Origin of the sequence: Devosia sp. Leaf64, from assembly GCF_001421945.1 — a bacterium.
In the GTDB taxonomy this organism is placed as follows: domain Bacteria; phylum Pseudomonadota; class Alphaproteobacteria; order Rhizobiales; family Devosiaceae; genus Devosia.
This window is the reverse complement of sequence record NZ_LMLO01000002.1, coordinates 337,612-395,282: the sequence shown is the minus strand read 5'-3', so window position 1 is coordinate 395,282 and position 57,671 is coordinate 337,612. Positions and strand designations below refer to the sequence as shown.

Here is a 57,671-nt window from a genome sequence, read left to right as displayed (position 1 = left end):
GGCGATGAAATCGGGGGCGCGGGCAGAGAGGCGATCGGCAGCGGCAAGGAGAATCTTGCGGCGATAGGCGGGGGCGCTGCGGCTCCATTCGGGGAAGGCCGCTTTTGCCGCATCAGCGGCGCGGATGGCGTCTTCGACCGTGGCGGCGGCGGCACTGGTGACGACCTCGCCGGTCATCGGATTGCGGCGGTCAAAGCGCGCGCCATTGCTGGCATCAGCGCTCTGGTTGTCGATGAGTAGGCCGATCGCGGTCATCTTGGTCTCCCGAAGCCGAATATGGCGCCAAGAGAGAAAGCGCGAGGCGTTCGGTCAAGGGGCTTTATTGACGCTCTCTATAAAGCGGCCCTGCCTCCGGGCGGGGAGACAGGGCCGAATGTTTGCGATCAGGCCGCTTTGACGTCGACGACCTCGACGTCGAAGACGAGGTCCTGGCCGGCAAGGGGATGATTGGCGTCAACCGTGACGCTCTGCTCGTCGAGGCCAACGACGACGATGGGCAAAAGGCCACCATCGGAGGTGCGCGCCTGAAGCTGGCTACCGACCGCCAATTCCATGCCGGACGGAATCTTGCTGCGGTCGAGTTGCTGCACCGCTTCTTCACGACGCTGGCCATAGGCCTCGTCGCACCGAATAGTGACAGTGCTCTTCTCACCTACTTCCATGCCAGCGACATGGGCTTCGAGGCCCTTGATGACCTGGCCCTGCCCCAGCTTGAACTCGAGCGGCGCGCGGCCCTCGGAGGAGTCGAACGGGGTGCCGTCGGTGAGACGGCCGGAATAATTGATGGAGACGATGTCGCCGGTCTTGGCCTTGGTCATGGCTCAAACCTTTCGGGAGATTGGGGCTTTCTTGGCCCGTTTGAGTCTGCCGCACGCCTTCGCGAGAATAGCCGAAGGGCAGCTCGCGAAGCTTTGGCAGCGCGTCTTCAAGACAAAGAACGCACCGGATGCGCACGACGGCGATAGCGGGTAATGTAGGTGCCAAACCTCAGATGTAAACCGTGATCGGTCAGATAGCAGAGACTTCGATCACGTTTACCTTCGCTTGACGCTGAATCATCTATTCGCCATCAAGACGCCGCGATTACGCCTTAGGAGCCGCATGACAGAGACAATAAAGGACAGATCAATGACGGCACGCGTCTTGCCCCTGGCAGGAACGATTACGCTAGCCGTGCTTGTTTCGGCCTGCTCCATGGCCGGTATCAAGCCACTGCCTGGCAACAAATCTGCCACTGCCGCCATCGCGTCCCTGGCGCCCGCTTCGCCCGGCGATACGCCGGCTGGCTACATGCCCAAGGCTGCAGCCGTTCCGCGCGCCGCGCCGAACATGCTGCTTGGCTTTGCCGAAAGCGAGCGTGGTCCGATGGACGGCATGATCGCCCATTACGCGAGCGCCTATAAAGTGCCGGAATCCCTCGTCCGTCGTGTCATCGCCAAGGAAAGCGGTTTTAATGCCGGCGCCCGCAATGGCCCCTATTATGGCCTGATGCAGATCAGCCACGCGACGGCGCGCGGCATGGGATTTGGTGGCGAAGCTGCCGGCCTTCTCGATGCCGAGACCAATCTGCGCTTTGCAGTGCGGTATCTGGCCGGTGCCTATGTGACGGCTGGCGGCAATGAATCCCGCGCCATGCAGCTTTATGCCAGCGGCTATTACTATGACGCCAAGCGTCAGGGCCTCTTGGAAGAGGCGGGCCTGCGCTAAGGGTCTTGAAACCGTCTTGTTTAGAGTCAGATCTCGGCCCCCGTCTGGGGGCCGTTTCTTTTTGTAACTTGGCTCAGCGGGTGCTGGTGACGCCGTAGATCTTTTCGATATCGTCGAGCAGCAGATTGGCAGCAATAATGCCGCCGGCCGTATTCCAGACTGCGTCCGAAACTTCGTGCACCTTGCCGGCCTTGACGACGGCGAGGTTCTGCCAGAGCGGGTCGGCTGTCCAATCGGTCGCCTGGGTCGCGCCTTCGCCATTGCCGGTTTCATAGGTGAAGGTGATCAAGCGATCGCCTTCGAACTCGGGAATGCGCTCCTTGGTGATCTCTTCGGCAAACTCGTCCTTGTCCTGGCTTGCGGGACGCTGGAAGCCGAGTTCGGAAAGGATCAGGCCCGAAAAGCTGTCCTTGAACATGATGCGGGTCTGGCCGGACATGAAGCGGGCGATGGAAATCTTTTCGTCGAGTGACGCGCCCAGTTCATCGTGCAGCGCAGCGACCCGCGCATCGAACTTGGCAAGCGCGGCCTTGCCTTCTTCGCCCTTGCCGGCAGCGTCGGTGTAGAGCGCCATGTTGACCTTCCAATCGCCGCGGAGACGTTCGGAAATCACGGTCGGGGCAATGGCCGAGAGCTGATCGTAGATGGCCTCGTGGCGCAGCTTGGTGCCGAGGATCAGATCGGGCTCGAGCGAGACCAGCACTTCGAGATTGACGGCGGACTCTTCGCCGAGAACCACGACATCGGTCATATCAGCCGCGATGTGATCATACCACGGATCGCCGAGCCAGGATTTGACAGCGCCAACCGGCTTGATGCCGACGGCGAGCAGGGCTTCGGTGCCTTCATTGGTCAGGACCACGATACGCTGCGGATTATCCGGCACATCGGTAACGCCCATCGCGTGGGTGATTTCGCGCGCGGCGATCGGGCCACCGAAAAGAGCCACCAGGGCCAGTGGCGCGAGAATGGCGGAGAGAGACTTCATGGCTGCCCTTCTATTCTTGACATCAAGCATCAGAAATTGGATGGGTGCAAACAGTCAGAATTCAATATGACTGTCAATATCAGCATTACGAGGCAGGCTTGGCTTCCACAATGGCGCTTCCGAACAGGCGGTCCCGACTGGGGGGCTGGAAAGCGACCGTCTATGCGGGTCTGATCGGGCTTTTGGCCCTCTCCATGCTGATGAGCCTAACATTGGGCTACAAGATCTATTCGCTCGACCAGGTTTTTGGCGCGCTCTTTGCCCATGATGCGTCCGAGACCGCCGTCGTCATCGCCGGATTGCGGCTGCCGCGCGCGTTGATCGCGCCATTGACCGGGGCAGCGCTCGGCATGGCGGGGGTCATGGTGCAGACGCTGTCGCGCAATCGCATCGCGTCGCCTGATACACTTGGGTTGAACGGCGGTGCGTCGCTGGCGGTCGTCGTGGGCAGCGTCGTCTTCGGGGTGCAGTCGCTCGCTGGACTGTCGCTGGCCGCGGCGTTTGGGGCCTTTATCACCAGCATCGTCGTCTTTGGCGTCGCGGCAAGCGCGGGCGGCTTGTCGCCGCTCAAGATCGTGCTGGTGGGCGTGACCTTTGCGAGCCTTTCGCATGCGCTGGTCGAAGTGATCCTGACAAGCAATGAGGCTCAGCTCCAGCAATTGCTGTTCTGGCTTTCAGGGGCCTTTGTCGATCGGCCGATCAGTCTCTTTTATAATGGCCTGCCGGTGGTGCTGGTTGGCGCCGTTTTGGGGATTGGTCTGTCGCGGGCGCTCGATGCGCTCCAAGCGGATGACTCGACGGCCGCGGGACTGGGCGTACCGCTGGCGGCTGTGCGTGGATTAGCCTTTCTGGCCGTGGCGCTACTGACGGGTGCGGCTGTATCGATGGCTGGACCGGTGGCCTTTGTCGGCCTCGTCGTGCCGCATGCGGCGCGGCGGCTTGTGGGGCTTCGGCATATCCACCAGCTTCCCGCGGCGGCCCTGTTCGGGGCGGTCTATACGACGCTCGCCGATGTCGCAGCGCGCTTTGTGATTTTTCCAGTTGAGGCGCCGGTCGGTGCGATCACGGCGGTAGTTGGCGCTGTGGTCCTGCTCGTCCTTCTGGCGCGGAGGGCGGCATGAGCCTGGTGATGGATAGAACCAGCGCGCAACGTGGCCTCGGGATTGGCGCAATCGTGCTCATCGTTTTCGCGCTTTTCGTGCTGCTCGGCTTGGCTGGCATCGGATTTGGCTCCACCTGGATTTCGCTCGATAAAGTTGTGCATGTCATCTTCGGCGGCGGCGAAAGGTCCGAGCGGCTCGTCGTGCTGCAATTGCGCATGCCGCGCGTCATGGCGGCCGCCATTGCCGGGGCCGCGATTGCCTTTTCTGGCTATCTCCTCCAGCGCATTACCCGCAATGAATTGGCATCGCCCGGCGTCTTGGGCGTGGTCGATGGCGCAGCGCTCGGTGTCGTGCTGTTTCTGGCCCTTTATTCGAATGAATCAAACGCACTGACGGTACCTGTTGCCTGGCAGCCGCTCGCGGCGGCAATCGGCGCGCTGGCCGCAATCACGCTCGTTTTCATTCTCTCCGGACGGCAGGCGTCTTCGGCCATTCGCCTCATTCTCTTCGGCATTGCCGTTGCAGCCGTTGCAAAAGCACTGACGACGATCTTCATGCTGATCGGGCCGATCTATCAGGCGGCGCAGGCGGCGCGTTGGCTGGCAGGATCGGTCAACGCCATCGGCTGGGGCGAAATCCAAATCATGGCCTGGGCGCTGCTGCCCGTCGTTGCCATTGCCGGTCTCTTGGCGCGAGAACTGCCGCCGGCCGATCTCGACGATGTGTCTTCGCGCAGTATCGGGCTCAATCTGCCGGTCTATCGCGTGGCGGTGTTTGCGGTCGCAGCCCTGCTCACCGCGATTGCCGTCGCCTTTGTCGGCGGGGTCGGCTTTATCGGGCTGATAGCGCCGCATCTGGCGCGGTTGCTGGTCGGGCGGGCGCGCTTTGCGGGCATCGTCACGTCGATGATGCTGGGGGCGATGATGCTGGTTGGCGCCGATCTCTTGGTGCGCGTCGCCTTTGCGCCCACCGAAGTGCCGGCTGGAACCGTGACCGCCATTGTCGGCGCGCCCTATTTCCTCTTTCTTCTGATGCGCAAGGACAAGACCAATGGCTGAGCTCGCCCCAAGCCGCATCGAGGTGCGCGACCTGACCCTGATGTATGGGCACGACACCGTGCTCGACGCGCTAAGCCTACCCATTCCGGCGGGCAAGGTAACCGTTTTGGCTGGTCCGAACGGCTGCGGAAAATCGACGCTGTTGCGGGCCATTCGCCGGCTGCATCTGGGCCAACGCGGGCAAATTCTGCTCGATGGCGTCGATATCGGTTCGCTCGGGGCCAAGGATCTTGCCCGGCAAATCGGGCTTCTGGCGCAAAGCCCTTCGGCGCCGCCGGATATGAGCGTCGAAGAACTGGTGCGTCTCGGCCGCTATCCGCACCAAGCCATGTTGCAGCCCTGGAGCGAGAAAGATGGCGCTGCCGTCAATCGCGCAATGGAGGGCACGGGCGTCGACAATCTTCGGCATCGTCGGATTGGGTCGCTATCCGGTGGGCAATTGCAGCGCACCTGGATCGCCATGGTGCTTGCACAAGAAACCGACGTCATCTGCCTCGACGAGCCGGTCAACCATCTCGACATGGCCCATCAGCTCGATTGCCTCGACCTCGTCGCCAAACTCAATCGCGAAGACGGCCGGACTATCGTGCTCGTCCTCCATGATCTCAACCTTGCCGCGCGCTATGCCGACCAATTGGTGTTCGTGCATGAAGGACGGGTGCGGGCACTCGGCAAGCCGGAAGAGCTGATGATGCCGGAACTTCTGGCCGAGGTCTTCGAGGTGGACGCAGCAATCATGACCGACCCGGTGCATGGGCGGCCCATCTGCATTCCGCGCGGACGCGCCAAAGTGAAAAGCGTGCGGGAAGTCGCCTAGGCGCTAATGGCCATTGGCTCTGGCTGCGTCATGAGCTCGCGAATTTCGCACCAACGGTTCTGAAACGCGACGACGCAGCAAGGGTCGAAATGCGTGCCTGAGCAGCGGACGATTTCGGCATAGGCTTCGTCGAGGGACCAGGCCCGCTTATAGGGACGCTCGGAGCAAAGCGCGTCGAAAACGTCCGCCAAGGCAACGATGCGGGCTTCGAGCGGAATAGCTTCGCCTGCCAGCCCATCGGGATAACCGCTGCCATCCCACTTTTCATGATGGCGGAGCGCGATGAGTTCGGCAGTCTGGATCAGTTCAGAGTCGCCATTGCCCAGAATATTCGCGCCAATCGTGACGTGTTCGCGCATGCGCGCGAGTTCTTCGGGGCTCAGTTTGCCGGGCTTTGAGAGGATGGCATCGGCAATGGCGATCTTGCCGACATCGTGCAAAGGCGCCGCGAGATAGATCATCCGGCATTGGTCGGCATTGAGGCCAAGGCCCTCGCCGATGATCTGGCAGATGGTCGCAACCCGCGAGACGTGCTCACCGGTATCGCCATCGCGATATTCGATGGCGCGGGCGAGACGCCAGATGATTTCTTCCTCGCGAGCCAGGAGATGAGCCGTCGCCTTTTCGACTTCGCGCGCAAGGTGTTTTGCTTGATCGGCCAGCTCGACCTGCGCCATGCGAAGCGCAAGGAGATTGCCGACGCGGGCTTTCAACTCGGTCGCGTCAAAAGGCTTGGTCAAAAAGTCATTTGCGCCAGCGCCGATTGCTTCGATGCGAATGGCCTTATCGATATCGGAGGTGACCATGATGATGGGCACTGTGCGATACCGCGTGCAGGCGCGCAGGGCCTGGGTGAAGGCAATGCCGTCCATTTCCGGCATGATGTGATCGACGAGAACAATATCGTATTGATAGAGGTCGCACCGATCCAGCGCCTCAAGCGGATTGAGGCAGAGGTCGATATTGTCCCCTGCCACTTCCCGAACGATCGAACCCAATAAGGCAAGGCTCGATCGGCTATCGTCAACGATCAGCACGTGCACGGTAGACGCCCCCCGGCAATAACGGACCGATCCTATGAAGCTCCCCTTATTCAGAGCTTAATATTTGCGGCAGAAACCGACCGAACAGGGGCATGGTTTACTGGGACTTTCCAGCAGCAATAAATTTGTTCTCAGTTATCGAAGCCGGTTTCATCTCAATCGAGAAGCCGGGCCGCTCTGGCGGCATATACGCAGCATTCTGAATCACGCAGGGATCGAGGAAATGCTCGTGGAGGTGATCGACATATTCGATCACGCGCCCATCCTTGGTGCCGGAAACGACCAGATAGTCGATCATCGAAAGATGCTGGACATATTCGCAGAGTCCCACACCACCGGCATGGGGCCAGACGGCCTTTTTGTATTTTGCGGCCATCAGCAGAACGGAAAGAACTTCGTTGAGGCCGCCGATGCGGCAGGCATCGATCTGCACCACGTCGATGGCATCGCGGGTGATGAACTGTTTGAAGAGGATGCGGTTCTGGCACATTTCGCCGGTGGCGACTTTAACCGGGGCGATGGCCTCGCGGATTTTTCGGTGGCCTTCGATGTCGTCGGGGCTCGTCGGCTCTTCGATGAAATACGGATTAAACCGCTTGAGTTCGTTGACCCAGGTGATGGCCTGATCGACTTCCCAGACCTGGTTGGCGTCGATCATCAGATAGCGATCGGGCCCCATGATGGAGCGGACGATTTCGAGGCGCCGGATATCGTCAGCGAGATCGCGGCCGACCTTCATCTTGATATGGGTAAAGCCTTCGGCGACGGCTTCGGTCGCGAGACGCGTCAGCTTTTCGTTGGAATAGCCGAGCCAGCCGGCCGAGGTCGTGTAGCAGGCATAGCCCTCGGCGCGCAGCGTGGCGATGCGTTCGGCCTTGCCGGGCTCGGCCGCTTTGAAGATGGCGAGGGCTTCTTCGGGCGTGATGGCGTCGGTGAGGTAGCGGAAATCGATGATGGAAACGAGCTGTTCGGGGCTCATTTCGGCGACGTAGAGCCAGACAGGTTTGCCGACGCGCTTGGCGAGGAGATCCCAGACCGCGTTGACGACAGCGCCGGTCGCCAGATGCATCGCGCCCTTGTCGGGGCCGATCCAGCGCAACTGGCTGTCACCGGTCATATGGCGCCAGAAGCGGCCGGGATTTTCCTCGATCCAGTCAAGATCAAGATTGCTGACGCGATCGGTGAGCGCAGCGATAGCGGCGCAGACGACTTCATTGCCGCGGCCAATCGTGAAGGTGAGCCCATGGCCTTCGAGATCGCCATCGGTGCCGAGGACGACATAGGCGGCCGAGTAATCGGGGTCCGGGTTCATCGCGTCGGAACCGTCGAGCGAGGCCGAGGTGGGGAAGCGGAGGTCGTGGGTGGTGAGGGTGGTGATCTTCATCTGTTGCTCCGGGATACCCCTCACCCGCCCTTCGGGCACCCTCTCCACAAGGGGAGAGGGGGGCATCGTGGCTATCTAGGTCTCGGTTCTCCCTTCTCCCCTTGTGGGAGAAGGTGGCGCGCAGCGCCGGATGAGGGGTCAGGCGGTCCAGCCACCATCGATGATGTGCACTTGCCCTGTCGTATAGGTCGCGCCAGCGAGATACACCGCTAAATCCGCCACCTCTTCCGGGCGGGCGATGCGGCCGATGGGTTGGCGGGCGATGAAGGCTTTCCTGGCGCCTTCGAAATCGCCGGTCGCCGTCCAGCGCTCGTGAAGGCTCGGGGAATCCACCGTGCCGGGGCAGATGGCGTTCACGCGGATATTGCTGGTGGTGTAATCGGCCCCGATGGACTTGGTGAGGCCGACGACGGCGGCCTTGGAAATCGTATAAGCGGCGCGGTTGGGCACGCCTTTGATCGAGGAGGCGACCGTCGCCATGTTGATAATGGCGCCATCTTTCCGCTCGAGCATCTGCGGCAGGATCGCCTTGATGGTGCGGATCTGCGCCCGGACATTGAGATCAAGTGCGAAATCGAGATCGTCGTCGCTCATCTCGAGCAGCGCGCCGGAGTGGACGACGCCGGCGCAATTGAAGAGCACGTCGATATGGCCGATTTCGCTGACGGCCTTGGCGACGGCCTCAGTGGAAAGAACGTCAAGCACGCGCGTCGTGATGTTCTCGATGCTGTCGAGACTTTTCAGCTTTTCGGCATTGATATCGGTCGCGATCACCTTGGCGCCGGCCTTGGCGAAAGCGCGAGCTGAAGCTTCGCCGATGCCCTGCGCGGCGGCAGTGATGAGAACGATCTTTCCAGTGAGGTCGGCCATATTTTATTCCCGATAGAGAAGCCGGGCGGCGCAAAAGCACCGCCCGGGAAGGGAGATCAGTCGTAGAGCACGGCGGCGATTGCCGGGTCTGCCATGTTGGTCTTGTCGTACCAGTTGAAGCCCGAGTCGATGATCTTGGGCAGGGTTTCGCCCTTGAGCGCGCCGATGGCGGCCTTGACGGTTTCGTAGCCGATGCCGACCGGATTCTGGGTGATGGCGCCGGCCATCGCGCCAGATTCGATAAAGCCCTTCTGGGCAGCGCCGGAGTCGAAGCCGATGACGACGATATTGCTGTTGAGCTCGGTCTTGCCGTTGACGACACCGATCGCCGAACCTTCATTGGCACCGAAAATGCCCTTAAGGTCCGGGTTGGCGAGGAGGATCGACTTGGTGATTTCGGTCGACTGCAGCTGATCGCCACCGCCGTACTGAACCGAGACCACTTCGATCTTGGGATAGGCTTCCTTGATGCGGTTGACGAAGCCATCGACACGGTCGATGCCGGTGCGGCTCGTCTGGTCGTGAGCAACAACGGCAACCTTGCCTTCGCCGCCGATGAGTTCGGCCATCTTGTCGGCAGCAAGTGCGGCTGCGGCGACGTTGTCGGTGGTGACGGTGGTCAGCGGGATGTCGCTATCGACGCCGGAGTCGAATGCGATGACGGGAATGCCGGCATCTTTGGCCTGCTGCAGCAGCGGGCTGGCGGCCTGGCTGTCGAGCGCGGCAAAGCCAATGGCGCTGGGCTTGCGCGACAGGGCGGCTGCCAGCATGTCCATCTGACGATCGACCTGCGTTTCGGTTTCCGGACCCTCGAAGGTCACGGTGACGCCGAATTCGGCAGCGGCCTTATCGGCGCCGGCCTTCACGGCCTGCCAGAACTGGTGCTGGAAGCCCTTCGAGATCAGCGCGATATCGTAGTTCTCCTGCGCCACGGCGGGGCCGTGAGCAGCGGCTAACATGGCCAGGGCACTGAAAGCCCCCAGTAGAGTGCGGCGATTGAGCATGGTTTTCCTCCCACATGCTTTTGAAGCTTATGTCATTCCCGACGCCGTCTCAGAGAGCGCGGCGGCGGAGAATATCGGCGTAGACCGCCAGGATGATGATGGTGCCGGTGACGACCGTCTGCCATTCCTGGGGTACGGATAGGATGCGCAGGCCATTGGCCAGCACGGAGATGATGAGCGCCCCGATCAGCGTGCCGACCACGGTGCCGCGACCGCCCGAGAGCGAGGTGCCGCCGATGACGACAGCGGCAATGGCATCGAGCTCATAGCCTTGGCCGAGCGCAGGCTGCGCCGAGTTGAGGCGGCTGGCGATCAGGAGGCCAGCGACGCCGCAGATGGCGCCGGTGACGGCATAGACCGCGATCTTCCAGCGATCGATATTGACGCCTGACAGACGCACAGCCTCTTCGTTCGAACCGAGGGCAAACGTGTAGCGGCCAAGGGCGGTCTTTGAGAGCACGAAGGCAGCGACAAGGGCGACGGCAAAGAGCACCAACACGCCATTGGGCAGCGGCACGGCCGGGAAGACACTGCCAACGGCTGAACCCAGGGCGATCTGGTTAAAGCCAGGCGTGTCGTTGAAATAAATGGGTTTTGTGCCCGAAATGACAAGCGACAGTCCCTTGAGGATCAGCATCATGCCCAGCGTCGCGATGAAAGGCGGCACTTTCATCTTGGCGATGATCGTCCCGGAAACGAGGCCGCATGCTGTGCCCGCCAGGATGGCCCCGACGATGCCGACCGGAAGAGGAAATCCCCAATAGGTGAGAATGACGCCGGCAATGACGGCGCAGAAGGTCATCAGCGTGCCAACGGAAAGATCGATGCCGCCCGTGATGATGACCAGGGTTGCCGCTATGGCCAGCACGCCATTGACCGAGGTCGCCTGCAGGATGGCGAGGATATTCTGGGTCTGCATGAAATTGGGCGATGCGAGCGAAAAGGCGACGACCAGCGCGATGAGACCGGAAAAAGCCAGGAGCCGATGGAACGCACCGGAAATGCGCGGGCCGGTCTTGACGGCGGGAGCTGCGGTGTCGGTCATGCCGTCTTCCTTTGTGGTGCGCCCTCAATGACGCTGCTTTGGCGCAAGGTGGCCAGTCGCATGATTTCTTCCTGGCTCGCCCCACCCGGCAAAATGCCGGTGAGGCGGCCTTCGCACATAACGGCGATACGATGGGAGAGGCGCAGGACTTCAGGCAGCTCGGAGGAGATCACGATGATCGCCTTACCCTCGGCTGCAAGCGCGTTGAGGAGTTTGTAAATCTCGGACTTGGCGCCGACATCGATGCCGCGCGTCGGTTCGTCGAAGATCAGGATATCGCAATCGCGCAGCAGCCACTTGGCGATGACGACCTTTTGCTGGTTGCCGCCAGAGAGGAGCCGGGCTTCCTGGGTATCGCTCGGAGTCTTGATGGCGAGCTGGCGGATATAGCCCACCGCTTCCTTCTGCATGCCGGCTTCATCGAGCACGCCGGCGGGGCCGGTGAAGCGCTGGAGGCTGGCGAGCGCGATATTGTTCCGCACATCAAGCCCGGTCGCGAGGCCGAAATGCTTGCGGTCTTCCGAGAGATACCCGATGCCGGCTTCCACCGCGTCCTTGGGTGACGAGATGCCGACGCGTTTGCCATGAACCCAGATATCGCCGCTTTCGCGCCGATCGGCTCCGAAAATGGCGCGGGCGACTTCGGTGCGCCCGGCGCCCATGAGCCCGGCAAAGCCGAGTATTTCGCCCTTGCGGACGGAAAAGCTGACATCGCGGATTTCGCGGCCGCGATTGAGGTTTTTCACCTCGAGCGCGATGGGCGCATCGGCCGTGTTGGGAATGACGAGGGTGTCGCTGCTCAGCGTGCGGCCCACCATCATCGAAATGATGGTTTCGATCGGTGTATCGGCGCCGGGGACCGTGCCGACGTATTCGCCATCGCGCATGATGGTGACGCGATCGGAGATGCGTTTGATCTCGTCCATCTTGTGCGAGATGTAAACAATGCCCACACCCTCGGCCTTGAGGCGATTGATGATAGCAAAGAGTTCGGCGATCTCGGCATCGTTGAGCGCTGCGGTGGGCTCATCCATAATGAGGACGCGCGAACGATAGGACAGCGCCTTGGCAATCTCGACCATCTGCTGCTTGGCAATGGTGAGCGTTTCGACGCGCACGGTCGGCTCGAGTTTGAGGTTCATCGAGGCGAAGATGGCGGCCGCGTCACGATTGAGCTGGCGCTCGTCCAGAATGCCGAAGCGGCGCGGTTCGCGGCCGATGAAGATGTTTTGCGCCGCCGTCAGGTCGCGCATCAGCGCCAGTTCCTGATGGATGATGCCGACGCCCAGATCCTGCGCCTGGCGCGGCGACGTAATGTCGACGGGCTGGCCGTTGAGCAGCACAATGCCGGCGTCACGGGTGTAGACGCCGGACAGGATTTTCATCAGCGTCGATTTGCCAGCGCCGTTTTCTCCCATCAGGGCGTGAACTTCGCCAGGCAGCAGTTCGAAACGCGCCTTGGCCAGCGCACGGACGCCGGGAAACGACTTGTCGATGTCGGTCATTTCGACCAGCGGCACCGCAGCACCCGAAAAGGATGCCGGCGCGATTGGCGCAGCCATGTGACGTCCTCCCATTGCCTTGAGCAGTTGCGTTTCCTCCCGAACCGCCCGGCAATGGCGACAATCAAGGCGAAATTGATCAGGCTGTCAAGTGGTCAGACCAGTGGACATATGTTGGCGCCAGCGGTAATGGTTTCCGCGGATGAGCCGCGCAAAGCGGACGCCGGGGGGACTATGAAACTTCAGGCCGTTTCGAACCGGAAACTCTATATCCAGATCGCCGACCAGATCCGCGAGCAGATCCTGGCCGGCGCGGTCGATGGCGGGCAGCAATTGCCGTCGGAGCGGGATCTGGCGCTCAGCCTCGGAGTGTCGCGACCGACAGTGCGCGAGGCGCTGATCGCACTCGAGGTTGCCGGCTTTGTCGAGGTGCGGGTTGGTGTCGGCGCCTTCGTGCGCGATCAATCACGCGGCGGCGTGCCCCTCCCCGATGAAGGGCATTCGCCCATCGAGATCATGCAGGTGAGGCGGCTGCTCGAGCCGGAGGCAGCAGCCTTGGCGAGCCAGACGATTTCGCCGGAAGGCACGTTGCGTCTGGGAGAAACCATGCGCTCCATGCAGGCCGAAGCGGCCAAGGGCGGCTGGTCCTCCGAGAGCGATCGCATGCTGCACATGACGATCGCCGAGGCCTCGGGCAATTCGATGCTGCGCGAAGTGCTCGACATTTTATGGAGCTCGCGCTCCGAGGAAGTCGATACCCGCTTTCACGAACACCTCGCGGCAATGCCGGAAGTGCGTGAGCACATCATGGACGATCACGGCAAGATCGTCGGGGCGATCGTTGCAGGCAATGCGGAAGCGGCGCGGGACGCCATGGCGGCGCATCTGGATTTCGTGACGGCGGCGATGTTGAAGGCTTGGGATTGAGTTATTCGTCCTAGGCTGCCATCCAACCCGCTTGCTGTCATCCCGGCGTAGGCCGGGATCCATCTTGAGATCTCAGGATGGGCCCCGGCCTGAAGCCCGGGTGACATTCGAGCAGATGATAAGTGCAGCGTTAAAACCGTACCAAAATCTTGGTAAAATCCCCCGGCCGCTCATGCCAGGTCGCCAGCGCTTCCGGCGCTTCGGCCAATGTGGCAGTTCGCGTAACAATGAGATCCCCTGCCTCGGGCCGCTTGCGCAATTCGTCGATGACATCATCGAAATCGGACCGCAGCGCATTGCGGGAGCCGCGGATGTCGAGTTCCTTGGTGATGAAATACTTCGTGTCATAGGCGATAGGCGCCTTGGCGTAGCCGATATAGACGACGCGGCCGGCCGTCGCGACGAGATCGACGGCCTGCAGGAAGGTTGCTTCGGCGCCGACGGCTTCGACGACGACATCGGGCCCCTCCCCCGTCAGTTCCGCGACGCGGGCTTTCACGTCACCCGATGCATTGATGACTTCGTGGGCGCCAAGCTTTTTGGCGACGTCCAATTTCGCGTCGCTCAAATCGACAGCGATCACCTTCGCGCCTTGGCGCAGCGCGCCAAGGATGACGCCGAGGCCGATCATGCCGCAGCCGAGGACGACGACGGTTTCGCCCGAAGTAAGCTCGGCCCGGCGCACCGCGTGGAAGCCGACGGCGCAGGGTTCGACGAGCGCCAGATCGCGCTGGGAAATGCCGGCGACAGGAATAACCTTTTCGGCGGGGACGACGATGCGCGAGGTCATGGCGCCTTCGCGCTGCACGCCCATGGTCTGGTTGTTAGGACAAGCATTGGGTCGGCCGGAACGACAGGCCCTGCATGTGCCGCAATTGAAATAGGGGAGCACGGTTACGGGCGTGCCGATGGTCATGGCCTCGACCCCGGCGCCCAGTGCGGCAATGGTGCCGGAGATTTCGTGGCCGGGTACGCGAGGGTAGCTGACGAGCGGATTAAGTCCCCGATAGGAGGTCAGGTCCGAGCCGCAATAGCCGACAAAAGCGATGTCGATGGCGACTTCTCCCTCCCCCGGCTGCGGGTTTGGCTTGTCGGTGAGAGTGGCCTCATTGGGACGCAGGATAGTCAGCGCTTGCATCTTCCGGCCTTTCATCACCGTAACATGTTAGTGCTTATATCTGCCATACATGTCGGGTGACAATAGCGACCCGCGCGGGCTACACAGGGCACGAAGCCCGATAGTTGAGAGGACACGCGATGAAAACGCATCTGCCGACACGAGCCTTTGGCCAGACTGGAATGCAGATTACCAAACTCGGCATCGGCGCCTGGGCCATGGGCGGCAATATGTGGGGGCCGCAGGACGATGCTGACTCCATGGCGGCCATTAGGCACGCTATCGACAGCGGCATCAACTGGATCGACACCGCTGCTGTCTATGGCAATGGGCATTCGGAAGCTGTGATCGGCGACGCGCTGGCCGATCTTCCCGCCGACCAGCGACCGCTGGTATTCACCAAGGGCGGCATCGTGCGCGACGAGAACGGGCAGAACCCGCGCCGCATCGGCGAGCGCAATCATCTGCGCCAGGAGCTCGAAAATTCGCTCAAGCGGCTCAAGGTCGACGTGATCGACCTTTACCAGATGCACTGGCCATCGGACGACGTGCCGCTCGAAGACTATTGGGCAACGCTGCTTGAGCTTAAGAAGGAAGGCAAGGTGCGCCATGTCGGGCTTTCCAATCACGACGAGGCGCAGTTGGCACGGGCCGAAGCGATAGGCCATGTCGAAACATTGCAGCCGCCCTTTTCGATGATCCGCCGCGATACGGCGGCAAAAATCCTGCCGTGGTGCGCGGCGCATGGCACAGGCGTTATCTGCTATTCGCCGATGCAGGCGGGGCTGCTCACCGGCGCCATGACGGCTGAGCGCGTCGCAGCCATGCCGGCCAATGACTGGCGCAAGGACAGCCCGGAATTTCAGGGCGAGAAGCTGACGGCGAACCTCAAACTCGCCGAGGCATTGAAGACAATCGCAGAAAAGCACGGCACGAGCGTGTCGAGCGTGGCGCTGGCCTGGTGCCATGCCTGGCCGGGGCTGACAGCGACAATCGTCGGGGCGCGGTCGCCTGCGCAGGTCGACGGCTGGATCGATGCGGCGAGCCTGGAGCTCGACGCGGAGGATCTTGAGGTGATCGCGAAGGCGGTTGAGGCGACGGGCGCTGGTCAGGGGCCAGTACGCGCTTAAACTTCAATCACTGCCGACACCCCCTCCTAGCCCCCCCATCAAGGGGGAGGTGTAGAGGTGACTTAGACCAGATCGCGCCACACACTCGATAGGCACCTTCCCCTTGATGGGGGAGGATGGGAGGGGGTGAAGCGGCCCGTCATTCGAGCATAGCTCTCATGGCCTCCTTCGCCTCAAATCGCTCCACCGGAGCGATTTGCCCTGCGGGTTGGCTCAGGAGCCCTCTATCTCTTCCCTTAGCATTTCCAGCTCCAGCCATTGCTCCTCGGCCTTGGCCTTCTTTGTTGCCGCTTCGCTCAGCGCAGCGGAATCCTTGGCAAAGCCTTGCGGATCACGCGTGTAATAGTTCGGCTGGGCAAGCTTGCGGTTGATGACGACCATCAGATCATCGAGCTTGGCGATGTCCTTGGGCAGGGTTTCGAGGGCGTGTTTTTCCTTGAAACTCAGTTTGCGCTTTGACGATGAAGCGACGGCGGAGTTGCCGGACTTGCTCTTGGCTGCTGCCGCCTTTTCGACGACGCGAGCCGAAACCCCTGCCCCGCGCTGGGCGACCATGTCGGAGTAGCCACCGGCATATTCCAGCCAGTTGCCATTCCCTTCAGCCATGATGATCGAGGTGGCAACGCGGTCCAGAAAATCACGATCGTGGCTGACAACGATGACGGTGCCGGCATAGTCCGAGACCATTTCCTCGAGGAGATCGAGGGTTTCGAGATCGAGGTCATTGGTCGGTTCGTCCAGCACCAGCACGTTGGAGGGAAGCGCCAAAGCGCGCGCCAGGGCGACGCGGGCGCGTTCGCCGCCGGAAAGTTTGCCGATGGGCGTATTGGCCTGTTCGGGGGTGAACAGGAAATCCTTCATATAGCCGACGACGTGCTTGTTCTCGCCGTTGATTTTCAACGTATCGCTACCCCCGCCGGTCAGCGCGTCCTTGAGGCGCGTTTCGGGATCGAGGCGCGCGCGGCCCTGATCGAGCATGGCCAGTTCGATTGCCGAGCCGAGCTTGATCGTGCCGCTATCGGGCTCGAGAAGGCCGTTGAGCATTTTGATCAGCGTCGTCTTGCCCGCGCCGTTCGGGCCGACGAGGCCGACGCGATCACCGCGCAGGACGCGGGTCGAAAAATCGTTGACGATGGTACGCGTACCGTAGGTCTTCGAGATGTTCTCGGCTTCGACAACGAGCGCACCAGACGTGCGTCCCTCGGTGACCTGCATATTCACGGCGCCCGTAACGCGACGCTGGTCGCGGCGATCCTGGCGGAGGCCGGCAAGGCGATCGAGGCGGCCGACATTGCGCTTGCGGCGGGCAGTCACGCCATAGCGCAGCCAGTGTTCTTCGCGCACGATCTGGCGGTCGAGCTTGTGCCGGTCTTTTTCTTCCTGCTCCAGCACTTCATCGCGCCAGCCTTCGAAGGCGCCAAAGCCCTTTTCGATGCGGCGGGTGAGGCCCCGGTCGAGCCAGACAGTCGAGCGCGAAAGATCTGTGAGGAAGCGACGATCGTGGCTGATGATGACCATGGCCGAGCGCATGGAATCGAGTTCCTGCTGCAGCCATTCGATGACGGGCAGATCAAGATGGTTGGTCGGCTCGTCGAGGAGGAGCACGTCAGGCTGCGGCGCAAGCACGCGCGCCAGAGCGGCGCGGCGCCCTTCGCCACCCGAGAGCGTCTTGGGATCTTCCGTCCCCTTGAGCCCGAGGGCCTCAAGCAGATATTGCGCGCGATATTCATCGTCGCCCGGGGTCATGCCGGCTTCGACATAGGCGAGCGTCGTTGCAAATTCCGAGAGGTCGGGTTCTTGCGGCAGATAGCGGATCGTGGCGCTCGGTTCGGCAAAGCGCTTGCCGCCATCCTGCTGCACCATGCCCGCCGCGATTTTGAGGAGCGTCGATTTGCCCGACCCGTTACGGCCAACAAGCGCAATGCGCTGGCCCGGCGAGACGATGAGTTCGGCGGCTTCGAGCAGCTGGGTGCCGCCAAAGGTGAGCTGGATATTCTGCAGAGAAAGAAGCGGGGGCGCAGCCATACGATAATCCGGAAATGTGCCGCGGGTAGAGCATAGGCACGGGCACAGATCAATGTGCCAGTCCTTATCCCGAACCGGGACCCGCTTTGACGACAGTGAAATGAAAGAGGCCGATCAGGACGTTGAGGATCCTGATCGGCCCGGGGAAGACGGCAGCAGCAAGCCCCGTCGTCATTTAGGCGCTGCAGCCCACAGGCCCCACGGGGCCGCTGCACCATGGCCTCTATCAACCATGGTTAAACTTGATTGTCAAACTCATATTTGAGTTTGGCAGTCAGATTTTACGCCGCTGCAATTTCGTTGACGATGTCGCCCTGCGCATTGGCATTGACGGCTTCGGTGGTCGAGAGGCCCAGGCGTTCACGGATCGAGCGCTTCTTGGCCGCGAGATCAGCGATCGTATAGCCGGCCAGAACCTCAAAGAATGCGCCAAGCGCTTCACGCAGCGCGCCATTGAGATCGCATTCGCCAATCAGCGGGCAATCGGCCCCTTCCTCGAAACATTCGGCAAGAGCGAAGTTCTCTTCGGTGAGGCGAATGGTTTCGAGCAGCGTGATCTGGTCGGCAGGCTTGCCCAGCTTGATACCACCATGCCGGCCGCGCACGGTCTGCAAGAGACCATTTTCGACCAGTGGCTTGATCAGCTTGAACAGGAACAACTCGGAAATGCCATAGGCCCGCGCCACCTCGGCAACGCGGCTGAGATCAGGATCGTTGACCGCGCAATAGACCAGAGTGCGGATAGCATAGTTGGATTGGCGGGTCAGTCTCACGAGTGGTCGATCCTTCGCGTTTCAGCGGTCCGGCCAGGACCTCGAAGCGTCATGGCATGGAGTCGCAATTTAAAACCATTCTAAAATAAGTCAACCATATCCTGAACGATCACGTCAGGTTTAAAGGCCCTAAAAGGCGTCTGGACAGAATCTTAACTTCGCAATATGAAGTTAATTAAGGAGACCTCGACGTGCCCGCCACTGTGACCAGAGCCATTGTTACGACCGCAGCGTGCGAGACGACCGGTCTAGCCAAAGCCGATGTGACTGCCATTGGGCAGCGGATGTTCGAATTGATCGGGGACGCGCTCAAAGCAGGCGAAACGGTCAAGCTCACAGGCTTCGGTACGCTTGAAGTCCGTTCGCGCGCCGAGCGCGTCGGTCGCAATCCACGCACAGGCACCGAGCACAAGATCACATCCCGTCACACGGTGATCTTTACCCCAAGCGCCAAGCTGCGGACCGGGCTCGACACATTGAGCAAGACCAAGCTGAAGGCTGCTGAATAACCAAACAGCGTCAGCGCTTGGTTTTTCGACGCTCTTCACCGGTATAGGGCTTCTTGCTTTTCTTCTGCGGCATATCGCTACGAATCTGGTTTTTCTCAAAGAGATTGCGCGAGAAGTAGCGGTGATAGAGCGGCAGCTCTGCTGCTCCGAGAGCGGGCGCCAGCCGGCCAATCGTTCCAGGAACGATTTCGACGCTGCGCCGCTGCGGCAGCAGTGCGAATTCTTCAAGCACCATCCGCGACAGTCGCTCAGTGATTTGAGGCGGCAAGATCGTATCGATCACGGCCAAACGCCCTTCGACCACCGCATTGGCATTGTAGATCACAAGGGCCAGCACCTTGGCGCTTTGGCGCATCCAGGCTTTAAGCACCGGCTCAAGCGCATCCCAATCCCAATCGGCATTGTCGCCAGCCTTGAGGGTAATACCAGCCTCTTGCGCGCGCTTCACCAGCGACGTGACCGAGGCGAAGGCATTGGCGGGCATGGGAATGCCATCTGGTTGCGCCACCAGCATGGCGCCGAGATCGGCCGAATACCCCGAAGGACCCTGCCAAAGACGCCCCTCGCCGATCAACCCGGCACCGAGAAAGGTCGAGACGAGGAGGTAGATGAAGGTTTCTGGACGCGGCGCCGGGCGCGCCACGAGTTCAGCCCAGCAGGCGGCATTGCCGTCATTGAACAGCATGACTGGAAGACCCGTCAGTTGTTCGAGTTCCGCCGCAAAGGCGACGCGCAAGGCGGAAGGAACATTATCGTCTTCCGGAACGCGATTCTCGTCGATGGTAGAAGGCAGGCCAATGCCGATATCGGTCAAGCGTTCGCGCTGTGCCGCGGGCCAATCGCGCACCATCTCCGCGATCGCATCAGCGATTTTGCGCGGTAGAGCGGCGAAGTCTGGTTCTTCGTAACAAAGATGTCGATGTGCGAGGGCTTTGGCGTGGAGATTGATCGCAACGATATCGGCGTGACGCCAGCTTAGTTCGACACCGATGCCGAACGATCCTTCGGCGCGTAGAAAAATGGGCGTCGCCGGCTGGCCCCTCCGGCCGCGCAGCACTTCGCCGCGCACGATGAGGCCCACCGCCTCGATATCGTTGAGAATGGCGGACACGGTCTGCGGCGCAAGGCCCGACATCCGCGCAATTTCGGCATTGGAGAGACCAGGATTAAAACCAACAACAGTGAGCACGGCGCGCTCGTTGGCGCGTCTCAAGCCGTGGTGTTGGAGGCCCCTCGATCCCAGATTAAAGAGATCGATCGTGGGGGCCGCGGAGTCATTCACCCTGGTCTATCCGTTTTTGACATAGGAAAATTGCGGTATCCGCCCCGATTTCAGGCTGGGCAGATACTGGCCGGCGATTCCCCGACCTTGCTTAAATCCATAATGTCAAAGCCGAAAGGCGACGCCAAGCGGCAATCGCCGTTCGTATTATATCGATTGTTATCTAAATTTATGCGCCGGCCTCGGTCAGGCGCTTGTTGGCGTCTTCGCTCAGTTCAATGCGCACACCGCGCGACAGGCTCTTGACCTGCTCGACCGAAGTGGCCGAAGCGATCGGCGCGCTGACGCCGGGTTGCGCGATAAGCCAAGCGAGTGCCACTTCGGATGGCGCGGCATCAAGTTCCTTGCTGACGGCATCGAGCGCCTCAAGGATCTTGAAGCCCTTTTCGTTGAGATACTTTTCGGCGCCACCACCGCGCGGGCTTTTGCTGAAATCGGCCTTCGAGCGATATTTGCCGGTCAAGAATCCTGCGGCGAGGCTGAAATAGGTAATGGCCCCGACCTCGTTCTCAAGAAGGAACGGACGCAAGGCGTCGAACTCGGACCGGTCATAGAGATTATAGAGAGGCTGGGTCACCTCATAGCGTGGCAGGGATTTCACGATGGATGTGTCCTGCGCTTCCTTCATCGCCTCGGGCGAAAAATTGGAGGCGCCGATGACCCGCACCTTGCCGGAACGAACCAGCACATCATAGGCAGCGAGCGTTTCTTCGTGGGTATTCTGATCCGCGGGCCAATGACTGAAATAGAGATCGATATAGTCTGTCTGAAGGCGCTTGAGCGAGGCTTCGACAGCGGTCTTGATCGCGTCAGCCGAAAGCCCCTTGGGGTCGCGACCGGAATTGACCTTGGTGAAAATATGCACGCTTTCGCGGTTGCCGCGCGCCTTGAGCCACTTGCCGATAATGGTTTCGCTCATGCCGGGCGGATTGCCGGGAACCCAGTTGGGATAGCCTTCGGCGGTATCGATGGCGGTAAAGCCTTCATCGACATAGGCATCGAGAATGGAAAAGCCGAGCGTTTCGTCGACGGTCCAGCCGAAGACATTGCCGCCCAGGACGAGCGGTTCGATGACAAGTTCACTGCGGCCGAGTGGGCGACGATTCATTGGGCTTCTCCTTTTCGGGTAAGTCGAAATCAACGCTCGCGGCCGGATTTTGTTCGACGGGCGGCACGCGCGGCGCGCACCAATAGAGCGCTTCGTTGATTGCGGTCATCGAACCGGCAAGGCTGATGAAGGCAAAAGGGGCGTATTCATCCTCGCCATGCCGGAGATAAACGAAGGTGCCGTTCCGCAGGCGATCGAGCAGGGTTTCGGCGTTTTCCGTGATCTTGCCGCCATAGGGCCCCGTGGAGGCTTCGGCCATAAAGCGCATGTCTTCACGATCGAGCGTCATGGTCCACATGCCCGGCCCACCACCAAAGCGGTTGGTGTGGATATAAAGCCCGGTCGAAAAGTCATCCTCGCAGCGCACGACGAGGCAAGTATGTTGCGCGGCCGTCGCATCGCGATCGCAGCCCATGGCCGCGCGATCACCCTCGCCCGGCAGTGGCGAAAAGCCCCAGCCCGGCGTTTCGCCCAAGGCAGGCGCCGAAAGGGCAAAAAGAGCGATCAGCGCCGCGGCTCGATGAGATCCCATTTGTTTCCGTAAAGATCCTCAAAGACGGCGACCGAGCCATAGGCTTCGTGGCGGGGCGCTTCGAGAAAGGTGACGCCCTTCTCGCTCATGGCCGCAAAGTCGCGCGCAAAATGGTCGGTTTCAAGAAAGAGCGCGACGCGGCCGCCCGCCTGATTGCCGATGGCTGCGCTTTGTTCAGCTCCATCCGCCTTGGCGAGCAGAAGCTGAGCACCACTTCCGCCAGCCGGCGCCACGAGCACCCAGCGCTTGTCAGGCCCCAGAGCCTGATCGGCTACAAGCGTGAAGCCGAGCTTCTCGCAATAAAAGGCGATGGCTTCGTCATAGTCGGCCACAAGCAGAGACAGGGTCGCGATTTTCTGGGTCATAAGACAATCGATCATCTTGGCAAGGGCGCGGTCAAGCGCCATCATGCGCCGAACGGATTTCGAATCTTCCGTCCAATCCTGTGGAAAGGCTTTTGACCGCCACAGGATTGACCAAATGGTCAACTTCCCCCATTGCGCATCCGAAAAAACTAGGCTTTTGTGTCGCCAAGCCTCTGGACGGGAACGCCGGAGCGCGCAAAATCTTCGGGAGACACCAATAATGAAATTGATGAAAACCCTTCTGGCCGCGACTGCAATGGTGGCTCTTGCCGCCGGCGCCGCACAGGCCAAGCAGCTGGTTTATTGCTCGGAAGCCTCTCCGGCCCACTTCGACCCCGGACCGCTGACCGGTGGTAACGACTTCGACGCTTCCTCGCACACGATCTATAACCGCCTCGTCGATTTCAAGCCAGGCACGACCGAAGTCGTTCCGGCCCTCGCCGAGAGCTGGGAAATCTCCGAAGACGGCAAGGTCTACACCTTCAAGCTCCGTCCGGGCGTGAAATTCCACACCCAGCCCTACTTCACCCCGACCCGCGACCTGACCGCTGACGACGTCGTCTTCTCGTTCATGCGCCAGATGGATGAAGAGAGCCCCTGGTTCAACTATCTCGAAGGCATGACCTGGGACTATTTCCAGGGCATGGATATGCCCAAGTACATCGAATCCATCGAAGCGGTCGATGACCTCACCGTCAAGCTGACGCTGACCGAACCGAACGCACCGATGCTGGCAAACCTTGCGATGGACTTCGCTGCCATCGTCTCGAAGGAATATGCCGATCAGCTCGAAGCTTCGGGTGATCTGGCTGCCTTCTCGACCCAGCCTGTCGGCACCGGTCCCTTCCAGTTCGTCGACTACCAGCTCGACACCGTCATCCGCTACGCCGCATTCCCCGACTATTGGGAAGGCAAGCAGCCGATCGACGACCTGATCTTCGCCATCACGACCGACGCTTCGGTGCGTGCCCAGCGCCTCCTCGCCGGTGAATGCGATATCATGCCCTACCCGGCTCCCGCCGATCTCGAAACGCTCCAGGCCGACGAGAAATTGACGGTTCAGGAAGGCGAAGGCCTCAATATCGGCTACCTCGCCTACAACACGACTGAAGCGCCGTTCGACAATCCGGACGTCCGCAAGGCACTGACCATGGCCATCGACAAGCAGGCCATCATCGACGCGGTCTACCAGGGTGCCGGCCAGGACGCCAAGAACCTGATCCCGCCCACCATGTGGTCCTATGACGAGGCAACCGCTGCCGACGTCTATGATCCGGAAAAGGCCAAGGAGATGCTGGAAGCTGCCGGCGTCACCAACCTGACCACCGATCTCTGGGCCATCCCGGTTTCGCGTCCCTACAACCCGAACGGCCAGCGTATGGCTGAACTGATCCAGTCCGACTGGGCCAAGGTTGGCGTCACCGCCAATATCGTGACCTATGAATGGACCGAATATCGTGAGCGCGGCAAGCAGGCCGACCGCAAGGGTCCGTTCATGATCGGTTGGACCGGCGACAATGGTGATCCGGACAACTTCTTCGCAACCCTCTTCTCGTGCTCGGCCATCGGCGTCTCGAACTATTCGAGCTGGTGCAATGACGACTTCGAGGCTGCGATCCAGGCTGCCAAGACCACCAGCGACCAGGAAGAGCGCATCAAGCTCTACACCACCGCTCAGGAAGTCTTCAAAGCTGAAGAACCCGCACTGACCATCGCGCACTCCAAGGTCTTCATGCCGATGAACAAGCGCGTTCTCAACTACACGCTGAGCCCTCTCGGCACCCACAGCTTCAAGTATGTGGACGTCGCTGAGTAAGGCTTAACGCCGCAAGCAAACAGGAGCCTCGATCCGGCTAAAAACCGGAGCGGGGCTCCGCTTTTAAGAGCAAGAGCTGAGCCAGGCAGGCCGATAACGGCCGCCTCAAGGATCAGCCGAAACAGGAAACGGGACTAAGCCAGCTCGCCGCGAAGCGGTGGGCTGGCACCCCAAGGGCAAGGCCCAACATGCTGAACTACATCCTGCGCCGCGTTGCGCTCCTGGTGCCGACCATTATCGGCATTTCCATCTGCGCCTTCGCCTTTGTCCGCGTGCTTCCCGGCGATCCGATCCTCGCCATGGCGGGGCAACATGGCGTGACGCCCGAGCGCTACGAAATCCTGCGCGAGCAGTTCGGCTACAACCTGCCGATCTGGCAGCAATATTTCAATTATCTCTGGAGCGTGATGCAGGGCGATTTCGGGATTTCGCTCGCGACCAAGCGCCCAGTCCTGACCGAATTCATGACGCTCTTCCCGGCAACGATCGAGCTGGCGCTTTCCGCCATGTTCCTTGCCGTCATCATCGGCATTCCCGCCGGCATCTTTGCAGCGGTCAAGCGCGGCTCGTGGTTCGATCAGTTCACCATGGGCGTGGCGTTGACCGGCTACTCCATGCCGATCTTCTGGTGGGGCCTTCTCCTCATCATCTTCTTTTCCGGCTATCTCGGCTGGACCCCGGTTTCGGGCCGTATCGCCCTAACCTTCTTCCTGCGGCCGATCACTGGCTTCATGCTGATCGACACGCTGCTCTACGGCAATTGGCCCGCCTTCGTGTCGGCCCTCCGGCACCTGATCCTGCCCGCCATCGTCCTCGGCACCATTCCGCTCGCCGTCATCGCGCGCCAGACCCGTTCGGCCATGCTCGAAGTGCTCGGCGAAGATTATGTCCGCACGGCTAAGGCCAAGGGCATGTCGCCCAATCGCGTCGTCAACGTACATGCCCTCAGGAATGCGTTGATCCCCGTCGTCACGACGATCGGCCTTCAGGTCGGCCTGCTCCTCGGCGGCGCGATCCTGACCGAAACCATTTTCACCTGGCCCGGTATCGGCAAGTGGATGATCGATTCCATTTCCAAGCGCGACTATGTCGTCGTGCAGTCCGGCCTCCTGATCATCGCGCTCATCGTCATGGCGGTGAACCTGATCGTCGACCTTCTCTACGCGCTGATCAATCCGCGCATCCGGGTGCAGTAACATGGCAACCACCACTCCTACCGTTGGCACCACCAAGCCGGTCTCCGGTCTCCGCGAATTCTGGTTCTATTTCTCAGTCAATCGCGGCGCCGTCATCGGCCTAACTGTTTTCACGATCCTGCTCTTTGTCGCGATCTTCGCGCCGCTGATCGCCCCCCATCTGCCGGACGCGCAGTATCGCGATGCGCTCCTGAAGCCACCGATCTGGGACGCAAATTCGGATCCGCGCTTCATCCTCGGCACCGATCCCGTCGGCCGTGACATTCTCTCGCGCCTCATTCACGGCGCGCGCTATTCGCTCTTCATCGGCTTTTTCGTCGTCATCGGCGCGCTGGTCGTCGGCGTCCTCCTCGGCGTGCTCGCAGGCTACTTCCGCGGCTGGGTCGACGCGCTGATCATGCGCATCATGGATATCATCCTCGCCTTCCCGCCCTTGCTGCTGGCGCTTGTTCTCGTGGCCATCCTCGGCCCCGGCCTCTTCAACGCGATGATCGCCATTGCGCTCGTCCTGCAGCCGCACTTTGCCCGCCTCGTGCGCGCCGCGGTCATGGCCGAGAAGAACCGGGAATATGTCACCGCCGCCAAGCTGTCCGGTGCTGGTCACTTCCGCCTGATGCTGATCACCATCCTCCCCAATTGTCTCGGCCCCTTGATCGTCCAGGCCACGCTGAGCTTCTCCAACGCCATCCTCGAGGCTGCCGCCCTCGGCTTCCTCGGCATGGGCGCACAGCCGCCAACGCCGGAATGGGGCACGATGCTGGCATCTGCGCGCGAGTTCATCCTCAAGGCGCCATGGGTCGTTACCTTTCCTGGCCTTGCCATCCTCATCACCGTTCTCGCCATCAATCTCATCGGCGACGGCCTGCGCGACGCGCTCGATCCAAAGCTGAAGAGGAGCTGAGACCATGTCCCTTCTCGAAATCAAAAATCTCACCGTCGCCTTCGATACCTCTGCCGGCCTCTTCAAGGCCGTCGATGGCATTGATATCTCCGTCGATGCCCGCGAAGTTCTCGCCATCGTCGGCGAAAGCGGCTCGGGCAAATCTGTGGCCATGCTCGCGACCATGGGCCTCCTGCCCTCGACCGCGACCGTGACGGCCGATGTCATGACCTTTAATGGCCGCGACCTTCTCAAGATGCCGGAAGCGGAACGGCGCAAGATCATCGGCAAGGACATTGCCATGATCTTCCAGGAGCCCATTGCAAGCCTCAATCCCTGCTTCACCGTCGGCTTCCAGATCGGCGAAGTGCTCGAAAAGCACTTGGGCCTCCGTGGCCGCGCGGCGCATGACCGCGCGCTCGAACTGCTGCGCCAGGTCGGCATTCGCGATGCTGCCGATAAGCTCAAGGCCTTCCCGCATCAAATGTCGGGCGGGCAATGCCAGCGCATCATGATTGCCATGGCCATCGCCTGCAATCCGACGCTGCTGATCGCTGACGAGCCGACCACAGCGCTCGACGTGACCATCCAGAAGCAGATCCTCGATCTCCTGGTCCGCCTCCAGGAACAGACCGGCATGGCGCTGATCATGATCACCCATGACATGGGCGTCGTGGCAGAAACGGCCGACCGCGTGATCGTCCAATATAAGGGTCGCAAGATGGAAGAAGCCGACGTGCTCTCCCTCTTTGAAAATCCGCAATCGAACTACACGCAGGCGCTGCTTTCGGCGCTGCCGGAAAACGCTGTCGGCGATCGCCTGCCGACCGTCTCCGACATGCTGTTCCAAGCCGCGCCCGGAGCACGCTGATGACGACACCGGTTCTCGAAGTCCGCGACCTCAAGCGCGACTACATCACCTCCCAGGGCTTTCTTCGTCCGGCTAAGGTGCTCCACGCCGTCAAGGGCGTCAGCTTCACGCTCGAAAAGGGCAAAACCCTTGCCGTTGTGGGCGAAAGCGGCTGTGGCAAGTCGACCCTTGCCCGCATGATCACACTGATCGATCCACAGACCTCTGGCGAAATCCTCATCGACGGCATTCCGGCAAGCGCTGCGCATGTCACCAAGGAACTGCGCCAAAAGGTCCAGATCGTCTTTCAAAATCCTTATGGCTCACTCAATCCGCGCCAGAAGATCGGCGACGTGCTGGCCGAACCGCTCTTGCTGAACACCGACATGTCGGCCGCCGAACGGCGCGAAAAAGCCATGGCCATGCTGATCAAGGTCGGCCTGCAACCAGAGCACTACAACCGCTATCCGCACATGTTCTCGGGCGGCCAACGCCAGCGCATCGCCATCGCGCGCGCGCTGATGCTCAACCCGAGTTTCCTCGTGCTCGACGAGCCGGTTTCCGCGCTCGATCTCTCTGTGCAGGCCCAGATTCTCAATCTTTTGAAGGATCTGCAGGACGAGTTTGGCCTCACCTATGTCTTCATCAGTCACGACCTTTCGGTCGTGCGCTACATCGCTGATGAAGTCATGGTCATGTACTTTGGCGACGTCGTCGAACACGGCACCCGCGAGGCGGTTTTTGCGGCGCCACAGCACGAATATACCAAGACGCTTTTTGCCGCGACGCCCAAGGCCGATGTCGAGCACATCCGCGCCCGCATCGCCCGTAAGAAAGCATTGACCGCATAATGCATGATTGCCGATACGGCGCGGAGCCAAGCGCTTCGCGCCGCGTTGTGCGAACATGTCTATTGCGTCGAAAAAATCTCGCCCCAAACGCCGTGATCGCGGTCGCCGCGCCAGAACGCCGATCGCCATTCCGTGGCGCGGCTGGCGCGATATAGTTTATCGGCTTTTCGTCGGCTTCAACGACAACCGGATTCTGCTTACGGCCGCGGGCGTCACCTTCTTTCTGCTCTTTGCGCTCGTACCCTCGCTCAGTCTTTTCGTCTCGAGCTATGGGCTTCTCAACGATCCAGCGGGCGTGATCGAACAGCTTAATTTGCTCGAGGGTTTGGTCCCCGGCGATGGCCTCGAAATCATCCGCGAGCAATTGGTCCGGCTGACGACCGAAACCAATGCCTCGCTTGGCTTTGCGCTGCTGATCTCCCTCGGTCTTGCCCTTTGGGGCGCCAGCGCCGGTATCAAGGCGTTTTTCGAGGCGATGAACATCGTCTATGGCGAGCGCGAAAAGCGCAGTTTCATTCGCATCAACCTGCTGGCGCTCTGCTTTGTTCTCGGTGCCCTGCTGTTGCTGGTGGTCGTCCTTGGCGCCGTGCTCGTCATGCCGGTGCTGCTGCATTATCTCGCGCTTGGCCGGTTCGAATGGCTGGTGCGCGCCGGCTCCTATGCCATCATGCTCACAACGCTCGTCATTGCCCTCTCAGCCATCTATCGCTGGGGGCCGAGCCGGCAGGAGGCGCAGTGGCGTTGGGTCACGCCGGGGAGCCTCTTTGCGACCTTTGGCATCATGGTGATGTCGGCCGGCTTTTCATGGTATGCGGCCAATTTTTCAAACTACAATGCGACCTATGGTTCGCTTGGCGCACTGATCGGTCTGCTCACCTGGATCTGGTTCTCGGTGACGATCGCCATTCTGGGCGGGGCCCTCAATTCCGAGCTCGAACATCAAACTGCGATCGACTCGACGACCGGCGAGCCGGCGCCCCTCGGTGCGCGCGGCGCCTATGTCGCCGATACCCTTGGCGAGACATGGCCGGAGAGCGAGGGCAAAGGCGGTAGCCCGTCCCCCGCCTGAAACGCCTCAGAGGGTGACGCGCTTGCCCTCGCGCGAAGACGCGATCAAAGCGTCGATGAGCCGATGGACCCGCAGCGCCGTCGCTCCGGTCGAGACCGGCTGGCGGCCCGATTGTACCGCGTCGGCAAAATCGGCGATCTGATCCATGTGCCAATCGAAGGGGAAGGCCATGGGGTCTGCTCCACCGCCACTGCTGCTCGCTTCGCCGACGACCTCTTCCCGACCATCGAACCAGCGCAGGGTGAGATTGCCGCCGGTCAGCGTCGCGCTGGCTTTCTCGAAGTTGAGCACCAGGCTCTCTGCCCCGCCCGGGAAATTTGCCGTCGTCGCCATCAGCGCGCCCACCGCACCATTGGCAAATTCGATGCCGCCAGCGACGAAATCTTCGGTTTCCATCTGGTGGAAGCCAGTGGTCGCGGCGAGGGCCGTGACAGCTTTTGCCGGCCCCGTCAGGCTCAGCATCAAGTCGAGCGAGTGAATGGCCTGGGTGATCAGCACCCCACCGCCATCCTGAGCAAAGGTCCCCCGGCCGGGCTTGTCATAATACCCAACCTGCGGGCGCCACCACGGCACGACGAGATGGGCCGAAAACAGCGCGCCAAGCTCACCGCTCGCAACCTTGGCCGCCAAAGCTTTCGATGCCGCGCGAAAACGATGCTGGAAGATGATCCCAAGCGTCACGCTGGCCTTTTCGCAGATCGCGACAATCCGCGCGGCAGCATCCGTCGTCCGTTCAACCGGCTTTTCCATGAGGATATGCTTGCCAGCCTTCGCCGCCGCTTCTACCAGTTCCTCGCGCGCATTGGGCGGGGTCAGGATCAGGATGGCGTCGATTTCGGGATCGGCCAGCATGGCCTCGTAGCTCTCGGCGGTGGGAAAATCATAGGCCTCGCAAAACTGCTGCAATGCTGCCGCATCGCGCCGCCAAACGCCCCGCACCTCGATGCTGTCACGGAGCGCATCGAGCGCCTGCGCATGCGGTTTCGCAGCCATGCCGGCGCCCACCACGCCCAGTCCAAACTTTTTCGATTGCGCCATGGCCGGCCCCTTTGCGTTCCATACAAGATCGTGGAAATCGCAATAGCCAATTTCGCTGCCGTTGTCGCGCCCTCTTGTGACGCAGCTATACCGCCGGATTACCCGGCGTGCCGCCAGGCGTTCCGGCCGAGGAATTCCTCGAAGGCTTCGCGGGACATGGGCTTGGCGAAGGCATAGCCCTGCAAGATGTCGCAACCGAGATCGCGGAGGATGCGTGCATGCTCCATGCTTTCGACGCCCTCGGCAACAATTTCGATATCCATGGACTTGCCGATATCGACGATGGAGGCAACAAGCCGCCGCTGACTGGCTTCCGTGGTGATTGGATCGACCAGAAGCCGATCGATCTTCAACCGGCGCGGCCGCAGCTTTTGCAGCGAAACGATGGATGCATATCCGGTGCCGAAATCGTCGATCTCCACATCGATCCCAAGCGCTTTGATCTGGTCGATATTCCACGCGACGATGCCGTCGCTCTCGTCGAGATAGATCGATTCCACCAGCTCGAACGCAACGCGGTCGGGCGGAATGTCCATATCCCTTAAGGTCGACACCAACCCCTCATCATGGAGCCGCCTCTGCGAGACGTTGACAGACACGCGTGGCACACCCAATCCGAGCTTGTCCCACCGGGCGAGATCGTCCAGCGATTGGCGCAGAATGGCGTGGTCGATCGCGGCGACCACGCTCAATTCCTCCGCAACAGCCATAAAACTGTCCGGCGCACGTAGACCCTTGGTCGGGTGCTGCCAGCGCGCGAGGGCCTCCACGCCAACCACATCGAGCGTCTTGGCGCAGAATTGCGGCTGGTAATAGGGAATGAAATCTTGCCTTTCGAGACTAGTCAGGATTTCGTCGGCCACGCGCTTGGTCTTGACGACCTCGGCCTGCAGTTCGGCGGAGAAGAATTCGAAGCGGTTACGGCCCCGGCCTTTCGCCCGATAGAGCGCGATATCGGCATTGATCAGCAGTTGCTCGATATCGATGTCGGGCACCATGGCCGTGGCAATACCGACGCTGACACCACAGCGGCATTCGTGGCCCTCGTGGTAGAGCGGCTTGCGCATGGCTTCAACGATGCGCGCCGCAAGACGGGCCAGGCTCTCCTCGCCATGCCGGTTGCTCGAAAGCACCACGAACTCGTCGCCACCGATGCGCGCCACAAAATCGTCCTCGCGGCAGGAGTCGCGCAAGACCGCGCTCGCATGCACAAGCATAGCGTCGCCAGCCGCATGGCCAAGTGTATCGTTGATCTGCTTGAACCGATCGAGGTCGATGTGCAGCAGCGCGATCGTGCCGCTGTCACGGTAGCCAAGCTCAGCATGACGGCGCAGCGTTTCGTCGAGAAAGCGCCGATTGGGCAGGCCCGTCAGGCTATCGTGCAGCGCATTATATTCGATCCGCACGCGTACCGCTTCGAGCTCGGCATTGCGCGCTTCGGTCAGCGCATTGGCGCTCCGCAGGTCTTCATTGCGCAGGACCTCGGCCGTGACGTCCCAATTGACGCCCATGACCTTTTCGCCGTCCCCTTCCTTGAGCGTGATAGCGATGGAGCGGATGTGGCGAAGCGTGCCATCGGGCAAGAGTACGCGATAGACCGATTCATAACGGCCATTGGCGATCGAATCCTGGAATTCCCGCTCGGCTCGCGCTTGGTCCTCGGGATGGACGACCTTTTGCCAATGGTCGTGGGTGCGGCCGGTACTATCCGGCGGCATGCCGTAGATTTCGTTGGTTCGCGCATCCCAGACTTCGTCTCCCGTGGCCATGTCGAGCTCCCAAAGCCCAACCTTGGAGGTTTCGAGCGCCAGGTTGAGCCGCTGGGTCAATTGGGTCAGCGCCAGTTGGCGATCCTTGAGCTGGCCGATATGCTCCTGGCGCTGGGCCATCAGCCTGCCGGTAATCCAGAACGGAAAGAGGATGAGAATACCGGCGAGAATGATACCGCCGCGCATAAAAAGCTGCATCGGCGTCGACTGTTGCCATCCGCCGCGCGGCACCGCCTGAATCTGCCAGCTACCGGACGGCAGGGTGACATCGGCAACCACCGGATTGAGTGCCGACACATTCGTCCCAAAGAACGGCAGGCCCGCCTTGCCTTGCCCGTCTTGTCCAATGATCGAGATTTCGAGGTCCTTGGCGGCCGAATAGACGCCGCTATCGCCATAGAGGCGATCGACATCGACCACGGCTGAAACGACGCCCCAGAATCGGCGCCCCTCGCCTTCCCCCACAAAGACCGGAAACCGTCCGACAAAGCCGCGTCCGCCCTGAACAAGATTGACCGGCCCGGCCAGCACCAGTTCGCCAGTTTCAAGCACGCGCTCGATAGCCGCCCATTGGTCGGGAACTTGGCGATAATCGAGCCCGATCGCCTTTTGGTTGGCAATGCGGGGATAGGTCATGCGAATGACGAGATCAGGCGCGGCCGCGACCGAACGCAACTGGCCCGTGCCGACGAACAGGTTCTTGACCAGTTCATCAAACCGCGCCTGATCCATATCCGGCTCGGTGGCAATCACGGACACAAGTCCGCGCATCAACTGGATATTGCTCGAGACCTGGCCTTCAAGCTTGGCCCGGATCACTGAAATCTGGCTCAGCACCTCTGAACGCATGCGTTCCTGGCTGATGGTCGTTGCCTGCTTGTCGACAACAATCCCGGCAATGATGACCACGATGATGGCGATCAGCATGGGCAAAGTGCCCGTTCGTCGCCAATTCCACAGGTTCTGCCGAAGGACTGTTCCGACCATGACGCCCTAAAAGTTATGGCCGGATTTCGGCCTTAACTCAGATTAGCGTGTCAGCTCTTGATCAGATCGTTACGAACCGTGACCAAATCGAGGCGTGGTAAACGGCTGGCAAAGAAATCGGCAGCCGTAAGCTACCGTGAGCGCTGAAAATTCAATCAGGCTTTACTGGCGTCGCAAGCTCAGCGCCCGGCCTTCGCCACCCGGAGGAATGGCAAGCGTAATGATGATTGTTGCCGCGTCTTGGACATGAGGCGCTTTTTCCGCCCATTCGACAAAGACCACGCCATTATCGGTATCGAGGAGACCGAGCTCGTCGGCTTCCGCAGCATCGCCGAGGCGGTAAAGATCGGCATGCAGAACAGGCCCGGCCGGCGTTTCATAGGGCTGCACGAGAGCAAACGTGGGCGATGGCACTTCAAGGTCGGCATCTCTTGCCAAAGCCCTGATCGTCGCCCGTGCTAGCGCCGATTTACCGGCACCCAGTTCACCTTCCAGGCTAACGATGTCTCCTGGCCGCAGCATCACAGCGAGTTCCTGACCAAAAGCTGAGGTAGCGTCGTCGTCGGCGAGGTAACGCTGCATTTATTCGGCTACGCCAGCAAGGGCGCTGTCACGGGGAAAGTTGACGACGATGCGGCTACCACGCGGTTCGCGCTGCTCGGCCGAGATCGTCCCCCCATGAAGATTGACGAATGTCCGCACGATGGAAAGACCGAGTCCGGCCCCGCGCATACGTCCGCCTGCCCCCGGAGAATCGAGACGGCTGAGAATGGCCGATCGCAATTCGTCGGTCAGGCCCGGACCCTCGTCTTCGATGATAAAGAGCATGCGGTCGGCGCGATGCGATACCGAAAGCCGGATCTCGCCATTGGGCGGCGAGAACCGCGCAGCATTGGAGAGGAGATTATACAGCACCTGCACGATGCGCGTCCCATCGGCGATAAATTCGGGCAGGTCCGGTTCGACATAGACGACGAGGTTGGTGCCATTGCCGGTAATTTCCGGAAAAGTCGCGGAGAGTCCGGCCTTGGCCTTATCGATCAGTTGCGGAACGCTGAGCGTTTCGGGATTAAGCTCGGCAATCCCGGCATCGACCGAAGCTAGATCGAGAATATTGTCGATAAGCACGCCCAGCGTAACCGACGAGGCCCTGATATATTCGATATAGGCCTTTTGGCGTTCATTGAGCGTGTCGCCCTCGGTCCCCGCGAGGAGATCGGCAAAGCCGATGATATTGGTCAGCGGGCTCCGCAACTCGTAGGACACGTTTTCGACGAAGGCGTCCTTAAGGCGATCTGCAGTGACGAGCGCATCATTGCGCTCCTTGAGCACCTTGGAATAGCTCGCGCTTTCGGTGACATCGAGAAAGGTCATCATCGTCTGGCCATCGGGCAGGCGCGTGATGGCATAGTCGAGCAAACGCCCATCGGCGCGCTCGATGCGCCCGGCCTTATCGGTTCTGGTCGGATTGAGGTCGATGATATTGCGTTTGAGATCGTGCCAGATCTTGGCGCCATCCTGCAGCACCTTGCCCGACGCATCGGCCAATTGATCGATATGGGGATTGGCGTCGAGGATGTTCATCGGCAGCTTGAAGAGCGCCGACAGCCGTGGATTGGACAGGGCGAGGCGACCGTTGGTGCCGAACACCGCCACAGCCTCGGAGAGCGCGTTGATGGTTTCGCGCTGCACATTGGTCATGGCCTTATTGGCCGATTCAAGTTTGAGGCGCTCGGTAATGTCTTCAAAGACATAGATCACGCCGCCCTGGGCGCCGGCTGGCGCGGAAATCACCTTGATCGTCCGGCCGTCGGGCAGATGCCAGGGCTCAGCCTCGAAGGGCTCCTTGCGGTTGTAGGAGTCGAGGTGCTTGGTCCGCCAGGTGTGATAATCGACCTGATTGGGCAGCATGCCCTCGGTGCGGAGCTTGTCGAGAATGGCCCGCTCATCAAGACCAAGAGCCAAAAATTTGCGATCGAGATTCCAGATCGCCGCATAAGCAGGATTAAACTGCACCAGTTCGCGCCGCGCGTTGAAAATGGCGATGGGCGTCGCGAGGGCATCGATGATGCCGGCGATATGAGCAAGGCTTGGCTCGCCGGCCTTTTCCGCCGGGACTGGTTCGGTGCCCGACAAACGGCGCAGGTAACCCGCGCGGCCATCGGCGACCGGAATATCGATCAGCTCGAAATTTCCCGCCTTGCCAAGCGAGATGCGCTGGCGCTGCGGTTCGCTATTGGTGCGGCAGGCCGCCAGATGCGCGTCGAGATCGCGACCATCCAAGATTTCGGCAGGAGCCTCGGCCGAGCCTGTTTTGCCCAAACCCGCGCACAGTTCGAGATAAGCAGGGTTGGCAAAGACCAGGCGGCCGGACACATCGCGCAAGAATGCCGGCGTCGAAAGCAGTTTGAGGACTGCAAGCACACTGCCGCGATCGGCGCCTTCGGCGGCCAGACGGTCTTCGGCGTCATTCTGCGCTTGTGAAAAGGCCGGGCGCAGACGAAGAGCGGCGCCACCGCCAGCAAGCCAGCCGGTTGCGCGGACAATGCGTCCGTCGAGCGACTTGATGCTGGCCGAAAAACTATGGCCGTCGACGCGCAGGCGCTCGACGAGAATGGAGAGGCGCTCTGCCTCGCTGCCACTGAGCCACGTATCGAAATTGAGAACGCTTTCGGCGCGGCGGCCGGGCGGCAAGACCGCTGCAGGCTGCCCCAGAAGCCGCGGCGCGACGCCAGCCTGCTCGGGCCAGACGACGGTCAGCTCGCGGCTGCCACCGATGAGATTTTCATAATCGTCGACCAAGGCGCGCAAATCGGCGATTTGGGCGCGGGCCTTGCCTTGAGCCAGCTTGCCGTCGCGCAACAGCGTGCGCAACAGGGTCACGGCGACAAGGGCGAAGCCACCTGCACCAATGGCCACGGCGACGGGTACAATGCCGCCCATATTTGCCACTGAAGCACTCTGCGCGAAGGCTGGGACTGCCATTGTCAGAGTTAAGGGGACGGACGCAAAACTTGCGAATCCCCAATGCTTCCGGAATCGATCCGGCGCCATAGACTGCCCTCGCTTCTTTTATTGTTGCAAGTCCGGCCTATGCGGCCGGTACGCGTGCACTGAAACTGGCGCCTGAACGCGGAAAGATCCCTACTGGGATTCCAAGGTGCCCCCGAGCCGGTAACGTGTCCCCCGCGACCGAATCGCCCCAACATAACGAGGGTATGAATCGCGAAAAAGAGTCTTCATGGCTGTGCTTTGCGGGCAAAGCGCTAAGGAAGCGCTTGACGGAGAACGAACTAGAAACGTTTTGTTAACCATTCGCGCCAAAGCAGAAACAATGCGGGCCGGATACGCTCCGGCCCGCTCTAATCGGTCTAGAACTCAGACCAATCATCCTTGAGTGCGGTATTGCCGCTGGTGAGATAGGCAGAAGCCGCCGCCTTCACCTTTGGTGCGGCCTTCGCCGCGACCGGTGCTGGCCGGGCTCGGCTGACGGGGCTGCGTTGCTGCACCCCTTCGATGTGGAAGACATCGACAATCCGGTCGAGTTCGCTCGCCTGGTTCTCAGTCTGCTCGATCGCGGCGTTCACCTCTTCAACCAGCGCCGCATTGTGCTGGGTCATTTCGTCCATCTGGCGGACGGCGGTGTTGACCTCGTCGATCGCGGAAGCCTGTTCGCGGCTGGCGCGCGCGATATCGTCGAGCAGCGCTGTATTGGCGCGGAGCCCGTCCATCATGGCATTGAGCTTGCCAGCGGCATCGGCCACGAGCTTCGAGCCCGAGCCGACCTCCTGCGCGCTCTGCTCGATCAGCGCCTTCACCTCGGACGACGCCTGAGCGGCGGACTGAGCCAGACGGCGGACTTCGACGGCAACCACCGCAAAGCCCTTGCCCGCTTCGCCAGCGCGTGCCGCTTCCACAGAAGCGTTGAGCGCAAGCAGGTTAGTCTGGAAGGCGATATCGTCGATCATGCCGATGATGTTGGAGATCTTCGAGGAAGACTGGGTAATCCGCTCCATCGCCGAATTGGCCTGATCCATCACCGCGCCACCCTCTTCGGCTGAACGTGACACGACGCTCGCCTTCTGGCTCGCATCCGACGCCTTCTTGGCGTTCTCGGTCACGGTCTGGGCAAGCTGCTCCATCGAGGCCGAGGTCTCTTCGATGGTCGCTGCCTGACGCGTTGTGCGCTCGGAAAGATCATTGGCGCCCGAAAGAATTTCGCTCGTTGCCGATTTCAGCGTGCCCGAGGTCCCGCGCAACTGGTGGATCACATCGCTGAGCTTGTCGGCTACGAGGTTGACGTCGGTCTTGAGCTTGCCGAAAGCGCCGCGATGCTCGCCATGCATGCGCTGGGTGAGGTCGGCCTGAGCCATGGCGCTAAGTACAGTGCCGGTTTCGGTCAGGCCGCGATCGACGCTGTCGACGAGATCATTGACCGAAGTTGCGAGGCCATTGAGTTCGGCGTCCGGGAAAGTCGCGGGGACGCGCTTCGAAAAATCACCATCGAGCGCGGAGTCGACGACATTGCCGAAGGCCTGCTGCAGCTCCATCATCATGTCCTGGCGCGATTCCTGGTCACGGATGATGCGGGCTGCTTCTGCCTCGGTCATTTGCGACATTTTCATGCCATTCTCGCGGAAGACTTCGACGGCCCGTGCCATGGCCCCGATTTCGTCCGTGCGATCGGTCCCGATCACCTCGGTCTCGAACTTGCCGTCGGCGACCTTATCCATGATGCCGGTGAGGCGAACGATTGGGTTGGTAATGGTGCGCGCCAGAAGGAAGGCCACGGCCGAAACCACCAGCGCCACAATAAGGCCGATGATCCCCATCTCGACATAGCTGCTGCGGGCGGCGGCGGCGAGATCGTCGGTATAAACGCCGGTGCCGATCACCCAGCCCCAGGGCTGGAAAAGCTTGATATAGGAGAGCTTGGCGACGCCTTCGGTGTCTGCCGTTCGTTTCCAGTGATAATCGACAAAGCCCTGGCCATTGGCCTTGGCCACGTCGACCATTTCGCGGAAGATGAACTTGCCGTTTGTGTCGGTGGCTTCGAGCTGGCTGACATTAACGAGGTCGGCGCGGATGGGGTGCATGATCATCACGCCATCGGTGTTCAGCACGAACATATATTCGGTGCCGCGATAGCGCAGGTCCTGCAGCGCTGCGAGCGCGGTAGCCTTGGCCTGATCTTCGCTGATTTCGCCCTTTTGGGCGCGTTGATATTGGCCATTGGAAATCGCGTCGGCCGCTTCGATCAGCGCCTGCAATTCGCCGCGACGGGCCTCTTCGCGCGTGGCGTTGATCTGTTGAACGCCGGTCACGCCCATGATCGTCAGGGAGACGATCGCCAGGGCCACAAGCAAATAGATGCGGCCTACAATCTTGAGTTTGAACACTGTTGCCTTCCTAATCCTTCTGGACACCGCGGGGGACCGCGGCAACGAGGCAAACCGGTTCAATGGGGCGCAGTTGGGCACCGCGCCACACTATCCTTCGTTGTGCCCCCGCACTTTGGGGTCGTGGCTTCTGCTCCACTTCTCCTAAACTTAGGTTAGGGGAAACACGGTAAAGACTTCGCTACACCGCCCAAGGAAAAGGGCCCCGTAGGGCCCTTTGATTGCTGATTTGTGACAGCGGAAACACTTCAAAATTCGGACCAATCGTCCTTGAGTGCCGCATTGCCATTGGTCAGGTAAGCCGAGGCTGCCGCCTTGACGCGCGGAGCGGTTTTGGCAGCGGGCGCCGGGCGTGCCTGGGACGGGCGCTGAAGGCTCGTTTCGATGGTGAAGACATCGACGATCCGGTCGAGTTCGCTCGCCTGATTTTCCGTCTGCTCGATCGCGGCGTTCACTTCCTCGACGAGCGCCGCATTGTGCTGGGTCATCTCGTCCATCTGACGAACGGCAGTATTGACCTCGTCGATGGCCGACGCCTGTTCGCGGCTGGCATGCGCGATATCGTCTAGGAGCGCGGTATTGGCGCGCAGCCCTTCCATCATGGCGTTGAGTTTGCCCGATGCGTCCGCGACGAGCTTGGAGCCGGAGCCGACTTCCTTGGCGCTCTGCTCGATCAGAACCTTCACCTCGGAAGAGGCCTGCGCAGCCGATTGCGCGAGACGCCGGACTTCGACGGCAACCACCGCAAAGCCCTTGCCCGCTTCACCAGCCCGCGCCGCTTCCACAGAAGCATTGAGCGCCAGAAGATTGGTCTGGAAGGCGATGTCGTCGATCATGCCGATGATGTTGGAAATTTTCGAGGAAGACTGGGTAATCCGCTCCATGGCCGAATTGGCCTGATCCATCACCGCGCCTCCCTCTTCGGCCGAGCGCGACACGACGCTGGCCTTCTGGCTCGCATCCGACGCCTTCTTGGCGTTTTCGGTCACGGTCTGGGCAAGCTGTTCCATCGAGGCAGAGGTCTCCTCGATCGTCGCCGCCTGACGCGTCGTACGCTCGGAAAGATCATTGGCGCCCGAGAGGATTTCGCTCGTCGCCGATTTCAGCGTGCCCGAGGTGCCGCGCAACTGACCGACGATATGGGTCAGGCGATCGGCGACTTGGTTGACGTCGGCCTTGAGCTTGGCAAAGGCGCCGCGATGCTGGCCATCCATGCGGCAGGTCAGGTCGGTATTGGCAAGTGCGCTGAGCACAGTGCCCGTCTCGCTCAGCCCCTTGTCGACGCTATCGACCAGGTCGTTGACCGAGGTGGCAAGCCCATTGAGTTCGGCATCGGGGAAGGTCGCGGGAACGCGCTTGGAAAAATCGCCATCGATGGCGGAATCCACCACATCGCCGAAGGCGCGCTGCAGCTCGACCATCATCTCGCGCCTGGCCTCCTCGTCGCGGATGATGCGGGCGGCTTCCGCCTCGGTCATCTGCGCGATCTTGAGGCCGTTCTCGCGGAAGATGTCCACGGCCTTGGCCATGGCTCCGACTTCATTGTTGCGATGGGTATAGGGTACTTCGGTTTCGAGCGCGCCCTGACCGATGCTGGTCGTTGCCTGCGAGAGCTTGAGCACCGGGCGGACGAAAAGGCGCGCCATCAGCAGTGAAAGACCGCCAATGATCAGCATGGTCAAGCCGCCGATGATCGCGAGAAGCCGCAACGTACTCCCGATCACGCCATTGATCTTGGCCTGTTCGATGCCGACGTAAAGAATGCCTACCACCTTGCCTGCGGTGTCGACGATCGGCTGATAGCGCACGTAGTTGGGCACGCCCAGCACGTCGGCCGTCCCGCCATAGGCAGTGCCGCCGGAAACGACGGGGAATACCGAACCCTTGGGATCGAGCGGCGTACCGATGGCGCGTTCGCCACTGGCCAAAAGAATATTGGTCGATTGCCGGATGAATTCGCCCGTCGCGGGGTCGAGCGCGAAGATCGTTGCCTTGTTGCCGGTGACGCGGACAATGCTGTCGATCAGGTCGTGGCTCGCGATAGCGGGCATGGCCGGAACGGTGACGGCGCCGATCGTGCCGTCAGTATTCCAGGAAATTTCTGTTTGAGGGAATTCGGCGCGGAACAGGGTCGATGTCAGGCGGATGCCTTCACGCAGCGATTCTTCAGCCGTCCTGTGGGCATCGCCCGCTAGGCTCGCATAGACAGCGCAGACTACGGCGATGATGGCGATGAATATGGCGCCGATCACCAGAGCGGAAATGGAGGTTGTCAGCTTGATGCTGTGGAAGAAGGATTTGGTCGCTCCGCGCATGGCGTGGGGTGCCCTGTTTGCTTGTGTTGTCGTCCTCCCAACCGCAAGATAGGCAAAGAAGGTTAACGAAGGCCGCTGGCCTTGGGAGATTTCCGTAATGACAAGTGCTTAGCGCAACCCCAAGCCAAATCTTTGAAAAACAACGGCAAATAGAAAAGCCCGCCGAAGCGGGCTTAGCTTTTGGTCTAGGTCGAAGAGATCAGTAGCGATATTCGTTCGACTTGAACGGGCCGTTTTCGCTGACGCCGATGTAGTCGGCCTGGGTCTTCGAGAGCTTGGTGAGCTTGGCGCCAAGTTTGGCGAGGTGCAGTTCGGCGACCTTTTCGTCGAGGTGCTTGGGCAGAACATGCACCTTCTTTTCGAGCTTATCACCCTGCGTCCAGAGTTCGATCTGAGCCAGCGTCTGGTTCGCAAAGGATGCCGACATGACAAAGCTCGGGTGACCCGTCGCATTGCCGAGGTTCACCAGGCGCCCTTCGGAGAGAAGGATCAGGCGCTTGCCATTGGGCTGCTCGATCAGGTCGACCTGCGGCTTGACGTTGGTCCACTTGAAGTTGCGAAGGCCCAGAACGTCGATCTCGTTGTCGAAGTGGCCGATATTGCAGACGATGGCCATGTCCTTGAGGTTGCGCATATCGTCGACCATCAGCACGTCACGGTTGCCCGTGGCAGTGACGACGATATCGGCGCGGTGCGCTGCATCCTCGAGGGTGACGACTTCAAAGCCTTCCATGGCGGCCTGCAGGGCGCAGATCGGATCGACTTCGGTGACGAGCACGCGGGCGCCCGCGCCCCGGAGCGATTCAGCCGAACCCTTGCCCACATCGCCATAGCCGCAAACGATGGCGACCTTGCCGGCCAGCATCACGTCGGTGCCGCGACGGATGGCGTCAACCAGCGATTCACGCGTGCCGTACTTATTGTCGAACTTGGACTTCGTGACCGAGTCATTGACGTTGATGGCGGGGAACGGCAGCTCGCCCTTGGCATGGAGCTGATAGAGGCGCATCACACCTGTCGTCGTTTCTTCCGAAACGCCGCGGATCGCATCGCGGATCTTGGTGAAGAAGCCCGGCGATTTGGCGAGGCGGCGCTTGATGGTGGCGAAGAACACTTCCTCTTCTTCGCTGCCAGGCTTGTCGAGGACGGAAATGTCCTTCTCGGCCTTGGCGCCGGTGAGGATATACATGGTGGCGTCGCCGCCATCGTCGAGAATCATGTTCGGGGTCGAACCCGGCCAATCCATCATGCGATCGGTGAAATCCCAGTATTCTTCGAGCGTTTCGCCCTTATGGGCAAAGACCGGAATGCCAGCGGCGGCGATGGCAGCGGCAGCATGGTCCTGGGTCGAGAAGATGTTGCACGACACCCACCGCACTTCGGCGCCGAGAGCCACCAGCGTCTCGATGAGAACGGCGGTCTGGACGGTCATGTGGAGCGAGCCGGCAATGCGAGCGCCACGCAATGGCTGGGCTGCCGCATATTCCTCGCGGATCGACATCAGACCCGGCATTTCGATCTCGGCGATCGTGAGTTCCTTGCGGCCGAAATCGGCCAGCGAAATGTCCTTGACCGCATAGTCGGTCGATTGGAGCGTCATGCTCGGTCTCCGGAAGGTTTTTTTTGCGTTGCCTTTCCTATACGCAAGCAGGCCCTCGCGTTCAACCGCACATATAAAGGAATGTTTATATCCTATGAACGATAGACGACGCGCCGGCGGCGAAAGGGCAGGCTGCAGAACCGGATCAGCGCCGAAAGAATGATATAGCCGAGCGCAAAACCGGTGCCCGCATAGAGAAGTCCTTCGGCCGTCACCGGCATAGCGGGCTTGTAGTTTTCGAGCGTCCGGCGACCGATATCGGTGTCGAGATAAGCGGGCAGGTTGCGAAGGCGCTCCAGGGGATCGGCTCCGGCGATGCGTTGCAGCGTCGCGTTCAGCTCGGCATAGCGGCCAAAGGTGCGCTCCATGCTGCGGCCGCGATCGGCGAGAAATGTATCGGTCGATGACTGGTAGCGGCTGAGAGCCCCAACCCGATCAAGCCCGGCCTCGCCGGCCGAGCGATCGAAGTCTTCCGTCATGATGCGCAATTCATCCACCGCCCCGCCAAGGCGCTGGGTATATTGCTGGGCATATTCGGGAAACTGGCTGAGCATCACGGCCAGTCCGACCCCACCGACACCGGCCAACATGCGTCGCATCGATTGCCCTCCCTCACGCAGACCCTGTCAGACGCTTTCGCAACCGGCAAGGTTTACTCGGCCGGAACCTGTCTCGGCCTCATGTCAGAAACGGGGCGATGCGCGGTTTTGATCCAATGGAAGGGTCGCATGGTGAGATCGATGAGCGCTCGCACCGTGGCCCAGGCGATGGCGATCCAATAGATCGGCAAGAACAATTGCCAGCCGAGAATATCCTTCTGCCCTGACCGCAACAGCCCGGCGATCTGCTTTGAGAAGGCAATGCCATAGCCAATGGCGAAGACGGCGAGGAACGAGACCGACCACAGATCGAGCCGGAACGGCTCGAACCGCCCCAAGAGAAGGGCGAGAATGCAGCTCAGCGTAAAGCCGGTGTGAAGGAGCGGCGAGAGGATCATCCCGAGCACCATGATCTCGAAAACGAGAAACCGCGGCAGGCCAAGGTCTTTCAGCAATTGCCTCGGCTGGCGATTGTGGACGAGGAAGGTCTGCATCCACCCCTTCATCCAGCGCCGGCGCTGGCCCATCCAGATGGTCAGGCTTTCCGGCGCGTCCTCATAGGTCACGGCGCTACTGGTGCCGCAATTGAGCCGCCGACGCGCGAGGCGCACGCCAAGATCGGCATCTTCGGTGACATTATAAGCATCCCAGCCGCCCACGGCCCTCAGGCTCGCGAGGCGGAAGTGGTTGGAAGTGCCGCCGAGCGCAATGACGGCGCCCCAGCGTCCGAGTGCGGGCAGGAAGACCGAAAAGAGCCCGGCATATTCCCCGGCAAAAAGCGCAGGCAACCACCCCCGCGCGCCATTGGCGATGACGAGCCGGGCCTGGATGCAATGGAGGTGCGGGGCGCGGCGGAAATGACCGACGATCTGGCGCAATTGCTGCGGCTCGGGCCGATCTTCCGCATCGAAGACAACCACGAACTCACCCCGGCAAAAGGGCAGCGCAAAGTCGAGCGCCTTGGGCTTGGTCAGCGGCAAGGCATGCGGCACCTCGACAAGGCTGAACCGCCCCTTGGGCAAGTGCCGCTGCACGGCCGCCACGGTTTCGGGCGAGCGCTGCTCGACGACGAAAATGATGTCGAGGAGATGGGCGGGATAGTCGAGTTTGAGGAATTCTCGGCAAAGCTGGTCGACCATGTCGGCCTCGTCCCGCAGTGGCACCAGGACGGAATAGACCGGCAAAGCGTCGTTTTCGATTCTCTTCTCGACCACCGGCGCCGCTTTTGGCGACAGCAGCGCCGCCAGGCGCATGAGTGCGGGCAGCAGGATGATCAGCGCCCAGATCGGCATCACCCAGGCCGGCGCCAGATAGGGCGTCAGCACCAGCGCCGCGATGATGGCAACGACAGACGCCGCAAAAGCCATGCGCACGCCAAACGTCAGTTCAAGGCTTGCGGCGGCGCGGGGCCAGTTCCGCGCCAGCGTCTGCCGCGCGCTGTCGATGAGATCTGGTGCCGCGACCCCGGCCAGATATTGCCGCATCGCCGCTGCCGGCACCACACAGACCCGGCGCGTCAAAGCCGGGTCCGCCTCGGTCAAGGACTTAAGCGCCATCAAGCCGCGGAAGTCGGGCGCGGTATAGGCGATATCACGGTCGAGCGTCGTGACCCGCACCATATGGATTTCGGCGAGACGCTCGGTGCGCAAGGGCACGGAGAGATCGCTGCCGACCGGAATGGTCTCGAAATAAGTGACCCCGATATGCTCGGCGCCCCGCTCCAGTGCTTTATTGACGTCGAGATGGAGCGAGAAGGCGGCATGGAGCAGCGGATCGACCTCGGCCAGCATGGCCTCCTCCAAAAGCCGCTGGGCCGTGTGTTCACTCTCCTCCGGCCCGATGATTGCACGCATGAGTGCGAGGGCGCGGGGCATGATGGCCTCAGTGCGCGTAATGCGGGACGGACGGCCCGCGTGTGGGCGGGGAGGCCGGGATGAGCGCGCGTCTCATCCCGGTGGCCCGCCGCACATTGTCGAGGGCATGCTCGGAAACCTCGATCCAGGCGGCGACAGTGGCCTTGCCATCGACCAGAGCGGGTTCACCGAGCGGGGTAATCCTCCATCCCACGGCATTGCCATGCTCCACCATGGAGAGGGAGGAAACGAAGGTGATGAAGGTGAAGCCCTCAATGAGGGCATATTCCATCATCGCGCAGAAAAGAGCTGCAGACTCGGGTGTGCGCCGCCGGCCCTCGCGTCGATCGGGCCGCACATAAAAGCGCGTCCAATCGGCCCCAAGCGAAGGGTCGGCGGGGAGATCGTCTTGCACGAGCCCGCTAAAAACTGTCTGCAGCAAGTTCGGTCGATCAAGCGGCGTCACGCGCGAGCCGCCCACCAATTGGTCGCTCTTGGTGAGCAGAATGTGGGTCGCATCTTCATTGTCGAAGGCATCGACATCGCGGCCATCGGACCGGCGCAAGGCTTGCCAACCCTGTTGCTCGACGAAAATCCTGTGACGCAGGCGGTAATTGTCTTCGAGAAGAGCGGCATGCCTGTCGCTGACCGGTCCGCGCACGATGTGCACCTGCATGCCCCTGCCCCACTTCACCTGCACGGCGAGAATAGTCACGAAGTGGCAGAGCCGAAAATTGTCAGTTTTCCCAATGCCCAAGCGCCGGCACTAGAGCGCGATCAGCTTATGCCGGATGGCTTCGACCACGGTATGGAGGCGATTATTGGTGCCCAACCGGCGCTGGGCGTTTTCGCAATGCTGGTTGACGGTGCGTGCGCTGAGCCCAGTAATCTCGGCAATATCGGCAGCGGTCTTGCCGCTCGCCACCCATTTCAAGACTTCCGCCTCGCGCGGGCTGATGGCCCGGCGTCGCCGATCGGTCTGCACCGTGTTGAGGAACCGCAGCCGGCCATGGGCATAGAGCGCCAGCATATGTAGTTCGAGCCGCTGCTGCTCGCTCAGCCAATCGGTGCGGCCGACGAGCGAGACAACGCCCTGCATCCCGCCTTCAAGATGAACGGGCACGCAAAGCCCCTCATTCATGCCGAAGTCATGCGCCTCGTCCATGACGCGCCGGGCCTGAGGATCGCCTGCGCGATCATAGGGTGCATCCGACCAGTCGAATGGGAGAGTGGTGGCAAAGCAATTGCGCGCCACGGGGTCGAGGTGGACATAGCCGAGATTGGTATAGCGCTTATACCATTCATCGTCCCAGCCCGAGAGCAGGACAAATGGCCGGACATCGACGCCGCGATCGGGAAGCCCGGAGATGATGAAGCGCTCAAAGCCATAGTGCCCGATCGTGTCGGACACCACTTTGTGGATGCCGTCAGCGTCCTCCTGACGCTGCAGCAACTCGATCTTGTTCATCAGATCGGCGTTCACTTGGAAGCGGTCCCTCCAATTGCTCCGTAGCGTCAATTTTGACATGGACCGCAGAAATAGCAAGCTGGGCGACGGCAAGAGAGGAAATTATTTCCGTCGCCCCAGAGATTTAGTGTTTCAGGTTAAACTGATTGGGATTGAAGCGATAAGCGGTCGAGCAGAACTCGCAGACCACCTCGATCTCGCCATTCACCGCCATATCGCCGCGTTCTTCATCGGTGAAATTGGTGGCCAGCATCTCTTCGATCCGATCGGCCGAACAGGTGCAGCGCTCGACAAGCGGCATTGCCGGAAAAACCCGCGCGCCGGTTTCATGGTAGAGCCGGAACAACAGGCGTTCGGGCGAGACTTCGGGATCTGCCAGCTCGACATCGGCAACCGTTGCCAGCATCGAGCGGGCCTCGGCCCAGCCATTGGCTTCCTCGAAAGCCGTATCGCTGGTGTCCGGATTATCGAAATTGCCATCGCCCGGCAGATCGGCCATGCGCGCCATGCCGTTTTCCGGCAAGTGCTGGATCAGAATGCCGCCGGCGCGCCAGCGCGGACGATGATCGCCGCGTATCGACATCTGCGCTACGGCGAGCCGAACCTGGGTCGGGATCTGTTCCGATTGCAGGAAATAGGTATGAGCGACTTCTTCCAACCCATTGCCATCGAGCGCGACGATGCCCTGATAACGCTCGGTATGCGCGCCCTGGTCGATGGTCATGGCGAGATGACCCTTGCCGAGCATATCGGCGGGGCTGGTTCGCCCTTCTTCTGCCCACTTGACCACCATGTCATGATCAAAGCGGGCATAGCCGCGCATCCCGTCGGGCGCGTCGAAATCGACGACGATCAGGTTCACCGGACCATCGGTCTGCGTCTGCAGGATCAGCTTGCCTTCGAACTTGAGCGACGAGCCGATAAGCGCGGTCAGAACGACAGCCTCGCCGAGAAGGCGCGCTACGGGAGCGGGATAATTATGCCGGGTCAGGATCGCGTCGAGCGAAGGCCCCAGGTGCAGGATGCGCCCGCGGGTATCGAGCTTTTCAAGCGTGAACGGCACCACGGCATCGTCGCCAGTCTCGGGGCGATCAAGGCCCATGGCAGAAAGGAAGCTGTCGGTCATTGTCGTCGGTTCCGTGGTCATTCAATCAGGCTTTCAGATAAGGCTACGCCTCAGGAGCAAAACGCGCCACATTCGAAATCAACCACGGCGTCATTCCCGCGAAAGCGGGAATCCCATTCTTCTCAAAAGAATATCCCCGCTTTCGCGGGGATAACGCTGTGGGCGATCGAAGCGGCGGCGCGAAAAGAAAAATCGCGCCTAGTTCGTTTCAACCCCGAAGGCCCAGCACAAAATGGCTTTCTGGGCATGGAGGCGATTTTCAGCCTCGTCGAACACCACCGACTGGGGACCGTCGATCACTTCGTCGGTCACCTCGTCGCCACGATGGGCAGGAAGGCAGTGCATGAAAAGGGCGTCTTTGTTCGCCAAGCCCATCAAATTGGTATTCACCTGATAGGGTTTCAAGACCCGGCGGCGCTCGGCGGCATCGACGTCGCCCATGGACACCCAGGTATCGGCGATGACGAGATCGGCGCCCTCAACCGCCTCGCGCGGGTCCTCGATCAGCCTTGCATATTTGCCCGCCCTAGTGATGTCCTGCATCAAGTCCTTTTCCGGGCTATATTCGTCCGGAACGGCGATAGTCAGTTCGCATTCAAAGAGTTCGGCAGCGTTGACCCAGGAGTGCAGCACGTTGTTGCTGTCACCCACCCAGGCAACCTTGGCGCCCTTGATAGAGCCACGATGCTCTTCAAAAGTCATGAGGTCGGCCATGATCTGGCATGGATGCGCCCGGCGCGTCAGGCCGTTGATCACCGGCACTGTCGCACCTTCGGCGAGCTCGAGCAGATCGGCATGGGAGAGAATGCGGATCATGATGGCGTCGACATAACGGCTCATGACCTTGGCGGTGTCGGACAGCGTTTCCTCGCGCGAAAGCTGCATTTCCTGGCCGGAGAGCATGATGGTCTCGCCGCCAAGCTGGCGCATGCCGACGTCGAAGGAGACGCGTGTGCGGGTCGACTGGCGCTCGAAGATCATCGCCAGCACCTTGTCCTTGAGGAGCTGAGGCCGATCGCCATCCTTCAGGCGCGCCTTGAGCGCACCAGCCTGGTCAAGCATGCCGCGCAATTCGGCATAGGAGAAATCGTCGATAGAGAGAAAATGGTTCGGGGTACCGGTCGAAGACATGGGCCGGGTTCTTTCATGACGCATAAAATGTTGGAGCGGCCGGAGCCACGGTTAATCACTCTGCCCTAGAGGCGGGTCTCCCGAAAGAAGATTCAGGTTCTCGGGAGACCGCTGCTCAGAGAGGCGGAGGAAACAAGCCGCGTCGGCGACGCCCAAAATGATAAAACGTCAGCATGATCTCAGCTCGCTATCGGCGCGGCCTGCGTTTCAGCTTCGATAGCGTCGAAAGCAGCGGCAATCTTGCCCACGGCTTCTTCGATATCGGCTTCCGAAACGATCAGCGGCGGCAAGAGACGCAGCACATTGTCCCCTGCCCCGATCGTGAGCAATTGGTGATCGTCGCGGAGGCGCGTGACCATGTCGCGCACCGGCGTCGAAATCTTGATGCCAGCGAGCAGCCCCTTGCCGCGTAGCTCCAGCACATAGTCGGGATATTTTTGCGCCAATTGCTGCAGGTGCCAGGCGAGACGCTGGCCCATGACATTGACGTTGTCGATAAAGCCGGGCGCCAGGACACGATCGAGCACGGCATTGCCCACCGCCGTCGCCAGCGGATTGCCGCCATAGGTCGAGCCATGTGTGCCCGGGACCATGGATGCTGCGACATCGCCCTTGGCGAGGCACGCGCCGAGCGGAAAACCGCCGCCGATCGCCTTGGCGACCGCGACGATATCGGGCGTGATCCCACTCCATTCATGCGCAAAAAAGCGTCCGGTGCGGCCGAAGCCACACTGCACTTCATCGAGAATGAGCAGCATGTCGTGTTCGTCGCAGAGCGCGCGGAGACCCTGCATGAATTCATTGGTCATGGCGGTCACGCCGCCCTCGCCCTGCACAGGCTCGATGAGAATGGCGCAGGTCTGGGGCGTGATCAGCGCCTTGACGCTCTCGATATCGCCGGGCTTGGCGTGCTTGAAGCCGGGCGCGGCAGGTCCAAAGCCCTGGAGGTAATCGGGATTGCCGCCAGCCGCGATCGTGCCGAGCGTCCGGCCGTGGAAGGAGCCGCTAAAGGCGATAACCTCGAAGCGCTCTTCTTGACCCTTGGCCCAGAAATAGTGCCGCGCGGTCTTGATGGCGCATTCGATCGCTTCGGCGCCCGAATTGGTGAAGAAGACGGCATCGGCAAAGGTTGCTTCGACGAGCCGTTGGCCGAGGCGTTCTTGCTCGGGAATAGTAAAGGTGTTGGCCGTGTGCCAGACCTTGTCCGCTGCAGCCTTGAGCGCGCTGACAAGATGCGGGTCGCCATGGCCAAGCGCATTCACCGCAACGCCGGAATGAAAGTCCAGATATTGCCGTCCATGCTGGTCGAAAAGGCGCATGCCTTCGCCGCGCTCGAACGAAACTTCGGAACGGGCATAGGTGGCATAGAGCGCAGACATGGAAGGCTCCCCTTTTCTTCTTAGGCGGGATGCGAAAAACCGTGGCAAAGGTGCCACACAAATCAAAAACGCTGCTCACTGGCAGCGCCTTGGACGGGGAGAATTAGGCGGGTTTTGGCTGCCAAGTCAACGCTCTCGCGGGCAAGTGCCTGATTTGACTCAATGATTGTTAGCGAAAAATTAACCACTGAATTCGGGGGGAAAAACGGCCCCGACTCTTGATCCTGATTCCGCCGATGGCGTAAGGTCATAGGCATTGGGGACACGATATCTCGTGTGGCGGACCCACTCAGCATACGAGCCGTAGAGTCGAAAGGCTGCCAAGTCACTTTGGCGGCGGAGAAAAGGATTCTAAGTTGACGATGGTTACCGGAGCGCAATCGAATGGCTGGACCGACGATCGCGTCGAACTTCTCAAGAAACTTTGGATGGAAGGCCTGAGCGCCAGCCAGATCGCCGGCGAGCTCGGCGAAGGCGTGACCCGCAATGCGGTGATCGGCAAGGTTCATCGCTTGAAGCTTTCGGCTCGTGCCAAGCCCACCAATACCGCACCACGCACCCGCCCGGCGCCACGTCCCGCGCCGCGCCGGCCTGCCGGTCCCAGCGTCTCGACCAGTGCGCCAAGCATGGCCGCCGCGGCCAAGCCGCGCCCGTCGATGCCGCGTCCGCAGGTCATGGGCGCCACTGCGCTCGCCATGTCGCCTGATATGGAGCAGGAGCTTTACGTCGCTCCCGCGAGCCAGGAAATCTTCATTCCCGAGGACAAGCGCCTGAGCCTCCTGCAGCTCAACGAGCACACCTGCAAGTGGCCGATCGGCGATCCGCTCTCGAAGGATTTTTATTTCTGCGGCCAGCACAGCCTCGAGACCGGCCCCTATTGCGATTTCCACTCGCGCCGGGCCTATCACCAGCTCGACAAGAAAAAGCGCTGATCAGCTAAAAATAAAGGGCGCCGCGAGCGCCCTTTTTATTTGCCTAAAAGCAAACCGCGTTAGCCCAGATTGCTCGAGCGCAAGGGACCTGCGGGATTATCCTTGCCCACGACGACCGGCAGGCCATGGCGCGCGGCAATGACGAAGCGCCCGTCGCGCGTGAGCACCAGCCCACCGGGCGTCAATCGCGCCAATTTGTGGTAGCACAGCGCCCGCTGGATCGACCATTCGATATGGCCCTGCGCGCCCGCCGTCATCGAGACCATCGCCATGCGCTCGGCCAGCGTCAGCTGCGCCCAGGTGATCCGGTCCAGTTTTCCAGAAATACTCATTCAACCCTCCGCCGCAAAGATCCCCCGATTGCGTCCAAACGCGCCATATGCGCTCTGGTTGCGGCGGCAACCCGCGGCGGCTTCGTGCAAAATCCGGGTACCGCTTTTGTTCACGAGCCTTTAAAGTTGCGCCCGGACTGAAAGGGAATCGTCTCATGCATCTGCTGCTCGTCGATGGCTCGGGTTACATCTTCCGCGCCTTCCACGCCCTGCCGCCGCTCAATCGCAAGTCCGATGGCTTGCCGGTCGGGTGCGTCCAGGGGTTTTGCAACATGCTGTTCAAGCTTACGCAGGACATGGATATCGATGAGCCGCCCACCCATATGGCCGTCATCTTCGACGCCAAGGGCAAAACTTTTCGCGACGATCTCTATCCCCAATACAAAGCCCAGCGCCCACCGGCGCCGGAGGAGCTGGTCCCGCAATTCCCGCTGACCCGCTCGGCCACCCGCGCCTTTTCCATTCCCTCCATCGAAATGGAAGGCTGGGAAGCCGACGACATCATGGCCACTTATGCCTGCATGGCCCGCGCCGCCGGCATGAAGGTCACCATCGCCTCGTCCGACAAGGACCTGATGCAGCTCGTCGAGCCCGATGGCAGCATTCGTCTCCTCGACACCATCCCCCGCCCCGGCCAGCCGCCCCTGCGCTGGATCGGCCCCGAAGAGGTTTTCACCAAGTTCGGCGTGACCCCGGACAAGGTCATCGACGTCCAGGCCCTTTGCGGTGATAGTGTCGATAACGTCCCCGGCGTGCCGGGCATCGGCGTCAAAACCGCGGCTGAACTCATCAATACCTATGGCAATCTCGAAACGCTTTTAGAGCGTGCCACCGAGATCAAGCAAAACGCCCGCCGCGAAAAGCTGATCGCCAATGCCGATCTCGCGCGCATTTCCAAAACCCTCGTCACGCTCGAGCAAAAGGTCCCCGTCGAAATCGACCTCGATGGCTTGATCCGCCAGCCCATGGCGCCTTCGGTCCTGTTCCCCTTCCTCAAGGCCATGGAATTCGCGACCATCACCAAGCGTATGGCGACGCTGCTCGACGCCAACCCCGATGATTTCGAGGCTGATCCCGATCTCCGCGCCGGCGGCGCCGAAGCTCCGGCCTCGCTCAAATCCACCTCGCTCTCCGTCGCCAAGGCGAAAATCGCCGCCAATGTCGTGCCCGGCTCCGGCCCCGCGAAATTCGCCGCCGAAGAGCATGCGCGCATCAAGGCCATTCCCGTCGATTACGACGCCTACGAAACCGTCACCACGCCCGAGCGCCTCGCCGCCTGGGTCCAGAAAATCTGGGATGTCGGCTACGTCTCGATCGATACCGAAACCACCGGGCTCGATCCGCAACAGGCCGATCTCGTCGGCATTTGTCTGTCCACCCAGATCGGCGAAGGCTGCTATATCCCGGTTGGCCACGTGCTTGCCGGCGATCTCCTCTCCGGCGGTGGCCTCGTCGAGGGCCAATTGCCCATTCGCGATGTGCTCGAAGCCCTGAAACCGGTCATCGAGGCGCCCTCGATCCTCAAAATCGGGCAAAACATCAAATATGACATGGAGATCTTTTGGCGCTACGGCATCAACCTCGCGCCGATCGACGACACCATGCTCATCTCCTATGCGCTCGATGGCCCGCGCTATAACGGCATGGACGTCCTGGCCGACCATTGGCTCGGCCACAATACCATCACCTTCACCGAGCTTGCCGGCACCGGAAAGGCGCAAAAAACCTTCGACCAGCTCGAAATCCCTGCTGCCGCCCGCTACGCCGCCGAGGATGCCGACGTTACCCTCCGCCTCTGGCATGTGCTGAAACCGCGCCTCGCCGCGGAAAATGCCACGACGCTTTACGAAACGCTCGAACGCCCCCTCGCCCCGGTCCTGGCGCGGATGGAAGCCCGCGGCATTACCGTCGATCGGCAGATCCTCGCCCGCCTTTCCGGGGATTTCTCCCAGCGCGCCGCCGCCTTCGAGGCTGAAGCCTATGAACTGGCCGGCCAGAGTTTCAATCTCGGCTCGCCCAAGCAGCTCGGCGAAATCCTCTTTGACAAGATGCAGATCGAAGGTGGCACCAAGACCAAGACCGGCGCCTGGTCGACCGGCGCCGATGTGCTCGAAGACCTCGCCCTAAAGGGCGTGCCGCTTGCCCGCACCATCGTCGATTGGCGCCAGCTCACCAAGCTCAAGGGCACCTATACCGATGCCCTCCCCACCTATATGAACCCGCGCACCGGCCGTGTGCACACGTCCTATTCGCAGGCTTCCGTTCTCACCGGCCGCCTCTCCTCCAACGATCCGAACCTTCAAAACATTCCCGTCCGCACCGCCGATGGCCGAAAAATCCGCACCGCCTTCGTCGCCGCGCCCGGAAAGGTGCTGATCTCGGCCGATTATTCCCAGATCGAGCTGCGCGTCCTCGCCCATATCGCCGATATCCAGGCCCTCAAGGACGCCTTTGAAGAAGGCCTCGACATTCACGCCATGACGGCCTCGGAAATGTTCAACGTGCCCGTCGAAGGCATGCCGAGCGAAGTCCGCCGCCGCGCCAAGGCCATCAATTTCGGCATCATCTACGGCATTTCCGCCTTCGGCCTTGCCAACCAGCTCTCCATCCCCCGCGGCGAAGCCGGCGACTACATCAAAACCTACTTCGAACGCTTCCCCGGCATTCGCGACTACATGGACGAGCAAAAGGTTAAGGTGAAAGCCGACGGCTTCGTCACCACCATTTTTGGCCGCAAAATCCAGTTCCCCAACGCCAATTCCGGCAATCCAAGCGAACGCAGTTTTGTCGAACGCGCCAGCATCAACGCCCCCATCCAGGGCTCTGCCGCCGATATCATCCGCCGCGCCATGATCCGCATGGAGCCGGAATTGAAAATGGCAAAAATCGACGCCGACATGCTGCTGCAGGTCCACGACGAACTGATTTTTGAGGTGCCGGAAGGCACGGAAGAGGCGGCGATCCCGGTCATTAAGAGGGTGATGGAGGGGGCGGCGGAACCGGCAGTTAGGCTAAGTGTGCCGATCCAAGTGGATGCGCATGCGGCGAAGAATTGGGACGAGGCGCACTAGAAGGTTACGCGGTTCATGATTTCCACCAAATCAGCCTCAGAACTGATCCAGGAACTGAATATTACGGATGAAACTGAGCATCTGGAAGCAAAGACCATTTCGGAAGACAGTGTCGGAAAATCGGTCTTTGAGACGATATGTGCTTTTGCAAACGAGCCTGACCTTGGTGGAGGGACATTGCTCCTAGGGGTAGAGAAAGAGGAGTCTCTATTTCCGCTGTACAAAGCGACAGGTATTGCAGACCCCGACAAAATCACTTCGGACATAGTCTCTGGATGCTCGTCAGTTTTCAACAATGCGATTAGACCAAGTATCTCTACCGAAGTGGTTGATGGCGCGCCGATCATTCGCGTCGATGTTGCCGAACTTGCCGCTCCGTTAAAGCCGCTATACGTAATGAATCAAGGCCTTCCTCGTGGCGCCTATCGACGTGTCGGATCGAGCGATGTCAGATGTACCGAAGAGGACCTGCTTACCCTCTACCGCGGTAAGCAGGCAGGAACTTTTGACTCTCACGTTGTCGATGATGCGACTCTCGACGACATCGATCCTCTGGCTATAACAGCATATCGAAAAGCGAGATCGGAGCTTAACCCGGAGGCAATTGAACTCCAGTGGACCGATCAGGAACTTCTGCACGCCGTCGGCGCGATACGTCGCGTAGATGGAAAAATACGCGTAACAAGCACTGGGATATTGGTTTTTGGTTCGGCAGCGGCAAACCGCCGGGCTTTCCCGACCCACAGGGTAGACTACATCCGCGTACAAGGTCGCGAATGGGTCAAAGACCCGGAAAATAGGTTCGACGCCATCGATATGCGGGGGCCCATTGTGACGCTTATTTCACGAGTGCTTGCGGCAATATCTGACGACCTACCCAAGGCTTTCAAGCTTGATGAACAGAAGGCTGGTCAGAGGACGGACATCCCAATTATTCCTCTGACAGTTTTGCGAGAAGCTGTAGTTAATGCCCTTATGCACCGCAGCTTTCAAGTGCATCAGCCAATACAGATTGTCCGCTACTCAAATCGATTAGTTATAAAGAACCCAGGTTACTCGCTAAAGTCGGAAGAGCGTTTCGATGACCCAGGCTCTTACAACCGTAATCCGTACATCGCGGAGATTCTTCATGACACGCGGTTCGCTGAGAATAAGGGCAGCGGCATACGGGTCATGCGACAAATGCTTCGATCAAAGGGTCTATCACTGCCCACGTTCGACTCGGATCGAGAAAATGACAGTTTCACGGCCATATTCCTGTTTCATCATTTTCTGAATGAAGATGACTGGGAATGGCTGAAGCACTTTAGATCACTCGACTTATCTGAAGATCAAATGAGAGCCTTGGTGTTCGTCCGCGAGGTAGGGGCGATCGACAATTCGACCTACCGCAGCCTTACTCAAACCGACACGCTTGCAGCGAGTCACAGTCTGCGACGATTGAAGAGCTTGGACCTCCTTGCGGCGCGGGGCAGCAGTTCGAAAACGTACTATGTTGCAGGACCTCGCCTCGAGATAGCTGTTTCGGCACAAGCGTCTAACTTAGAAGGTAAGACCTCTGACTTAGAAGGTAACGAGGCTAACTTAGAAGGTAAGATAACACGCCTAAATATTCAGGACATACCTTCCAGCCTCCGTAAGGAGGTGCGAACCATCTCCTTGAGTAGTCGCCTAAAGCCTGAGCAAGCCAAAAAAATCATCGTAGAGCTTTGCAAATGGAAACCACTTTCTGCCGCCGAACTTGCGGCGCTGCTGCAAAAGTCCCCCAAGCATTTAACGGATGCTTACCTGTACGGAATGATTAGAGATGGTGAACTTCGATATTTGTACCCTGAAATGGTCAATCATCCGCACCAAAAATACGTTGCTGCTGTCTAGTATACGATCGAGGACAAGGCATTTGCGCCTAACTTAGACGATCGTGATTTATGTTCAAATTTGCGCGCCCCGCATCATCTCCGCCGCCGCATCCAGCCGTTCCACGCTCGCCTCATTCCAACTCTCCACCGCCTGCCGCGCAGCCGCTTCTCGGCGCACAAACGCCTCGATCCGCTCATGCCCTATCTCATCCAGCATATGCCGGATCGGGGTCCACATCGACCAGTTGGGCCTGACCATCCGCATATGCAGGCGGTCTTCGGTGATATCGAAGGTGACATTGGCCGAGCGCGCGAGGTCTAGAAATTCGGCGACATAGGCGTCGGGCATTGGATCGGAATAAGCCATGGGGCTGCCTCGTATTTGATACAAATACAATGCGTTCTCGCGATCCGGGCTCCGAGCGCTTGGTTTTATGGTAAATGAAGGGTTAAGGGGCGCCCCATTCAGTCACCCCCTCCCGGCCTCCCCCATCAAGGGGGAGGTGTAGCATCGCGCTCGAGACAGGCTATCAGCCAAGACCACCTGCCCGGCACCTCCCCCTTGATGGGGGAGGATGGGAGGGGGTGTGGTGAGCCACGAAACTATCCCGCTTATCCCCACTCCCAAAATCTCCTCTATTCTGCCCCCATCCACCCCGCGTGAGCGGCCTGCAGGCGATCAGTGGCGGGGGGAGCCGGTCGTGGGAGGTCGCCTTCCCATGGGTTCTGGAGTCGGCCGCCCTGCGACGAGCGATCAACTGGGCGCTGCGGTCTCTGTCCAAAAATCCGGCCTCCGGAGCGGCTGTCGCTTCATCAACAAAATCTCATCCGAGGCGATTGCCGCTCCGGGGTCCGCTCAATCACCGGAAGCCATTGGGCCGGCCGGGGGCTTCAGCCTGTCCAAACATTCACTTGCAACCGCAATGCGGCTGGCCAATTCTCCTCAAGCGGCGTCTGTCGCGCCGCGGCCCCACAGGAAAGCGTCGCCATGTCCGTTTCCACTCCATCTGCGGGTTATTCCCGCGCCCAGATCATTCTTCATTGGGTCATTGCGGCCCTCATTCTCTTCCAGCTGCTCGTCCATGAAAGCATGGAAATGGCCTGGGACGCGCGCATGGAAGGCGGTCCCGCCGAGGGCGCCAATCCCCTGCCCCATATCATCGTCGGCAGCGCCATCCTGATCCTTGCCGCCATTCGCCTCATCATCCGCCTCCGCAATGGCGCGCCACCGCATCCGGCCGGCCAGCCCGCCATTTTCGGCGTTCTCGCCAATATCGTCCATGGCCTCATCTATGTGCTGCTCTTCGCGCTGCCGATTTCCGGCCTCGTCGCCTGGTTCGGCGGCATCGAAAACGCGGCCGATGTCCATGGCGGCCCGCTGCGCCTTGCGCTTATCGCGCTCGTCCTCATTCACATCGCCGCCGCGCTCGTGCAGCAATTCGTTCTTCGCAGCGGCATCCTTTTGCGCATGATGAAGCCAGAAAGCTGAAATTTAACACTAGATTATCAAAGCCTGAGCATAGTCCTCCCCAAATAGAACCAGCCTCTTTGGGGGAAGAGAATGGTAGAACCGGGCACCAAGACTATACTTGCCGGCTGCATGGCAGTTACATTCGGGCCGAGCGCTGTCGAAACGGCAGCGCTGGGCGATCTGGCCAAACGTCTCGGCTTCGGCGCCGTCGCCGCCTATACGCCAGAGCTTGAACTGCCGAACGAGCGGCTGGTGTTTTACATCGTCCACGCGCTCCTGCCCGATGCCGGCAAGCAGCGCGTGCTCCGCGGCCTCCGCGCCTCCGAGCACCAGCTCCGCCGCTATGCGCCGATCATCTGCGCCGTGCCCAAAGGTCCGCGCCACCAGATCG

The 57,671-nt window shown here is 60.7% G+C and carries 49 protein-coding genes and 1 pseudogene (2 of these 50 only partly in view); 18 read left to right on the top strand and 32 right to left on the bottom strand.

Annotated elements, in window-relative coordinates:
• Both ASE94_RS01900 and ASE94_RS01895 read right to left on the bottom strand, forming a co-directional pair.
• Positions 1–255, bottom strand: the 5' portion of a protein-coding gene (locus tag ASE94_RS01900) for an aldehyde dehydrogenase (protein WP_062628957.1). Its footprint begins 1,200 nt before the window's first position; 255 of the gene's 1,455 nt are visible here — the first part of the coding sequence; the start codon lies at positions 253–255; the stop codon falls past the left edge of the window.
• A 128-nt stretch (positions 256–383) separates the two neighbouring features.
• Complete coding sequence (locus tag ASE94_RS01895) at positions 384–818, bottom strand: peptidylprolyl isomerase (protein ID WP_062628956.1); 435 nt, start codon at positions 816–818, stop codon at positions 384–386.
• Positions 819–1,365: 547 nt separating this feature from the next.
• Between ASE94_RS01895 and ASE94_RS21400 the strand changes: the two are divergent.
• Positions 1,366–1,707: pseudogene (locus ASE94_RS21400) on the top strand (lytic transglycosylase domain-containing protein); the annotation flags it as partial.
• 73 nt (positions 1,708–1,780) lie between these two features.
• Here the strand turns inward: ASE94_RS21400 and ASE94_RS01885 are convergent.
• Positions 1,781–2,695 (bottom strand): iron-siderophore ABC transporter substrate-binding protein, encoded by a 915-nt coding sequence (locus tag ASE94_RS01885; protein ID WP_062628955.1) that lies wholly within the window; start codon positions 2,693–2,695, stop codon positions 1,781–1,783.
• A 98-nt stretch (positions 2,696–2,793) separates the two neighbouring features.
• Here ASE94_RS01885 and ASE94_RS01880 point away from each other — a divergent pair, with 98 nt between their 5' ends.
• From ASE94_RS01880 to ASE94_RS01870, 3 genes are read left to right on the top strand one after another with little or no spacing between them, the layout of a single operon-like run.
• Positions 2,794–3,816 carry an iron ABC transporter permease gene (locus ASE94_RS01880; protein WP_244483890.1) on the top strand — a complete coding sequence of 341 codons (1,023 nt, stop codon included), beginning with the start codon at positions 2,794–2,796 and terminating at the stop codon, positions 3,814–3,816.
• A complete protein-coding gene (locus ASE94_RS01875) occupies positions 3,813–4,856 on the top strand; it encodes an iron ABC transporter permease (RefSeq protein WP_062628953.1) in 1,044 nt (347 codons plus the stop codon). The genes ASE94_RS01880 and ASE94_RS01875 overlap by 4 nt, the downstream gene beginning before the upstream one ends.
• Positions 4,849–5,673, top strand: a complete 825-nt coding sequence (locus ASE94_RS01870; RefSeq protein ID WP_062628952.1) for an ABC transporter ATP-binding protein — start codon at positions 4,849–4,851, stop codon at positions 5,671–5,673. The genes ASE94_RS01875 and ASE94_RS01870 overlap by 8 nt, the downstream gene beginning before the upstream one ends.
• On the opposite strand, the gene ASE94_RS01865 is transcribed toward ASE94_RS01870, so the two are convergent.
• The 6 genes from ASE94_RS01865 to ASE94_RS01840 all read right to left on the bottom strand — a co-directional run bounded on the left by ASE94_RS01865 (position 5,670) and on the right by ASE94_RS01840 (position 12,581).
• Complete coding sequence (locus tag ASE94_RS01865) at positions 5,670–6,716, bottom strand: HD domain-containing phosphohydrolase (protein ID WP_061911778.1); 1,047 nt, start codon at positions 6,714–6,716, stop codon at positions 5,670–5,672. The genes ASE94_RS01870 and ASE94_RS01865 overlap by 4 nt on opposite strands.
• 97 nt (positions 6,717–6,813) lie before the next feature.
• Positions 6,814–8,100: an L-fuconate dehydratase gene (locus tag ASE94_RS01860; RefSeq protein WP_062628951.1), complete on the bottom strand. Its 1,287-nt coding sequence runs from the start codon at positions 8,098–8,100 to the stop codon at positions 6,814–6,816.
• 138 nt (positions 8,101–8,238) lie between these two features.
• Positions 8,239–8,970, bottom strand: coding sequence for an SDR family oxidoreductase (locus tag ASE94_RS01855; RefSeq protein ID WP_062628950.1), 732 nt, complete (start codon positions 8,968–8,970; stop codon positions 8,239–8,241).
• Positions 8,971–9,026: 56 nt separating this feature from the next.
• Entirely contained in the window at positions 9,027–9,974 is a 948-nt protein-coding gene (locus tag ASE94_RS01850) for an ABC transporter substrate-binding protein (RefSeq protein WP_062628949.1), read from the bottom strand.
• 49 nt (positions 9,975–10,023) lie between these two features.
• Positions 10,024–11,019 carry an ABC transporter permease gene (locus ASE94_RS01845; RefSeq protein ID WP_062628948.1) on the bottom strand — a complete coding sequence of 332 codons (996 nt, stop codon included), beginning with the start codon at positions 11,017–11,019 and terminating at the stop codon, positions 10,024–10,026.
• Positions 11,016–12,581, bottom strand: a complete 1,566-nt coding sequence (locus ASE94_RS01840; protein ID WP_210166223.1) for a sugar ABC transporter ATP-binding protein — start codon at positions 12,579–12,581, stop codon at positions 11,016–11,018. Before ASE94_RS01840 ends, ASE94_RS01845 begins: the two co-directional genes overlap by 4 nt.
• Positions 12,582–12,755: 174 nt before the next feature.
• Here ASE94_RS01840 and ASE94_RS01835 point away from each other — a divergent pair, with 174 nt between their 5' ends.
• A complete protein-coding gene (locus tag ASE94_RS01835; RefSeq protein ID WP_162236025.1) occupies positions 12,756–13,448 on the top strand; it encodes a FadR/GntR family transcriptional regulator in 693 nt (230 codons plus the stop codon).
• A gap of 130 nt (positions 13,449–13,578) precedes the next feature.
• On the opposite strand, the gene ASE94_RS01830 is transcribed toward ASE94_RS01835, so the two are convergent.
• On the bottom strand, positions 13,579–14,586 hold the full coding sequence (locus ASE94_RS01830; RefSeq protein ID WP_062628981.1) for a zinc-binding alcohol dehydrogenase family protein: 1,008 nt from the start codon (positions 14,584–14,586) through the stop codon (positions 13,579–13,581).
• Between the two features lie 119 nt (positions 14,587–14,705).
• On the opposite strand from ASE94_RS01830, the gene ASE94_RS01825 reads away from it, so the two are divergent.
• Positions 14,706–15,695, top strand: a complete 990-nt coding sequence (locus tag ASE94_RS01825; RefSeq protein WP_062628946.1) for an aldo/keto reductase — start codon at positions 14,706–14,708, stop codon at positions 15,693–15,695.
• A 213-nt stretch (positions 15,696–15,908) separates the two neighbouring features.
• Here the strand turns inward: ASE94_RS01825 and ASE94_RS01820 are convergent, their stop codons facing one another.
• Positions 15,909–17,720, bottom strand: coding sequence for an ATP-binding cassette domain-containing protein (locus tag ASE94_RS01820; RefSeq protein WP_062628945.1), 1,812 nt, complete (start codon positions 17,718–17,720; stop codon positions 15,909–15,911).
• 281 nt (positions 17,721–18,001) lie between these two features.
• Complete coding sequence (gene rirA, locus ASE94_RS01815) at positions 18,002–18,493, bottom strand: iron-responsive transcriptional regulator RirA (protein ID WP_082460750.1); 492 nt, start codon at positions 18,491–18,493, stop codon at positions 18,002–18,004.
• 191 nt (positions 18,494–18,684) lie between these two features.
• Between rirA and ASE94_RS01810 the strand changes: the two genes are divergently transcribed.
• Positions 18,685–19,002, top strand: coding sequence for an HU family DNA-binding protein (locus ASE94_RS01810; protein ID WP_082460748.1), 318 nt, complete (start codon positions 18,685–18,687; stop codon positions 19,000–19,002).
• Between the two features lie 10 nt (positions 19,003–19,012).
• Here the strand turns inward: ASE94_RS01810 and ASE94_RS01805 are convergent, their stop codons facing one another.
• The 4 genes from ASE94_RS01805 to ASE94_RS01790 form a co-directional block, all read right to left on the bottom strand.
• A complete protein-coding gene (locus ASE94_RS01805; RefSeq protein WP_062628943.1) occupies positions 19,013–20,284 on the bottom strand; it encodes an ROK family transcriptional regulator in 1,272 nt (423 codons plus the stop codon).
• A gap of 169 nt (positions 20,285–20,453) precedes the next feature.
• Complete coding sequence (locus ASE94_RS01800) at positions 20,454–21,392, bottom strand: aldo/keto reductase (RefSeq protein ID WP_062628942.1); 939 nt, start codon at positions 21,390–21,392, stop codon at positions 20,454–20,456.
• Positions 21,364–21,924, bottom strand: coding sequence for a hypothetical protein (locus ASE94_RS01795; protein ID WP_062628941.1), 561 nt, complete (start codon positions 21,922–21,924; stop codon positions 21,364–21,366). The genes ASE94_RS01800 and ASE94_RS01795 overlap by 29 nt, the downstream gene beginning before the upstream one ends.
• Positions 21,897–22,289 carry a VOC family protein gene (locus ASE94_RS01790; RefSeq protein ID WP_062628980.1) on the bottom strand — a complete coding sequence of 131 codons (393 nt, stop codon included), beginning with the start codon at positions 22,287–22,289 and terminating at the stop codon, positions 21,897–21,899. The genes ASE94_RS01795 and ASE94_RS01790 overlap by 28 nt, the downstream gene beginning before the upstream one ends.
• A gap of 220 nt (positions 22,290–22,509) precedes the next feature.
• Here ASE94_RS01790 and ASE94_RS01785 point away from each other — a divergent pair, with 220 nt between their 5' ends.
• From ASE94_RS01785 to ASE94_RS01760, 6 genes are all read left to right on the top strand, one after another.
• Positions 22,510–24,105, top strand: coding sequence for an ABC transporter substrate-binding protein (locus ASE94_RS01785; protein WP_061911766.1), 1,596 nt, complete (start codon positions 22,510–22,512; stop codon positions 24,103–24,105).
• Positions 24,106–24,293: 188 nt separating this feature from the next.
• Complete coding sequence (locus ASE94_RS01780; protein ID WP_061911795.1) at positions 24,294–25,301, top strand: ABC transporter permease subunit; 1,008 nt, start codon at positions 24,294–24,296, stop codon at positions 25,299–25,301.
• Between the two features lies 1 nt (position 25,302).
• Positions 25,303–26,202: an ABC transporter permease subunit gene (locus ASE94_RS01775; RefSeq protein WP_061911765.1), complete on the top strand. Its 900-nt coding sequence runs from the start codon at positions 25,303–25,305 to the stop codon at positions 26,200–26,202.
• A 4-nt stretch (positions 26,203–26,206) separates the two neighbouring features.
• A complete protein-coding gene (locus ASE94_RS01770; protein WP_061911764.1) occupies positions 26,207–27,052 on the top strand; it encodes an ABC transporter ATP-binding protein in 846 nt (281 codons plus the stop codon).
• Positions 27,052–27,882: a dipeptide ABC transporter ATP-binding protein gene (locus ASE94_RS01765; RefSeq protein WP_061911763.1), complete on the top strand. Its 831-nt coding sequence runs from the start codon at positions 27,052–27,054 to the stop codon at positions 27,880–27,882. The genes ASE94_RS01770 and ASE94_RS01765 overlap by 1 nt, the downstream gene beginning before the upstream one ends.
• 55 nt (positions 27,883–27,937) lie before the next feature.
• Positions 27,938–28,951, top strand: coding sequence for a YihY/virulence factor BrkB family protein (locus tag ASE94_RS01760; RefSeq protein WP_062628940.1), 1,014 nt, complete (start codon positions 27,938–27,940; stop codon positions 28,949–28,951).
• Positions 28,952–28,957: 6 nt separating this feature from the next.
• Here ASE94_RS01760 and ASE94_RS01755 read toward each other — a convergent pair whose 3' ends face one another.
• The 14 genes from ASE94_RS01755 to ASE94_RS01690 all read right to left on the bottom strand — a co-directional run bounded on the left by ASE94_RS01755 (position 28,958) and on the right by ASE94_RS01690 (position 49,615).
• Positions 28,958–29,989 (bottom strand): Gfo/Idh/MocA family oxidoreductase, encoded by a 1,032-nt coding sequence (locus ASE94_RS01755; RefSeq protein WP_062628939.1) that lies wholly within the window; start codon positions 29,987–29,989, stop codon positions 28,958–28,960.
• A gap of 98 nt (positions 29,990–30,087) precedes the next feature.
• Positions 30,088–32,685: an EAL domain-containing protein gene (locus ASE94_RS01750; RefSeq protein WP_244483887.1), complete on the bottom strand. Its 2,598-nt coding sequence runs from the start codon at positions 32,683–32,685 to the stop codon at positions 30,088–30,090.
• A 222-nt stretch (positions 32,686–32,907) separates the two neighbouring features.
• Complete coding sequence (gene tsaE / locus ASE94_RS01745) at positions 32,908–33,327, bottom strand: tRNA (adenosine(37)-N6)-threonylcarbamoyltransferase complex ATPase subunit type 1 TsaE (protein ID WP_062628938.1); 420 nt, start codon at positions 33,325–33,327, stop codon at positions 32,908–32,910.
• Positions 33,328–35,688 carry a PAS-domain containing protein gene (locus ASE94_RS01740; RefSeq protein ID WP_244483907.1) on the bottom strand — a complete coding sequence of 787 codons (2,361 nt, stop codon included), beginning with the start codon at positions 35,686–35,688 and terminating at the stop codon, positions 33,328–33,330.
• A 428-nt stretch (positions 35,689–36,116) separates the two neighbouring features.
• Positions 36,117–38,144, bottom strand: a complete 2,028-nt coding sequence (locus tag ASE94_RS01735) for a methyl-accepting chemotaxis protein (protein WP_062628936.1) — start codon at positions 38,142–38,144, stop codon at positions 36,117–36,119.
• 248 nt (positions 38,145–38,392) lie between these two features.
• Positions 38,393–40,459 (bottom strand): methyl-accepting chemotaxis protein, encoded by a 2,067-nt coding sequence (locus tag ASE94_RS01730; protein WP_062628935.1) that lies wholly within the window; start codon positions 40,457–40,459, stop codon positions 38,393–38,395.
• Between the two features lie 199 nt (positions 40,460–40,658).
• Positions 40,659–42,059, bottom strand: a complete 1,401-nt coding sequence (gene ahcY, locus ASE94_RS01725) for an adenosylhomocysteinase (protein ID WP_061911756.1) — start codon at positions 42,057–42,059, stop codon at positions 40,659–40,661.
• Between the two features lie 92 nt (positions 42,060–42,151).
• Positions 42,152–42,658 carry a DUF2937 family protein gene (locus tag ASE94_RS01720; RefSeq protein WP_082460744.1) on the bottom strand — a complete coding sequence of 169 codons (507 nt, stop codon included), beginning with the start codon at positions 42,656–42,658 and terminating at the stop codon, positions 42,152–42,154.
• Between the two features lie 53 nt (positions 42,659–42,711).
• Positions 42,712–44,532, bottom strand: coding sequence for a glycosyltransferase family 2 protein (locus ASE94_RS01715; RefSeq protein WP_062628934.1), 1,821 nt, complete (start codon positions 44,530–44,532; stop codon positions 42,712–42,714).
• A 7-nt stretch (positions 44,533–44,539) separates the two neighbouring features.
• Positions 44,540–45,187, bottom strand: coding sequence for an acyl-homoserine-lactone synthase (locus ASE94_RS01710; protein ID WP_062628933.1), 648 nt, complete (start codon positions 45,185–45,187; stop codon positions 44,540–44,542).
• Between the two features lie 90 nt (positions 45,188–45,277).
• Complete coding sequence (locus tag ASE94_RS01705) at positions 45,278–45,994, bottom strand: LuxR family transcriptional regulator (protein ID WP_062628932.1); 717 nt, start codon at positions 45,992–45,994, stop codon at positions 45,278–45,280.
• 109 nt (positions 45,995–46,103) lie between these two features.
• Complete coding sequence (locus tag ASE94_RS01700) at positions 46,104–47,105, bottom strand: Hsp33 family molecular chaperone (protein WP_082460775.1); 1,002 nt, start codon at positions 47,103–47,105, stop codon at positions 46,104–46,106.
• A gap of 198 nt (positions 47,106–47,303) precedes the next feature.
• Entirely contained in the window at positions 47,304–48,236 is a 933-nt protein-coding gene (gene argF, locus ASE94_RS01695; RefSeq protein WP_061911752.1) for an ornithine carbamoyltransferase, read from the bottom strand.
• Positions 48,237–48,415: 179 nt separating this feature from the next.
• Positions 48,416–49,615: an aspartate aminotransferase family protein gene (locus ASE94_RS01690; protein WP_062628931.1), complete on the bottom strand. Its 1,200-nt coding sequence runs from the start codon at positions 49,613–49,615 to the stop codon at positions 48,416–48,418.
• A gap of 362 nt (positions 49,616–49,977) precedes the next feature.
• Here ASE94_RS01690 and ASE94_RS01685 point away from each other — a divergent pair, with 362 nt between their 5' ends.
• Entirely contained in the window at positions 49,978–50,547 is a 570-nt protein-coding gene (locus tag ASE94_RS01685) for a GcrA family cell cycle regulator (RefSeq protein ID WP_061911750.1), read from the top strand.
• Positions 50,548–50,606: 59 nt separating this feature from the next.
• Here ASE94_RS01685 and ASE94_RS01680 read toward each other — a convergent pair whose 3' ends face one another.
• Positions 50,607–50,879 carry a hypothetical protein gene (locus ASE94_RS01680; RefSeq protein ID WP_062628930.1) on the bottom strand — a complete coding sequence of 91 codons (273 nt, stop codon included), beginning with the start codon at positions 50,877–50,879 and terminating at the stop codon, positions 50,607–50,609.
• A gap of 155 nt (positions 50,880–51,034) precedes the next feature.
• Between ASE94_RS01680 and polA the strand changes: the two genes are divergently transcribed.
• Both polA and ASE94_RS01670 read left to right on the top strand, forming a co-directional pair.
• Positions 51,035–53,950 (top strand): DNA polymerase I, encoded by a 2,916-nt coding sequence (polA, locus tag ASE94_RS01675; RefSeq protein ID WP_062628929.1) that lies wholly within the window; start codon positions 51,035–51,037, stop codon positions 53,948–53,950.
• A gap of 15 nt (positions 53,951–53,965) precedes the next feature.
• Positions 53,966–55,828: an ATP-binding protein gene (locus tag ASE94_RS01670; RefSeq protein WP_062628928.1), complete on the top strand. Its 1,863-nt coding sequence runs from the start codon at positions 53,966–53,968 to the stop codon at positions 55,826–55,828.
• Between the two features lie 54 nt (positions 55,829–55,882).
• Here the strand turns inward: ASE94_RS01670 and ASE94_RS01665 are convergent, their stop codons facing one another.
• Positions 55,883–56,176, bottom strand: coding sequence for a hypothetical protein (locus ASE94_RS01665; RefSeq protein WP_062628927.1), 294 nt, complete (start codon positions 56,174–56,176; stop codon positions 55,883–55,885).
• A 621-nt stretch (positions 56,177–56,797) separates the two neighbouring features.
• On the opposite strand from ASE94_RS01665, the gene ASE94_RS01660 reads away from it, so the two are divergent.
• Both ASE94_RS01660 and ASE94_RS01655 read left to right on the top strand, forming a co-directional pair.
• Positions 56,798–57,298: a cytochrome b/b6 domain-containing protein gene (locus ASE94_RS01660; RefSeq protein WP_062628926.1), complete on the top strand. Its 501-nt coding sequence runs from the start codon at positions 56,798–56,800 to the stop codon at positions 57,296–57,298.
• A gap of 72 nt (positions 57,299–57,370) precedes the next feature.
• A protein-coding gene (locus ASE94_RS01655) for a hypothetical protein (protein WP_062628925.1) crosses the window boundary here: on the top strand, positions 57,371–57,671 show its 5' portion. Its footprint extends 257 nt past the window's final position; the window shows 301 of its 558 coding nt (coding positions 1–301); the start codon lies at positions 57,371–57,373; the stop codon falls past the right edge of the window.

Excerpts from the sequence above, each read along its gene's own strand:
- ASE94_RS01895 (WP_062628956.1), bottom strand. The coding sequence starts at position 818 with ATGACCAAGGCCAAGACCGGCGACATCGTCTCCATCAATTATTCCGGC.
- ASE94_RS01885 (WP_062628955.1), bottom strand. The coding sequence starts at position 2,695 with ATGAAGTCTCTCTCCGCCATTCTCGCGCCACTGGCCCTGGTGGCTCTT.
- ASE94_RS01875 (WP_062628953.1), top strand. The coding sequence starts at position 3,813 with ATGAGCCTGGTGATGGATAGAACCAGCGCGCAACGTGGCCTCGGGATT.
- ASE94_RS01870 (WP_062628952.1), top strand. The coding sequence starts at position 4,849 with ATGGCTGAGCTCGCCCCAAGCCGCATCGAGGTGCGCGACCTGACCCTG.
- ASE94_RS01860 (WP_062628951.1), bottom strand. The coding sequence starts at position 8,100 with ATGAAGATCACCACCCTCACCACCCACGACCTCCGCTTCCCCACCTCG.
- ASE94_RS01855 (WP_062628950.1), bottom strand. The coding sequence starts at position 8,970 with ATGGCCGACCTCACTGGAAAGATCGTTCTCATCACTGCCGCCGCGCAG.
- ASE94_RS01850 (WP_062628949.1), bottom strand. The coding sequence starts at position 9,974 with ATGCTCAATCGCCGCACTCTACTGGGGGCTTTCAGTGCCCTGGCCATG.
- ASE94_RS01845 (WP_062628948.1), bottom strand. The coding sequence starts at position 11,019 with ATGACCGACACCGCAGCTCCCGCCGTCAAGACCGGCCCGCGCATTTCC.
- ASE94_RS01840 (WP_210166223.1), bottom strand. The coding sequence starts at position 12,581 with ATGGCTGCGCCAATCGCGCCGGCATCCTTTTCGGGTGCTGCGGTGCCG.
- ASE94_RS01835 (WP_162236025.1), top strand. The coding sequence starts at position 12,756 with ATGAAACTTCAGGCCGTTTCGAACCGGAAACTCTATATCCAGATCGCC.
- ASE94_RS01830 (WP_062628981.1), bottom strand. The coding sequence starts at position 14,586 with ATGCAAGCGCTGACTATCCTGCGTCCCAATGAGGCCACTCTCACCGAC.
- ASE94_RS01825 (WP_062628946.1), top strand. The coding sequence starts at position 14,706 with ATGAAAACGCATCTGCCGACACGAGCCTTTGGCCAGACTGGAATGCAG.
- ASE94_RS01820 (WP_062628945.1), bottom strand. The coding sequence starts at position 17,720 with ATGGCTGCGCCCCCGCTTCTTTCTCTGCAGAATATCCAGCTCACCTTT.
- ASE94_RS01800 (WP_062628942.1), bottom strand. The coding sequence starts at position 21,392 with ATGAATCGTCGCCCACTCGGCCGCAGTGAACTTGTCATCGAACCGCTC.
- ASE94_RS01795 (WP_062628941.1), bottom strand. The coding sequence starts at position 21,924 with ATGGGATCTCATCGAGCCGCGGCGCTGATCGCTCTTTTTGCCCTTTCG.
- ASE94_RS01790 (WP_062628980.1), bottom strand. The coding sequence starts at position 22,289 with ATGACCCAGAAAATCGCGACCCTGTCTCTGCTTGTGGCCGACTATGAC.
- ASE94_RS01785 (WP_061911766.1), top strand. The coding sequence starts at position 22,510 with ATGAAATTGATGAAAACCCTTCTGGCCGCGACTGCAATGGTGGCTCTT.
- ASE94_RS01780 (WP_061911795.1), top strand. The coding sequence starts at position 24,294 with ATGCTGAACTACATCCTGCGCCGCGTTGCGCTCCTGGTGCCGACCATT.
- ASE94_RS01775 (WP_061911765.1), top strand. The coding sequence starts at position 25,303 with ATGGCAACCACCACTCCTACCGTTGGCACCACCAAGCCGGTCTCCGGT.
- ASE94_RS01770 (WP_061911764.1), top strand. The coding sequence starts at position 26,207 with ATGTCCCTTCTCGAAATCAAAAATCTCACCGTCGCCTTCGATACCTCT.
- ASE94_RS01765 (WP_061911763.1), top strand. The coding sequence starts at position 27,052 with ATGACGACACCGGTTCTCGAAGTCCGCGACCTCAAGCGCGACTACATC.
- ASE94_RS01760 (WP_062628940.1), top strand. The coding sequence starts at position 27,938 with ATGTCTATTGCGTCGAAAAAATCTCGCCCCAAACGCCGTGATCGCGGT.
- ASE94_RS01755 (WP_062628939.1), bottom strand. The coding sequence starts at position 29,989 with ATGGCGCAATCGAAAAAGTTTGGACTGGGCGTGGTGGGCGCCGGCATG.
- ASE94_RS01750 (WP_244483887.1), bottom strand. The coding sequence starts at position 32,685 with ATGCTGATCGCCATCATCGTGGTCATCATTGCCGGGATTGTTGTCGAC.
- tsaE (WP_062628938.1), bottom strand. The coding sequence starts at position 33,327 with ATGCAGCGTTACCTCGCCGACGACGACGCTACCTCAGCTTTTGGTCAG.
- ASE94_RS01740 (WP_244483907.1), bottom strand. The coding sequence starts at position 35,688 with ATGGGCGGCATTGTACCCGTCGCCGTGGCCATTGGTGCAGGTGGCTTC.
- ASE94_RS01730 (WP_062628935.1), bottom strand. The coding sequence starts at position 40,459 with ATGCGCGGAGCGACCAAATCCTTCTTCCACAGCATCAAGCTGACAACC.
- ahcY (WP_061911756.1), bottom strand. The coding sequence starts at position 42,059 with ATGACGCTCCAATCGACCGACTATGCGGTCAAGGACATTTCGCTGGCC.
- ASE94_RS01720 (WP_082460744.1), bottom strand. The coding sequence starts at position 42,658 with ATGCGACGCATGTTGGCCGGTGTCGGTGGGGTCGGACTGGCCGTGATG.
- ASE94_RS01715 (WP_062628934.1), bottom strand. The coding sequence starts at position 44,532 with ATGCCCCGCGCCCTCGCACTCATGCGTGCAATCATCGGGCCGGAGGAG.
- ASE94_RS01710 (WP_062628933.1), bottom strand. The coding sequence starts at position 45,187 with ATGCAGGTGCACATCGTGCGCGGACCGGTCAGCGACAGGCATGCCGCT.
- ASE94_RS01700 (WP_082460775.1), bottom strand. The coding sequence starts at position 47,105 with ATGACCGACAGCTTCCTTTCTGCCATGGGCCTTGATCGCCCCGAGACT.
- argF (WP_061911752.1), bottom strand. The coding sequence starts at position 48,236 with ATGTCTTCGACCGGTACCCCGAACCATTTTCTCTCTATCGACGATTTC.
- ASE94_RS01690 (WP_062628931.1), bottom strand. The coding sequence starts at position 49,615 with ATGTCTGCGCTCTATGCCACCTATGCCCGTTCCGAAGTTTCGTTCGAG.
- ASE94_RS01685 (WP_061911750.1), top strand. The coding sequence starts at position 49,978 with ATGGTTACCGGAGCGCAATCGAATGGCTGGACCGACGATCGCGTCGAA.
- ASE94_RS01680 (WP_062628930.1), bottom strand. The coding sequence starts at position 50,879 with ATGAGTATTTCTGGAAAACTGGACCGGATCACCTGGGCGCAGCTGACG.
- polA (WP_062628929.1), top strand. The coding sequence starts at position 51,035 with ATGCATCTGCTGCTCGTCGATGGCTCGGGTTACATCTTCCGCGCCTTC.
- ASE94_RS01670 (WP_062628928.1), top strand. The coding sequence starts at position 53,966 with ATGATTTCCACCAAATCAGCCTCAGAACTGATCCAGGAACTGAATATT.
- ASE94_RS01665 (WP_062628927.1), bottom strand. The coding sequence starts at position 56,176 with ATGGCTTATTCCGATCCAATGCCCGACGCCTATGTCGCCGAATTTCTA.
- ASE94_RS01660 (WP_062628926.1), top strand. The coding sequence starts at position 56,798 with ATGTCCGTTTCCACTCCATCTGCGGGTTATTCCCGCGCCCAGATCATT.